Source organism: Cocleimonas flava (assembly GCF_004339015.1).
GTDB lineage: Bacteria > Pseudomonadota > Gammaproteobacteria > Thiotrichales > Thiotrichaceae > Cocleimonas > Cocleimonas flava.
On the sequence record NZ_SMFQ01000003.1, the window covers coordinates 1153429 to 1211099 of the forward strand.

General features: G+C 41.2%; 63 protein-coding genes (2 of these 63 only partly in view). 30 read left to right on the top strand and 33 right to left on the bottom strand.

Translation table 11 applies throughout. From position 1 onward, the window contains the following. Positions 1-138, bottom strand: the beginning of a protein-coding gene (locus tag EV695_RS11200; RefSeq protein WP_131906002.1) for a septation protein A. The gene continues 501 nt to the left of window position 1, outside the view; only the first 138 of its 639 coding nucleotides appear in the window; it begins with the start codon at positions 136-138; the stop codon falls past the left edge of the window. A 77-nt stretch (positions 139-215) separates the two neighbouring features. On the opposite strand from EV695_RS11200, the gene EV695_RS11205 reads away from it, so the two are divergent. From EV695_RS11205 to EV695_RS11250, 10 genes are all read left to right on the top strand, one after another. Further along, positions 216-842, top strand: coding sequence for an L-threonylcarbamoyladenylate synthase (locus tag EV695_RS11205; protein WP_131906003.1), 627 nt, complete (start codon positions 216-218; stop codon positions 840-842). Between the two features lie 59 nt (positions 843-901). After that, positions 902-1552, top strand: coding sequence for a site-2 protease family protein (locus EV695_RS11210; RefSeq protein ID WP_207907051.1), 651 nt, complete (start codon positions 902-904; stop codon positions 1550-1552). Positions 1553-1626: 74 nt separating this feature from the next. Then, on the top strand, positions 1627-2844 hold the full coding sequence (locus EV695_RS11215; protein ID WP_131906004.1) for a tryptophan--tRNA ligase: 1218 nt from the start codon (positions 1627-1629) through the stop codon (positions 2842-2844). A gap of 24 nt (positions 2845-2868) precedes the next feature. Further along, positions 2869-3699, top strand: a complete 831-nt coding sequence (locus tag EV695_RS11220; RefSeq protein WP_131906005.1) for a segregation and condensation protein A — start codon at positions 2869-2871, stop codon at positions 3697-3699. A gap of 88 nt (positions 3700-3787) precedes the next feature. After that, positions 3788-4525: an SMC-Scp complex subunit ScpB gene (gene scpB, locus EV695_RS11225; protein WP_131906006.1), complete on the top strand. Its 738-nt coding sequence runs from the start codon at positions 3788-3790 to the stop codon at positions 4523-4525. Positions 4526-4700: 175 nt separating this feature from the next. Beyond that, entirely contained in the window at positions 4701-6602 is a 1902-nt protein-coding gene (locus EV695_RS11230; RefSeq protein ID WP_131906007.1) for a peptide-binding protein, read from the top strand. 36 nt (positions 6603-6638) lie between these two features. Next, on the top strand, positions 6639-8018 hold the full coding sequence (locus EV695_RS11235; protein ID WP_131906008.1) for an ABC transporter permease: 1380 nt from the start codon (positions 6639-6641) through the stop codon (positions 8016-8018). Positions 8019-8038: 20 nt separating this feature from the next. Next, complete coding sequence (locus tag EV695_RS11240) at positions 8039-9253, top strand: ABC transporter permease (protein ID WP_243651557.1); 1215 nt, start codon at positions 8039-8041, stop codon at positions 9251-9253. Beyond that, on the top strand, positions 9250-10950 hold the full coding sequence (locus EV695_RS11245; protein ID WP_131906009.1) for an ABC transporter ATP-binding protein: 1701 nt from the start codon (positions 9250-9252) through the stop codon (positions 10948-10950). Before EV695_RS11240 ends, EV695_RS11245 begins: the two co-directional genes overlap by 4 nt. A 30-nt stretch (positions 10951-10980) precedes the next feature. Further along, positions 10981-11469 (top strand): asparaginase domain-containing protein, encoded by a 489-nt coding sequence (locus tag EV695_RS11250; protein ID WP_131906010.1) that lies wholly within the window; start codon positions 10981-10983, stop codon positions 11467-11469. A 59-nt stretch (positions 11470-11528) separates the two neighbouring features. Here EV695_RS11250 and EV695_RS11255 read toward each other — a convergent pair whose 3' ends face one another. Then, positions 11529-12338, bottom strand: a complete 810-nt coding sequence (locus EV695_RS11255; protein ID WP_131906011.1) for a DUF3050 domain-containing protein — start codon at positions 12336-12338, stop codon at positions 11529-11531. A gap of 187 nt (positions 12339-12525) precedes the next feature. On the opposite strand from EV695_RS11255, the gene EV695_RS11260 reads away from it, so the two are divergent. Continuing rightward, on the top strand, positions 12526-13248 hold the full coding sequence (locus tag EV695_RS11260; protein ID WP_131906012.1) for an endonuclease/exonuclease/phosphatase family protein: 723 nt from the start codon (positions 12526-12528) through the stop codon (positions 13246-13248). 275 nt (positions 13249-13523) lie between these two features. Here the strand turns inward: EV695_RS11260 and EV695_RS11265 are convergent, their stop codons facing one another. Then, the gene (locus EV695_RS11265; RefSeq protein WP_131906013.1) at positions 13524-14060 is read right to left on the bottom strand and encodes a hypothetical protein; all 537 of its coding nucleotides are present in this window, start codon (positions 14058-14060) and stop codon (positions 13524-13526) included. Between the two features lie 22 nt (positions 14061-14082). Continuing rightward, positions 14083-15741, bottom strand: coding sequence for an AMP-binding protein (locus EV695_RS11270; RefSeq protein WP_131906014.1), 1659 nt, complete (start codon positions 15739-15741; stop codon positions 14083-14085). 199 nt (positions 15742-15940) lie between these two features. Between EV695_RS11270 and EV695_RS11275 the strand changes: the two genes are divergently transcribed. Beyond that, positions 15941-16417: a TlpA family protein disulfide reductase gene (locus EV695_RS11275; RefSeq protein WP_165874691.1), complete on the top strand. Its 477-nt coding sequence runs from the start codon at positions 15941-15943 to the stop codon at positions 16415-16417. 94 nt (positions 16418-16511) lie between these two features. On the opposite strand, the gene EV695_RS11280 is transcribed toward EV695_RS11275, so the two are convergent. The 4 genes from EV695_RS11280 to EV695_RS11295 all read right to left on the bottom strand — a co-directional run bounded on the left by EV695_RS11280 (position 16512) and on the right by EV695_RS11295 (position 19714). Further along, on the bottom strand, positions 16512-17315 hold the full coding sequence (locus EV695_RS11280) for an SDR family NAD(P)-dependent oxidoreductase (protein ID WP_131906016.1): 804 nt from the start codon (positions 17313-17315) through the stop codon (positions 16512-16514). 11 nt (positions 17316-17326) lie between these two features. Further along, complete coding sequence (locus EV695_RS11285; RefSeq protein WP_131906017.1) at positions 17327-18307, bottom strand: LLM class oxidoreductase; 981 nt, start codon at positions 18305-18307, stop codon at positions 17327-17329. A gap of 47 nt (positions 18308-18354) precedes the next feature. Further along, a complete protein-coding gene (locus EV695_RS11290; RefSeq protein WP_131906018.1) occupies positions 18355-18651 on the bottom strand; it encodes a DUF1330 domain-containing protein in 297 nt (98 codons plus the stop codon). Positions 18652-18724: 73 nt separating this feature from the next. Beyond that, positions 18725-19714 carry a zinc-dependent alcohol dehydrogenase family protein gene (locus EV695_RS11295; protein WP_131906019.1) on the bottom strand — a complete coding sequence of 330 codons (990 nt, stop codon included), beginning with the start codon at positions 19712-19714 and terminating at the stop codon, positions 18725-18727. A gap of 156 nt (positions 19715-19870) precedes the next feature. Here EV695_RS11295 and EV695_RS11300 point away from each other — a divergent pair, with 156 nt between their 5' ends. From EV695_RS11300 to EV695_RS11310, 3 genes are all read left to right on the top strand, one after another. Then, positions 19871-20767: a LysR family transcriptional regulator gene (locus tag EV695_RS11300; protein WP_131906020.1), complete on the top strand. Its 897-nt coding sequence runs from the start codon at positions 19871-19873 to the stop codon at positions 20765-20767. Between the two features lie 195 nt (positions 20768-20962). Further along, entirely contained in the window at positions 20963-22063 is a 1101-nt protein-coding gene (locus EV695_RS11305) for a YHYH protein (RefSeq protein WP_131906021.1), read from the top strand. Between the two features lie 14 nt (positions 22064-22077). Beyond that, a complete protein-coding gene (locus EV695_RS11310) occupies positions 22078-22383 on the top strand; it encodes a hypothetical protein (protein WP_131906022.1) in 306 nt (101 codons plus the stop codon). Positions 22384-22481: 98 nt separating this feature from the next. Here the strand turns inward: EV695_RS11310 and EV695_RS11315 are convergent, their stop codons facing one another. From EV695_RS11315 to EV695_RS11350, 8 genes are all read right to left on the bottom strand, one after another. Then, positions 22482-22697: a DUF6434 domain-containing protein gene (locus EV695_RS11315; RefSeq protein WP_131906023.1), complete on the bottom strand. Its 216-nt coding sequence runs from the start codon at positions 22695-22697 to the stop codon at positions 22482-22484. Between the two features lie 70 nt (positions 22698-22767). Then, complete coding sequence (trpS, locus tag EV695_RS11320; RefSeq protein WP_131906024.1) at positions 22768-23790, bottom strand: tryptophan--tRNA ligase; 1023 nt, start codon at positions 23788-23790, stop codon at positions 22768-22770. 244 nt (positions 23791-24034) lie between these two features. Beyond that, positions 24035-25075 (bottom strand): PLP-dependent cysteine synthase family protein, encoded by a 1041-nt coding sequence (locus EV695_RS11325; RefSeq protein WP_131906025.1) that lies wholly within the window; start codon positions 25073-25075, stop codon positions 24035-24037. 89 nt (positions 25076-25164) lie between these two features. Beyond that, complete coding sequence (locus EV695_RS11330) at positions 25165-25392, bottom strand: DUF2798 domain-containing protein (RefSeq protein ID WP_131906026.1); 228 nt, start codon at positions 25390-25392, stop codon at positions 25165-25167. Positions 25393-25574: 182 nt separating this feature from the next. Beyond that, the gene (locus tag EV695_RS11335; protein WP_131906027.1) at positions 25575-27323 is read right to left on the bottom strand and encodes a cobaltochelatase CobT-related protein; all 1749 of its coding nucleotides are present in this window, start codon (positions 27321-27323) and stop codon (positions 25575-25577) included. A gap of 50 nt (positions 27324-27373) precedes the next feature. Next, positions 27374-28348, bottom strand: a complete 975-nt coding sequence (locus tag EV695_RS11340) for an AAA family ATPase (RefSeq protein WP_131906028.1) — start codon at positions 28346-28348, stop codon at positions 27374-27376. 293 nt (positions 28349-28641) lie between these two features. Next, complete coding sequence (locus EV695_RS11345; RefSeq protein WP_131906029.1) at positions 28642-30003, bottom strand: YHYH protein; 1362 nt, start codon at positions 30001-30003, stop codon at positions 28642-28644. 10 nt (positions 30004-30013) lie between these two features. Next, entirely contained in the window at positions 30014-30751 is a 738-nt protein-coding gene (locus tag EV695_RS11350; RefSeq protein ID WP_207907052.1) for a YHYH protein, read from the bottom strand. Between the two features lie 160 nt (positions 30752-30911). Here EV695_RS11350 and EV695_RS11355 point away from each other — a divergent pair, with 160 nt between their 5' ends. Continuing rightward, entirely contained in the window at positions 30912-31106 is a 195-nt protein-coding gene (locus EV695_RS11355) for a hypothetical protein (RefSeq protein WP_131906031.1), read from the top strand. Positions 31107-31525: 419 nt separating this feature from the next. Here the strand turns inward: EV695_RS11355 and EV695_RS11360 are convergent, their stop codons facing one another. Beyond that, entirely contained in the window at positions 31526-32182 is a 657-nt protein-coding gene (locus EV695_RS11360; protein WP_165874692.1) for a TIGR04219 family outer membrane beta-barrel protein, read from the bottom strand. A gap of 276 nt (positions 32183-32458) precedes the next feature. Here EV695_RS11360 and EV695_RS11365 point away from each other — a divergent pair, with 276 nt between their 5' ends. The 3 genes from EV695_RS11365 (at position 32459) to EV695_RS11375 (ending at position 34884) form a co-directional block, all read left to right on the top strand. Beyond that, positions 32459-33145, top strand: a complete 687-nt coding sequence (locus EV695_RS11365) for a YceH family protein (protein WP_131906033.1) — start codon at positions 32459-32461, stop codon at positions 33143-33145. Between the two features lie 418 nt (positions 33146-33563). Further along, positions 33564-34151 carry a CBS domain-containing protein gene (locus tag EV695_RS11370; protein ID WP_131906034.1) on the top strand — a complete coding sequence of 196 codons (588 nt, stop codon included), beginning with the start codon at positions 33564-33566 and terminating at the stop codon, positions 34149-34151. A 217-nt stretch (positions 34152-34368) separates the two neighbouring features. After that, positions 34369-34884: a YHS domain-containing (seleno)protein gene (locus EV695_RS11375; protein ID WP_131906035.1), complete on the top strand. Its 516-nt coding sequence runs from the start codon at positions 34369-34371 to the stop codon at positions 34882-34884. Between the two features lie 81 nt (positions 34885-34965). Here the strand turns inward: EV695_RS11375 and EV695_RS11380 are convergent, their stop codons facing one another. Next, positions 34966-35505, bottom strand: coding sequence for a Spy/CpxP family protein refolding chaperone (locus EV695_RS11380; protein ID WP_131906036.1), 540 nt, complete (start codon positions 35503-35505; stop codon positions 34966-34968). 367 nt (positions 35506-35872) lie between these two features. Here EV695_RS11380 and EV695_RS11385 point away from each other — a divergent pair, with 367 nt between their 5' ends. Then, positions 35873-36472, top strand: a complete 600-nt coding sequence (locus EV695_RS11385) for a hypothetical protein (RefSeq protein WP_131906037.1) — start codon at positions 35873-35875, stop codon at positions 36470-36472. A gap of 83 nt (positions 36473-36555) precedes the next feature. Here EV695_RS11385 and EV695_RS11390 read toward each other — a convergent pair whose 3' ends face one another. Together EV695_RS11390 and EV695_RS11395 are read right to left on the bottom strand one after the other, a co-directional pair. After that, positions 36556-37296, bottom strand: a complete 741-nt coding sequence (locus EV695_RS11390; RefSeq protein ID WP_131906038.1) for a DUF4124 domain-containing protein — start codon at positions 37294-37296, stop codon at positions 36556-36558. Positions 37297-37417: 121 nt separating this feature from the next. Continuing rightward, positions 37418-37861, bottom strand: a complete 444-nt coding sequence (locus EV695_RS11395) for a hypothetical protein (RefSeq protein WP_131906039.1) — start codon at positions 37859-37861, stop codon at positions 37418-37420. A gap of 325 nt (positions 37862-38186) precedes the next feature. On the opposite strand from EV695_RS11395, the gene EV695_RS11400 reads away from it, so the two are divergent. After that, the gene (locus tag EV695_RS11400) at positions 38187-38582 is read left to right on the top strand and encodes a hypothetical protein (RefSeq protein WP_131906040.1); all 396 of its coding nucleotides are present in this window, start codon (positions 38187-38189) and stop codon (positions 38580-38582) included. Between the two features lie 78 nt (positions 38583-38660). Here the strand turns inward: EV695_RS11400 and EV695_RS11405 are convergent, their stop codons facing one another. After that, positions 38661-39386: a hypothetical protein gene (locus EV695_RS11405; protein WP_131906041.1), complete on the bottom strand. Its 726-nt coding sequence runs from the start codon at positions 39384-39386 to the stop codon at positions 38661-38663. A 174-nt stretch (positions 39387-39560) separates the two neighbouring features. After that, entirely contained in the window at positions 39561-40157 is a 597-nt protein-coding gene (locus EV695_RS11410) for a DJ-1/PfpI family protein (protein ID WP_131906042.1), read from the bottom strand. A gap of 413 nt (positions 40158-40570) precedes the next feature. On the opposite strand from EV695_RS11410, the gene EV695_RS11415 reads away from it, so the two are divergent. After that, positions 40571-41281: a cyclic nucleotide-binding domain-containing protein gene (locus EV695_RS11415; protein WP_131906043.1), complete on the top strand. Its 711-nt coding sequence runs from the start codon at positions 40571-40573 to the stop codon at positions 41279-41281. A 1058-nt stretch (positions 41282-42339) separates the two neighbouring features. Here EV695_RS11415 and EV695_RS11420 read toward each other — a convergent pair. Next, positions 42340-43335 (bottom strand): GlxA family transcriptional regulator, encoded by a 996-nt coding sequence (locus EV695_RS11420; RefSeq protein WP_131906044.1) that lies wholly within the window; start codon positions 43333-43335, stop codon positions 42340-42342. Between the two features lie 342 nt (positions 43336-43677). On the opposite strand from EV695_RS11420, the gene EV695_RS11425 reads away from it, so the two are divergent. Continuing rightward, positions 43678-45021, top strand: coding sequence for an NAD(P)/FAD-dependent oxidoreductase (locus tag EV695_RS11425; RefSeq protein ID WP_131906045.1), 1344 nt, complete (start codon positions 43678-43680; stop codon positions 45019-45021). A gap of 61 nt (positions 45022-45082) precedes the next feature. After that, on the top strand, positions 45083-45661 hold the full coding sequence (locus tag EV695_RS11430) for a histidine phosphatase family protein (protein ID WP_131906046.1): 579 nt from the start codon (positions 45083-45085) through the stop codon (positions 45659-45661). A 118-nt stretch (positions 45662-45779) separates the two neighbouring features. Here the strand turns inward: EV695_RS11430 and EV695_RS11435 are convergent, their stop codons facing one another. After that, positions 45780-46469 carry a hypothetical protein gene (locus EV695_RS11435; protein WP_131906047.1) on the bottom strand — a complete coding sequence of 230 codons (690 nt, stop codon included), beginning with the start codon at positions 46467-46469 and terminating at the stop codon, positions 45780-45782. Positions 46470-46888: 419 nt separating this feature from the next. Here EV695_RS11435 and EV695_RS11440 point away from each other — a divergent pair, with 419 nt between their 5' ends. After that, positions 46889-47107, top strand: coding sequence for a hypothetical protein (locus EV695_RS11440; RefSeq protein ID WP_131906048.1), 219 nt, complete (start codon positions 46889-46891; stop codon positions 47105-47107). An 88-nt stretch (positions 47108-47195) separates the two neighbouring features. Here the strand turns inward: EV695_RS11440 and EV695_RS11445 are convergent, their stop codons facing one another. Further along, positions 47196-47576 (bottom strand): TusE/DsrC/DsvC family sulfur relay protein, encoded by a 381-nt coding sequence (locus EV695_RS11445; protein ID WP_243651559.1) that lies wholly within the window; start codon positions 47574-47576, stop codon positions 47196-47198. Between the two features lie 146 nt (positions 47577-47722). On the opposite strand from EV695_RS11445, the gene EV695_RS11450 reads away from it, so the two are divergent. The 3 genes from EV695_RS11450 to EV695_RS11460 all read left to right on the top strand — a co-directional run bounded on the left by EV695_RS11450 (position 47723) and on the right by EV695_RS11460 (position 49664). Then, a complete protein-coding gene (locus EV695_RS11450; protein ID WP_131906049.1) occupies positions 47723-48013 on the top strand; it encodes a hypothetical protein in 291 nt (96 codons plus the stop codon). Positions 48014-48044: 31 nt separating this feature from the next. Next, entirely contained in the window at positions 48045-48956 is a 912-nt protein-coding gene (locus EV695_RS11455) for a LysR family transcriptional regulator (protein ID WP_131906050.1), read from the top strand. A gap of 120 nt (positions 48957-49076) precedes the next feature. Further along, on the top strand, positions 49077-49664 hold the full coding sequence (locus EV695_RS11460) for a cytochrome P460 family protein (protein WP_131906051.1): 588 nt from the start codon (positions 49077-49079) through the stop codon (positions 49662-49664). A 154-nt stretch (positions 49665-49818) separates the two neighbouring features. On the opposite strand, the gene EV695_RS11465 is transcribed toward EV695_RS11460, so the two are convergent. The 6 genes from EV695_RS11465 to EV695_RS11490 form a co-directional block, all read right to left on the bottom strand. After that, complete coding sequence (locus EV695_RS11465) at positions 49819-50262, bottom strand: MgtC/SapB family protein (protein ID WP_131906052.1); 444 nt, start codon at positions 50260-50262, stop codon at positions 49819-49821. A 69-nt stretch (positions 50263-50331) separates the two neighbouring features. Then, positions 50332-51141, bottom strand: coding sequence for an alpha/beta hydrolase (locus EV695_RS11470; RefSeq protein ID WP_243651560.1), 810 nt, complete (start codon positions 51139-51141; stop codon positions 50332-50334). A gap of 302 nt (positions 51142-51443) precedes the next feature. Beyond that, the gene (ygiD, locus tag EV695_RS11475; RefSeq protein ID WP_131906054.1) at positions 51444-52382 is read right to left on the bottom strand and encodes a 4,5-DOPA-extradiol-dioxygenase; all 939 of its coding nucleotides are present in this window, start codon (positions 52380-52382) and stop codon (positions 51444-51446) included. A gap of 41 nt (positions 52383-52423) precedes the next feature. After that, positions 52424-52921, bottom strand: coding sequence for a DoxX family protein (locus EV695_RS11480; protein WP_243651564.1), 498 nt, complete (start codon positions 52919-52921; stop codon positions 52424-52426). A gap of 84 nt (positions 52922-53005) precedes the next feature. Next, on the bottom strand, positions 53006-53647 hold the full coding sequence (locus tag EV695_RS11485; protein ID WP_131906055.1) for a DsbA family protein: 642 nt from the start codon (positions 53645-53647) through the stop codon (positions 53006-53008). A 42-nt stretch (positions 53648-53689) separates the two neighbouring features. After that, positions 53690-54583, bottom strand: a complete 894-nt coding sequence (locus tag EV695_RS11490; protein ID WP_207907053.1) for an MBL fold metallo-hydrolase — start codon at positions 54581-54583, stop codon at positions 53690-53692. Between the two features lie 137 nt (positions 54584-54720). Here EV695_RS11490 and EV695_RS11495 point away from each other — a divergent pair, with 137 nt between their 5' ends. Next, the gene (locus EV695_RS11495; protein ID WP_207907054.1) at positions 54721-55653 is read left to right on the top strand and encodes a LysR family transcriptional regulator; all 933 of its coding nucleotides are present in this window, start codon (positions 54721-54723) and stop codon (positions 55651-55653) included. 198 nt (positions 55654-55851) lie between these two features. On the opposite strand, the gene EV695_RS11500 is transcribed toward EV695_RS11495, so the two are convergent. Next, positions 55852-56058 (bottom strand): cold-shock protein, encoded by a 207-nt coding sequence (locus EV695_RS11500; protein ID WP_131906057.1) that lies wholly within the window; start codon positions 56056-56058, stop codon positions 55852-55854. Positions 56059-56414: 356 nt separating this feature from the next. On the opposite strand from EV695_RS11500, the gene EV695_RS20500 reads away from it, so the two are divergent. Then, positions 56415-56540 (top strand): hypothetical protein, encoded by a 126-nt coding sequence (locus EV695_RS20500; protein ID WP_279388040.1) that lies wholly within the window; start codon positions 56415-56417, stop codon positions 56538-56540. Positions 56541-56735: 195 nt separating this feature from the next. On the opposite strand, the gene EV695_RS11505 is transcribed toward EV695_RS20500, so the two are convergent. Then, positions 56736-57671: the 3' portion of an alpha/beta hydrolase family protein gene (locus tag EV695_RS11505; protein ID WP_131906058.1), read on the bottom strand. The gene runs 222 nt beyond the window's last position; the window shows 936 of its 1158 coding nt (coding positions 223-1158); the start codon falls outside the window, past its right edge; the stop codon is at positions 56736-56738.

Below are 57671 nucleotides of genomic sequence, written 5' to 3' on the forward strand. Positions count from 1 at the left end.
ATCTTTGGGTTCATCAGGACTAATTGATACGAAGGGAAGCTGGTTTGCCATTTCTATCCATTGCGGAGGCATATCACCAAAGAATTTATATCCAATAAAAAACAAAACTACTGGAAAAAAATCAATCAAAAACTTCATTGTTATTATATATCCCTGAGCAACTACTGATGTAGAATAGCGTATTTTAACCTGTTACTGGTTTGCTTAGAAGTTATATGAGTCAATATTTCGAAATACACCCAGATAATCCACAAAGTCGTTTAATTAAACAATCTGTAGAGATTATCAATAAGGGCGGTGTAATCATTTACCCAACCGATTCAAGCTACGCAATCGGTTGTCATTTGGGCGACAAAAAAGCGATGGATCGAATCCGTATGATTCGACAGCTCGATAAAGACCATGACTTTACACTGGTCTGTAGAGATCTATCAGAAATATCACACTATGCAGTGGTCGATAATCTGAATTATCGTCTGATGAAATCACTCACGCCGGGGCCCTATACGTTTATTTTGCCGGCCACTCGTGAAGTGCCGAAGCGGTTACTCAATCCTAAACGTAAAACAATCGGAATTCGTGTACCAGACAACGCCGTATGCTCTGCTTTGCTTGAAGAGTTAGACCAGCCAATTATGTCGAGCACACTGAGTTTACCCAATGACGAATACCCATTAAACGACCCTTATCAGATCAGATTAAAACTGGAAAACATGGTTGATCTGATCATAGATGGGGGTTACAGCGGGCACGAAGAAACTACGGTGGTTAGCCTCACCGAAGATAAACCTGTCATTATACGTCAAGGCTTAGGTAGTGCAGACTGGCTTCAACAGCACTAATTTTATAGCTATCAACACCTTACAACACAAACAATAAAACACAGTAGAACTTAAAATACATGAATATAGATAGCATTATCTACAATATTGCCGTTTGGTCTTTACCGGTATTATTTGCCATTACCTTACATGAAGTTGCTCACGGTTGGATGGCAAGCAAACTAGGCGATAACACGGCAAAAATGTTGGGGCGTTTAACCGTAAACCCATTCAAACATATAGATCCAATCGGAACCGTTGTGGTTCCATTAGCCATGGTTTTGTTACAAACCGGTTTTGTATTCGGCTGGGCAAAGCCTGTACCGGTAAACATGAGAAACCTGAATTCACCCAGAAAAGATATGGCGATCGTTGCTGCTGCCGGCCCAATATCTAATTTAATCATGGCTGTTTTCTGGGTGTTTATTTTCAAGCTAGGTGCATCCGTTATTACTGACCCTAATATTTCCGAAGGGGTAAAGGCAATGGGTCAGGCCGGCATCATTATAAACCTGATTTTATTCATTTTTAATTTACTCCCTATTCCACCATTAGATGGAAGTAAAGTGCTTTCAGGCATCGTCCCTCCTTCGGTTTCTGATATGATGGACAAAATTGAACCATACGGTTTATTTATCGTTATCGGGCTGCTTTATTTTGGCGTACTAAATGCCATTATTTCACCTGTATTAGCGTTCTTTTTACAAACAATAGGTTCGCTTTTCTTTTAACGACTTAATCATTATTTACTTTTTGACATACATATAACTCTTTGAAATACATATAAGTAAAACGCTTCTAATTTATGAATACACAAATTCCACAAAATCAACGTGTCGTATCTGGCATGCGTCCCACAGGCAAACTTCACCTAGGCCATTATCATGGCGTATTGAAAAACTGGGTTGAAATGCAATTAAACTACGAGTGCTTTTTCTTCGTAGCGGATTGGCACGCACTTACCACACACTACGATGACCCAAGTGGCACACCACAACATGTTGAAGATATGGTGATTGATTGGTTGGCAGCAGGCATTAGCCCGAGCTCTGCGACTATTTTCTTGCAGTCAGAAGTGCCTGAACATGCAGAATTACATCTATTGCTTTCAATGATTACACCATTGAGCTGGTTAGAGCGTGTTCCGACGTATAAAGATCAACAAGAGAAGTTACGCGAGAAAGATTTAGCAACCTACGGATTCCTTGGTTATCCCCTGCTTCAATCTGCAGATATATTGCTCTATAAAGCAGACATGGTTCCAGTAGGCGAAGATCAGGTTGCACATATAGAATTGACGCGCGAAGTAGCAAGACGCTTCAATCACATTTATGGTCGTGAGCCAGATTTTGAAGAAAAAGCAGAAGCTGCCATTCACAAAATTGGTAAAAAGAATTCAAAGCTATACCGTGATTTGCGCAAACGCTATCAGGAACAAGGCGACCTCGAAGCTTTGGACATTGGTCAGGCATTACTAGAAGCACAGCAGAATATATCTGTGGGCGATAAAGAACGCCTGTTTGGTTATCTGGAAGGCATGGGAAAAATCATCCTGCCAGAACCAGAAGCGAAACTCACTAAAGCATCCCGCATGCCGGGCTTAGACGGTCAGAAAATGTCTAAATCTTACGGCAATACAATCGGCTTACGCGAAGACCCTGATGTGCTGGATGAGAAAATCCGTAAGATGCCAACAGACCCTGCTCGTGCTCGTTTAACTGATCCGGGTAACCCTGAAAAGTGCCCAGTATTTGACCTACACAAAGTATACTCCGATGATTCACGACTACAGTGGGTTAACGAAGGGTGCCGAAACGCATCATTCGGTTGTTTGGATTGCAAAAAACCCTTAATCGAAGCGGTACAGGCAGAAATGCAACCCATTCGCGAAAGAGCACAAATTTTTGAGAATGACCGCACCGCAGTAAGAGCAATCATTCGCGAAGGTAGCGAAGCAGCGCGTGATGTGGCGCGTGAAACTTTGACTGATGTGGTTGAGGCAATGCGCTTTTCGCAACAGTAGTTTTCACCTTTTCAACGAGAATCAATGACCAACGAGACAGACACTAAGCACCACATACCGATACAAGGCGAACTACCGTTCGCCATTGTTCATGGTGAAGCTGTTTCTGCTCCACCTGAAGACCTCTATATTCCACCCGATGCCCTTGAGGTATTTCTGGAAACGTTCGAAGGACCACTGGATTTATTGCTGTATTTAATCCGTCGCCAAAATCTGGATATTCTGGATATCCCGATTGCTGAAATCACCTCCCAATACATGGATTATGTCGAGATGATGCGCAATATCAATCTCGATTTAGCGGCGGAATATCTGGTGATGGCAGCGATGCTGGCAGAAATTAAATCGCGCATGCTCTTGCCACGCCATGAAGAAGTCGAAGATGAAGAAGACCCGCGTGCCGAACTGGTTAAACGCCTTCAAGAATACGAACGCTTCAAACAGGCTGCTTCAGACATAGATGAATTACCACGCACGGGGCGTGAAAACTTCCCAACTTCTGTAGAAGTCATTCTTGATAATCAGGAAAAACCAGAACCCGAAGTAGACTTGCGTGAGATCCTGCTAGCCTTTCAAAACATACTTAAGCACGTCGATATGCAAAAGCACCATGAAATCGAACGCGAAGAAATATCAATACGTGAACGCATGACACACGTCCTGTCTAGGCTGGATGCTGATAATTTTATCGAATTCCAAAGCTTATTCACATTTAAAGAAGGACGCCTGGGGGTTGTAGTCACCTTGATGGCGGTACTGGAATTGCTAAAACTCAAAGTCATCGACATGGTGCAAGCCGAGGCATTTGCCCCCATCTATTTAAAACCTGTTTCCAGCACAGAAGAAATTATATAGATGATAAATAGCATTCAGAAAAAACTGCGTATAAGTGGGGGGGTGGCTTTTAACTCTTCTATTAAACGAGAAACATAACGAATTAGACATGCAAATAGAAAAACTACAAAACATTCTGGAAGCACTACTCATTAGTGCTGAAAAACCACTAAGCATCGATAAACTTTTAGGTTTTTTCCAAACAGAAGACCTGGTGAATCGAAATGATGTGAAACAAGCTTTAGCGTTAATTCAGGAAACCTTTGAAGCACGCGGGTTCGAATTAATAGAAACAGCGAGCGGCTTTCGCTTTCAAACAAAGTCAGAATATAAACAATGGGTTACGCAACATTGGGATGAAAAACCAGCACGGTATTCCAGAGCATTATTAGAAACGCTGGCATTGATCGTTTATCGCCAACCGATAACTCGTGCAGAAATTGAGGACATTCGCGGCGTTGCTGTTAGTTCGAATATTATCAAAACACTTCAGGAAAGAGACTGGATCAGAGTCGTTGGGCACAAAGAAGTACCTGGTCGACCTGCCCTGCTCGGTACAACTCGTCAATTCCTTGATTACTTTAATCTTAAGTCTCTGGATGAAATGCCGAGCTTGAGCGAAATTCAGGATATCGATAAACTTTACCCTGAGCTTGATCTGGGGCCTTTGCAAGATCTCACAGAAGGCGCTGCTGAACAGGAAAGGGAAGAAGAGGAAGACGAACATATTGAAGATAAGCCAATGGATATCTTTGATATTGACGAAATCGAGATTAACGAAAGCAGTATAGACAGCTTAAATGCAAAAATTAAAAGCGAAGCAGATCAAGAGCCAAATGATAATTAGCCGATAAAAAATACTCATTGGTTACGCAAGACTATTAAAGATTACGAAAAATTAATAAATATTTAAAGATTTAGAACGAGTAAATGATGAATACTTACACCATTGATTTTGCTCTAATAAACATGGCCATTTTGATGCCTACTTAAGACATCCACTTTAGACAGTTATAAAAAATATGAAAAAAACATCAAAAACTAAAGACATTGTATTATTCAGCTTTCTCACGTTAATCATCATTCTTATCATACTGGCCATGTACCAACGCGATCGCGAATGGACAAAGCTAACTGCGATGGAACGTTCACTCTCTGAACAATCTCGCGATGTCAGTAATCTACGTGGCTCGCTCAATGCTATGGAGAAAAAGTTAGAATCATTAAAAGTGCAATCACTCAGCACATCAGTCGCAAACTCAAACGAATCTTCAGAAAAAACGCCTGTAAGTGGGGGGGTGTCTTTAGCTTTTAAACGCGCCAAAGCAGCGACACAACAAGCTGATTATGCCCAAGGTGACTGGAGCGTTAACGCACTAGGCAGCAATATAAAAACCATTACTCCATTGGTTTCATCCGATGCCACCGCCAGTGATATTCAGGGATACGTACTGGAAGGATTAATTACACGAGATCCCGATACTTTAGAGTGGACAGGTCTTATCGCTAAAGACTGGAACATTAGTGACGATGGCCTAGTCATCACCTTCAATCTTAGAAATGATGTTTACTTTTCTGATGGTGAGCCATTAGATAGCTCTGATGTTGTGTTTAGTTTCAATTTCATAATGAATGAAAAAATTCAGGCACCACGTCACCGCGCCTATCTAGAAAAGATTAAAACAGTCACCACAGATGGACCATACAAAGTAACGTTCACATTTAAAGAGCCCTACTTCGAAGCGTTTAGTCTTGCGGGTAGCTTAGAGGTGATGCCAGAGCACTTCTACAAAGAATACTTAGAAAAACCAGAAGTATTTAATGAATCAAAAGGATTCTTGATCGGGTCTGGTCCGTATCAGTTAGCTGATCCAAAATCGTGGACACCAGAAAACGGCAATGTCGAATTAGTTCGAAACACCCGTTACTGGGGTGACGTTCAGCCTTCTTACGATAGAATTTTATGGCGCGTTATACAGAACGCTAGCGCACGATTAACCACCTACCGTAATGGCGACGTTGATACTTACAGTGCCAGACCGATCGAATACGAAAAGCTCAAAGAAGACAAACAAATAATGTCGAAGAGCCAGCAATTTGAATATATGCCGCCTGTTGTTGGTTATTCCTATATTGGCTGGAATCAGGAAAGAAAAGGAGAAGCGACCCTGTTTGCGGATAAGCGCGTTCGTCAGGCAATGACCTATTTAATCGATCGTGATCGTGTTAACAAAGACATCTTTTTAGGTTATGCAGAAACGGCAATTAGCCCTTTTAGCCCTCGCTCTAAACAGCACGACCCAAGTCTTAAACCACGCGAATACAATATCGAAAAAGGCAAAGCACTGCTTAAGGAAGCCGGCTTCGAAGACCGAGATAATAATGGCGTCTTAGAGAATGAAGAAGGAAAACCGTTTGAGTTTGAGCTTACCTACTTTCAAGGCAATGAAGATACTCAACGCATGATATTGCTACTTAAAGATATGTATGCAAAAGCTGGCGTTAAGCTCATCCCAACACCTCAAGAGTGGCCGGTAATGATTGAATTACTGGATAAGAAAGACTTTGAAGCCATCACTCTGGGTTGGACTAGCGGTTTAGAAACAGACATCTTCCAGATGTTTCATGGCTCACAGGCAAAAACTAACGGCGATAACTTTATTAATTACAAAAATCCTGAATTGGATAAGTTAATCGATGAAGCACGTAAAACCGTAGATTCTGATAAGCGCATGCCAATCTGGCAAAAAGCCGAAGCGGTGATGTATGAAGACCAGCCCTACTCGTTTTTATTCCGCAGGAAGACACTGGCGTTTGTTGATAAACGCATCAGTAATTTAAAGCTAACCAAGCTAGGCCTGAACAAAAGTCGATTACCTCTGGAAGTATATGTGCCTAAAAACATGCAAAAGTACACACAGTAAGCTCACTCATAATCGAATAAAACTGAATATAAATACATGTTAGCTTATATCATACGTCGCCTGCTTTTGATGATTCCTACCTTATTAGGGATTACCATCGTGGTGTTTTCCATTATGGCATCTTCACCAGGCGGCATTAGCGCACAGTCTTTGACTGGCGGGCTCGATATGAAACCCGCAGAACGCAAAGCCCTGGAAGATTACTACAACAAACGCTATGGCCTGGACGACCCTGCCCCGATTCAATACTTGCGCTGGTTGAATAATATCTCGCCGATTGGATTTACGCTGGATGACGATAATAACTTTGATAAGTTTTCATTTACCAAGGGATCAGACCTTGGCCAAAGCTTCAACTATGGGCGTGATGTATCAGAGTTAATTAAAGAACGACTGCCGATAACCTTATTACTGAACCTGATCACGATCCCGCTCATTTATATCATAGCCATAGTGATAGGGGTGAAAGCAGCCACCGATCGCGGTGGGCGGTTTGATGTCGCTTCCAGTGTATCGCTATTGGCATTGTGGTCGATTCCGTCAATGCTTACTGGTGTTTTGTTAATCGGCTTCTTCGCTAATGTGCAGCACTGGCAGTGGTTCCCCACCGCAGGCTTAAGTGAACGAGAAGCCTTGGACATGACGTTTTTACCCACGGGTTTATCACTGATATCGGTGTTTAAACTATTTCTCGGGATGACAATAGGTGCTGCTGCAATGGTCAGTTTAGCCCTATGGCATCACAAACAAACACGTATAGTTATTGGTGCAATCTTAGGGGTTGCTGTTGGCTGGTGGATGTCAGCTTCACACCCTGAAGATTTACTCTTGCACCAAATCTCGCTACCAATACTCGGGGCCATCACCATTGCTTTGCTGGGCTGGATTGAGTCACCTGCGTTTAGAGTCGGCATACTAGGAATTCTGGGTGCGGGTTTTGGCCTTACCATTGGTTTCAATTTCATTAGTGAAGATATCATAAGAGGCTTCCTGTTTGATAGAATCTGGCATCTTATTTTACCTATTATTACGCTTTCCTACGGTAGCTTTGCATTCCTAACCAAGCTAACCCGAACCTCTATTCTAGAAAACCTGCAGGCAGATTACGCACGCACCGCTCGCGCCAAGGGTGTGAGTGAAAACGATGTACTGTGGAAACATGTATTTCGTAATAGCTTGATGCCTTTAATTACTGCCACAGCAGGTATTTTGCCAGGCTTGATAGCAGGATCAATCATCGTAGAGACTATTTTCAGTATCGAGGGTATGGGTAAGCTAGCACTTGAAGCGGTTAAAGGCAGAGACAGAGAATTGATTCTCTCGATTACTTTGATCAGTGGTCTCTTAACGTTGATTGGTAATCTATTGGCAGACTTCCTCTATACCATTGTTGATCCGAGGGTTTCTTATGATTAGACACATATTTGGTGATTTTCATGGATAACACAATGAATAAACCGACTGAGAAAGTAAAACATAGATCATCAGGTTTTCTGCGCCGTGTGCTTAAGCATACCTTCTCGGGCTGGGGAGCTAAAATAGGTTTAATGTGGGTTGGCATATTGGTTATTGCTGCCGTGTTCGCCCCTTTTCTTGCTAACAGTATGCCGTTACTGGTTAGCTTAAACGGTGAGATTTCAGCACCTGTATTTCGCTATCTTAGCGTTGAAGACATCGTTGTTTTAATTGCATTCTTTGTGCTTATTCTGCTATTTCTAAGCCCGCTTAGACATTCGATTAAAAGCCTACTGTTATTTTTCCTGATCATTATCGTGGGTTCTACGATAGTCAGTAAACAGTTTGTCACCGTACAACAAAATGTCGTTTATTCTGATTTTCGTGAAGACCTTAAAACCACTAACTACGACTGGGTGGTAATGCCCCCTATTCCGTATGCGCCAGAAGATTATTTGCGTGATTCACAGGCAACGCCATTAGAAGCACCTCTGGAAAATAGTGAATACACACACTGGATGGGCACAGAGGAAAACGGCGGAGATGTGCTTAGCCGCATGATTCACGCTTCAAGGATTGCTTTGGGCATTGGCTTTATTGCAACGGGTATTGCAATGGTCATTGGCGTAATTCTTGGCGGATTGATGGGATACTTCTCAGGTATTGTGGATATGCTGGGAATGCGTTTGGTAGAGATTTTCGAATCGATACCGACACTCTTTTTACTCCTTACGTTTGTGGCATTTTTTGGACGAAGTATTTACATCATGATGGTAATAATCGGCCTCACCAGCTGGTCTGGTTACGCCCGTTATATTCGTGCTGAATTCCTGCGTTTACGCAAAATGGATTTTGTTCAAGCCACCATCGCCAGCGGTTTACCTCTCAGATCAATTCTGTTTCGACACATGTTACCGAATGGGATAGCGCCATTACTGGTGGGTCTCAGCTTTGGTGTTGCCTCAGCCATTCTTGCCGAAGCAATGTTAAGCTTTCTTGGACTTGGCCTTGTTGGTGCACCATCCTGGGGACAAATGCTAAATCAGGCAGTGCAATCATCTACCTTTAACTGGTGGATGGCGGTTTATCCGGGTGGCGCTATTTTCCTTACCGTATTTGCATATAACCTGATGGGTGAAGCGTTACGTGATGCTATCGATCCTCAATTAGCGAAGAAAGCTGGAGTGGTTGGATGACAGAGAAAAATGCATCGAGTCGCCACTTAGTCGAGATCAAACAATTAAAAACGTATTTACAAAGCGCCAATGAAACCGTTAAAGCGGTCGATGATGTCACTTTCAATATCGAAAAAGGCGAAACCTTCTGTTTAGTTGGCGAATCAGGCAGTGGCAAGTCAATACTGGCACTTTCTATCATCCAGCTATTACCCGCGAAAATCAGTCATCACCCCAGTGGCAGTATTCTTTTTGATTGGCGCAAACAAAGTGGTCTAGGTTTAGGAATAAACTCCCAACAAAAAACCACGTATGAAAAAGTAAACATGCTGGACCTTAAAGAAAACCAGCTGTGCGATATTCGTGGTTCACGCATCGCAATGATTTTTCAAGAGCCGATGACATCGCTAAACCCTGTCGATAGCGTGGGTGAGCAAATCATGGAAGCGCTATTATTGCATCATCCTGAAATGTCTGACGAATCAGCCAGAGATCGCGCCTTAACTGCGATGCAGGAAGTACAAATCAAAGATGCAGAATCACGCTTTGATAATTACCCGCATGAGCTTTCTGGTGGTCAACGTCAGCGTATCATGATTGCGATGGCTTTGGCTTGTGAGCCTGATCTATTAATTGCAGATGAGCCAACTACAGCGCTCGACGTTACCGTACAAGCCGAAGTTCTAAAACTCATGAGAGAGTTACAGGAACGCAAAGGCATGAGCATCTTATTTATCACCCACGACTTTGGTGTGGTGTCACAGATTGCGCATCGCGTCGGTGTAATGAAACAGGGTAAGTTGATTGAATTTGGCAAAACCAAAGAAGTACTCAAAAATCCGCAGCATCCTTACAGTAAAAAATTACTCGCCGCTGTTCCAGAGAATTTACCAAAACGCGAAAAAATCAAAGATCCTAATTCTGAAAAACCGTTAGTACGTGTCAAAGATCTCGATGTTTTCTTCCCTATTCGCAAAGGAATTTTTCAACGAGTGGTTGACCACGTACGTGCCGTCGATGGCGTAACTGTCGATATCAATAAAGGTAAAATTATCGCTTTGGTAGGCGAATCAGGTTCTGGTAAAACCACCTTGGGCAGAGCCATTTTACAACTGCAAAAACCAACCGCAGGTAGTGTCAAAATTGATGATCACGAATTAGTCGGTTTATCGTCAAAGGAATTAAAACCGTGGCGTAAGAAGATGCAAATTTCCTTTCAAGATCCACAATCTTCCCTCAATCCACGTTTACTAATCGCCAAAACCATTACCGAACCGATGAAGGTGCATAATATTGGCAATAGCGATGAAGAACGTCTCGAACTTGCTGCCGATGTGATGGAAGCCGTACAACTCAAACGCGATTTCTTATGGCGCTACCCCCACGAATTCTCTGGTGGTCAACGACAACGCATTGGCCTGGCTCGCGCCCTCGCCTTAAACCCTGAGTTTATTGTGTGTGACGAAATCACCAGTGCACTGGATGTATCCGTACAAGCCGAAGTCTTGCAGTTGTTGCAAGAAATCAAAGCACAACGAGATCTGACCTTATTATTCATCACCCACAATATAGCGGTGGTCGAATACCTTAGCGATGAAACCATCGTGATGAAAGCGGGCAAAGTTGTAGAACAAGGCTATACTGATGATGTATGTGGCAACTCGCAAAATTCCTACACCAAAGAATTAATCGAAGCGGTGCCACGCTTAAAACTTTAATCTACAAAACTAGAACGGAAAAAGAATAACATGAGCATCAAATTACTCCTCACCGGTGGAACAATTGATAAAACCTATAACGAATCAAATGGCGAATTACATTTTGTCGAGACTCATATTCCCGAAATACTTGAGCTAGGCCGTAATCGTTCTGATATTGATATTCAACAGTTGTTACTCAAAGATAGTCTTGATATGACAGCCTCTGATCGTCAATCGATTGCTGATGCCTGTACTAATGCTAAACAAGATCAAATACTTATTACTCATGGAACCGATACCATTGTTGATTCAGGAAAATCAATTGCTGCATTGGGTTTAGAAAATAAAACTATTGTACTGATTGGCGCAATGATTCCTTATGTATTCAAGCACTCAGATGCAGTTTTCAATTTGGGTTTTGCATTGGGTGCTTTGCAGGCTTTACAACCGGGCGTCTACATCACCATGAATGGCAAAATCTTCAATTGGGATAATGTAATTAAAAATAGAGAGATTGGTGAATTTCAAACACTATAATCGCTAACCAGCATTACATGTTGTCGTTAAATCCACACCCCCCTACTTATAGGCGTTTTTTAAGCGATCTTTAAGTGTAAATCCGAAAGTGCGGTTTTCTGCTGCTTTTGATGATTAATCACAAGCAGCAAGTCATCCCATAACTTTACTCGCGCTTCAACAGCTGTTTGAGCTGCGATTATGGCCTCGTCGATTTTAACTGAATTACCATTACACAATCCATTGAGTAAACGTAATGAAAGCGGTCCATGGACTTCTTCGTCCATATGTACATGACGGTTTAAATAGTAATGAAAAGTTGGCGCTTGTGATTCGCTAACGCCAGTGCGATTGAGAATCGCGCGGAACATAGTAGGGATAATATGCTCACGACCCAAAGCCAGTGATGCAGCAACTTCATGGGGTTTATCAGCAGCAATACAGCTAAACGTTACTTTAGTGAAATCTCTACATATCGTTGGAATATTCCCCTTATATAAAGCCTGGTTCACGCCTTGCATACGCACATCTTCAAGGAATGCATTGCTCTTTGAAATATCAGCGCCAATTTCCAGCATCGCCTGTTGATATAATTCGAAATGACTGGAGTAACCCTCGCCATTAATCCCCTCATCCGTTTCTTCTTCTAACACTAACTCATTGATAAAACGCTGCACATTAGAATCACCGCCTGGCAACCAGGGCGCTTTAGCAGGAGCTACCGTCGCTTGCACATATTTAACCAGAGACATGAAATCCCAAACAGAATAAACATGGTGCTCCATAAAACATTGCAAATCCTCAATAGATTCAACCGCTTCATAAATCGGATGATCTTCAAGCTTTTGTTTAATCGAAGAAATGATGTCACTGTTAATTGTTTTAGGCATAATATCTCTCTTCCTTGAGTAAATCTGATGCGGGTTGGTTTAGATTGTCTCAACCATTATATTAGCAATAAATTATATAGGAAATATCTCTATAGAGTTTAAGGTTACTGCAAATAGTAGGTAGTGAAAAAGTCACCCCCCACCTTTAGAGCCCTTTTTCCATAAACATGAAATAACAGGAACGCCATTGAAATTAGTTAGCTGGAATCTTAACGGTCTCGAAGACGAACACATTGACATGCGAACCGAAGCTGCGATGTTTCAAATTCTACTCGGCGCACCGATCGAAGCGGCAATCGCTCCTGACTTTACACCCAATACACCAGATATTGTGCTGTTGCAGGAAGTCGTTGAGCGAACCTATTTCGCGCACCTCAAACCACATTTTCAAGCAGCTGGGTTTACACTATTTCCAAACGAACCCGGCATACGCTCTTATTTTGAAGTTGTTGCAGTTAGACAGAAAGTACTGGATTTTAATCAAGGACCCTTTACTTATAGCCAGCAAGGTAGAGAACTGAGCAGCATTAAACTCGATGGTGTAACGGTGATGACCTCTCATTTAGAAAGCATGAAACCGGGTAAGCATGAACGCATCGATCAGGCACAATATGTGATTGACCAGATGTCTGCACTAGGACCTTGTGTTTTCGCAGGTGATACCAATCTGCGCAATGAAGAATGGCAAGCCTTGAATCATCGCGATATCGTTGATGCATGGAGTGATGTTGGCGAACCAAAATCTGAAAAAGTTACTTGGCGGGAAGAGCAACGCAGCAGTCGATTTGATCGCGTCTGGGCACATCAAATCCGAGTAAAAAGCTTTGAAACATTTGGAAAAGAAAAAGTACCAACATTAGACGTGAGACCGTCCGATCATTATGGCTTACGTGTAGAATTAGATTTATAAAAATTCAACAACAACACTTAAACCCTTTTATTTGTCGCTAAAATCTTCAAAAAACAACTAAATTCAGCTTAGCTACTTCCAACGACGAGAACGACGTTTCTTCCTAAACTTATGGCCCAGCATAGCCAGGCCAATCAGTAAGATAAATATTACGGTGAAAAAAACCATCATCAGGGTATTTTGACTCCAACCAGTGAGGGCCATTAAATACTCAAACTCCTCAACACACTTTGTTCCGCAGCCTTTGAGAACACCCTGAATCACTATAAATACATTTAAACCAGGGTCAGTCTAGAAGATGTACCTAGCGCCTTCGCAATTTCGGCAAACGCCTCCACTTCACCTTCACTTACACGCGTTCCGCCAATCCCTAGAAAACCACCTTCTTTAGCGGCATTCGCGACATTTTCTGCGATGTGCATTGCCCACTCTTTGTATTCTCTCGCTTCTTCAACCGAGGCTTTTTCTTCCAATAGTTTCGACACTGCACGACTGTCTTCAATCAACTGCGCACGTAACTGCTCACCGGACTGAATCCCCTTTTCTTTGAGTCGTGCCATGGCTTTTTGACGCATTTCTTTAGCCTGACTCATCGACTCTTTAAACTCATGTACATTCGGCAATACGCCAATGATGATCTCATTATCAGGATAGTCTTTAAGACCATTCACAAAGCTTTTAGAGCTGGCGTACATTTCTTTAATCGTTCCTAAACCACTGCCTTCAGCAAAAGCCATAACCGTACCAATTTGAGTAGGCGTGGTCGAAAGCAGGAAAATCTCATCTTCGGTAAAACGGTTTTCTAGTGACATAAAAGCTCCTAATATTTTTTGTTTAATTATTTTCTGAAGTCGCCATTTTCCGCAAATCACCACGAATAATTTTACCCGTCGTGGTCATTGGCATTGCGTCTATAAAGCGTACTTCCCTTGGATACTCATGCGCGGCTAAACGCGATTTAACGTATTGGGCAATCTCATCTGCAAGTTCCGGAGATTCATTATACCCGTCTGTAAGTGTCACATAAGCGGTAACAAGTTCCCCTCTTATTTCATCTGGCTTACCCACTGCCCCAGCTAACTGCACAGCAGGGTGTGAAATCAGGCAATATTCAATTTCTGCAGGTCCAATTCGATACCCCCCCGAACAAATAACATCGTCATCACGACCCACGAAGCGCAAGCGACCATCTTCTTCGCGGACGCCACGATCTCCTAAAAATAGCCACTCAATATCACCAAATTTCTTGGTTTTCTCTGCTGTCGCCTCGGGCTTATTCCAGTATTCGATAAACATAACCGGGTTAGGCACTTGGACTGCAATGGCACCTTCTTCGCCTGCTTTTTTAATCTCTCCGGTTTCGGCATCAATCACATCAACCACAAACCCGGGAGCCGCACGCCCCATCACACCTGGCGCAGGATATTCCTGAGCAGAACAGGCGGCAACAATCATATTGCATTCGGTTTGTCCGTAAAATTCATTAATCGTTGTGCCTAGTGCTTTTTCACCCCACTCGATAAGTTCAGTGCCCAGAGTTTCGCCACCACTGGCGACTGAGCGCATTTTTATTCCAAACTTCTCAGCATCAGGAACTAATCTCATCATTTTTAAAGCGGTTGGCGGCAAGAATGCATTGCGGATATTGTGTTTTTTAATCAACTCTAAAGCAGCAACGTTATTAAATTTAGAGAAACGATATGCCACCGTAGGAATTCCGTGATGTAAGGCTGGCATTAATACATCTAGCAAACCTCCAATCCACGCCCAATCGGCTGGCGTCCAGAATTTATCACCCTCGTGAGGCAGGAAATTATGACTCATTTCAACACCAGGAAGATGTCCCAATAACGTACGATGCGCTTGCAATGCCCCTTTCGGGTTCCCTGTCGTGCCTGATGTATAAATCAGTAAGGCGGCATCCTCAGAATGCGTTTTTACCGGAGTAAACTCTGTACTTTCTCCTTGATAAAAATCGTGAAAGTTTTCAGCGTTTGCGCCTGCACCATCAACAGAAAAAACATGTTTAAGCTCTGGTAGCTCATCCCTGATACTGGCTATTTTTGCCGCGCCTTCTGTATTGGTTATCACCACCTTGGCACTGGAATCTCGTAATCGGTGCAATAAGGCTTCCTGACCAAAAAGGGTGAATAATGGAATCGACACACAAGCCATTTTTGTCACGGCAATATGCGCAATTGCAGTCTCAACACATTGCGGTAATAACACCCCAACACGATCACCTATTTCATTGTCTTTTCGCTCAACACCTAATTTAGCCAAGGCATTTGCCAATTGGTTCGACATCGCTTTTAAATCAGCGTAACTATATTCTTCGAAGTCACCATTTTCTTCAACATCAATCAATGCAATACGATCTGGATCAGCCTCCGCCCAACGATCGCAGATATCCACACCTATATTGAAATACTCTGGAATATCCCAGGTTAATGCAGCACAGGTCTCCTCATACGTTTTTTTTTCTTCTAACACCGAATGTTCTCCCACTTCTTTATACAATTATTAATAATTATGCGAACTACCTTGAGTTTAGAACAAAAAACAACGGATATTTAAAGAAGCGGAAATGAAGCATAAATACAGCTTGTCAGTAACTCTTAGTCAGCATTCGACAATAAGATATACTATCGATAACAAATTCAACAACTGTAAAAAACACAAGGTCAAAAAAATGAATAAGCTGTACCTATTGGGAATTATTGGCCTTGTAGTCTTTTTGTTTTTCGGTCAGTCCAGCGATATGCCAACCGCAAATCTGCAGGTACATAATGAAGACCCTTATAACGAGATGGATGGCTCAGTCGGTGGTCGTTGTCTGGGTGGAAAATGCCTGACGGTATACGTCGCGCCATGGTGTCCCGCTTGTAAAAGCTTACGACCCACGATTATTGATATGGTGGAAACACTCGAAAAAGAAGGCATCGAAGTGAAAGTAATTATCGGCAAAGATTCGCAACAAGCGACAGAACAATATGCCAAAAGCTACCCGTTCCCTGTTTTGCTCGACCCTCAGGGAAATTTCTTTCAAAAGGCCAATCAACGCGGCGTCCCCTTCTTTATGGTTAGCGATAGCAAAGGAAAGGTTGTCAGCCAAATGGCTGGAGGCACCACACATATTCCTACCATGCGTGAACAACTAAAGATTTAATTTATCTTAGCTGTTTAGTTAAAACTAGAACTAAAGATAAAGAAGGCTTTCTATTTTAGAAAGCCACCCCCCACCTTTGAGGCACTTTTTTTAATCAGGAAACGCCTTCTAAAATACTCTCAATAGCAGCTACAACTGCTTCTGATTTTTGTTGATTCAATGCATCTTGATGCGGTGATGCAAATTGCTTCGAATCATTATCGAAGTATTTACCCGAAGCATTTGCAAACTCATCCGATAATGCTGCACGTGTCAGAATATCTGCACCGATATTTAAATCACTACCTTCAACACCAAAACCTTCTTTGACCATTTTACTGGCAAGTAATGATCCCGGGTTTACAGCAACGATCATGGGTCCATCTTTCAGTTTTTCTGCGAGAACACTCGACCACATAGTGATAGCCAACTTACTCTGTGCGTAGGCCCCCATATCATCGAGTCTGGCTTTACCATAGAGCGCATCGATACTGACAGGCGCTTGTGCGGCAGACGATAAATTAACGACTCGTCCATTGTTACCTAGTAGTGGTAGCAATTGTTGCGTTAACAAATAAGGTGCCAATGTATTCACCACAAAACGTACATCAAGACCATCTGGCGTCATAGGATCATTGATTTTAAAAACACCGGCATTATTGATAAGCACATCAAGACTGTCGTGTTTCTCAGCCACTGCATCTGCAAATTTCTTTACCTCAGACAAATTCGATAAATCCGCCACATAGCTTTCGATGTTCGCTCCCTCTACCTGAGACGACAAGGTGTTAACCACGTCTTCCAGTTTTTGAGAATTGCGTCCGTGCAGCAATAAATGGTTACCTTGTTCTAACAACATTTTTGCTGTTGCTAAGCCAATGCCGTCTGTGGCACCTGTAAGTAGAATTGTCTTTTTCATTGTCTAATCTCTTATGATTGAAAGCCTGAACTCGGAAAGTCAGGTAAAATTTTGTCAGATAAACGTTTTAGCGTCGTCTCAATATCCGCCTGATTAAAGCGCAGATTAATCGCCACATGGTTTACACCAATCTCTTCAAGTGACGATAAATAATCTCGAAGGTAATTAACCCCCGAACGGAATCCCAGATGTATCGGTTGCGGAGTTGCATCATCATCTTCAACCAAGTCGATGTAGAGCGATTGGGATACCGGCTTGAATGGCGCATCTAACTCTTTGGCACGCGAACGCCAACTTGAGATTAAACGCTGTTGAGCTTGCACATTACGCGGATAAGTTACCCAGCCATCACCATTACTCGCGAGCCAATCCGGTGATTGCTGACTGCCACCCGTTATCATCAACGGTAATCTACCCGAGGATGGTTTTGGCAACATGTCCATTCCACCGTAAGGCGTGCCATAGTCATTTTCGAACGCAGGAGCGGTTTCCCACATGCGTTTGATGTATTCAAAACTGTCTCGGAAACGTTTCCCCCGATCATCAAATGACATATTCAGCGCAGGGTATTCTTCGGGTCTATCGCCTGAAGCTATTCCCAAAATTAAACGCCCACCTGATAGCACATCCGCAGTCGCCGCTGCTTTGGCAACATGTGCAGGATGACGCAAAGGTAGGACGATACTGCCCGTTGCGAGTGAGATTCTTTTAGTGTGCGCCGCCAAAAAACCCAGATAAACAAAAGGATCATAAGTTTGTCCTGCATCACCAAACGATGGCACATTGAACGGCACATCTCTCAACCAGATAGAAGCAAACCCGAGCGCTTCAGCCAGTTGAACACGTTCGATATGGTGTTCCATACTAGGCACGGGACTATTATTATAGTTCTCTATCGCTACAACCAGGCCTACACTCAATTTATTAGGACGGAATACGTTATTGTAACCACGGTTTATTTCTGGAAAGGCTGTTTGGTCAGTACTTTTCATAATGATTCTTCTATCTGGGTTCTGGATTTAAATTAAATGGTTTAAGTTTAATCTTCCTTACCTTCAATAAGAACATGATTACTAATAGAACCTTCAGTGCGTCCTTTTAGAAGAGGTGCATATTCCGGATCATTCATAAATGTGATTGCCGCTTCTTTTGAAGGCCACTGAATTATAACGCGTATAGCAACATCATCACCCTTACCTTCTAAACGTTCGTGCACTGGGGTATTCGCTAAATATTTACCACCATGTGTTGTCACTAAACGATTCGCAGACGCAACATAATTCGCGATCCAATCTTCATTGGTTGGCGTTACTTCTAATACTGAATAATAAGACATATAGTTTTCCTTAAATATTGATGACTTAACCTGGTATTACTTAATTAATACCAGGTTAGTTCTAAACAAATACTTAGTTGATATTGACAACAACTTTACCCGTTGCTTCACCACTAGCTAATCGAGCATGAGCTGCACCCACCTCAGCTAAAGAAAATGCATTATCATCTAAAATCGGCTTTAAATTCCCTGCTTCTACAATGTTAGTGATCTCACTAAGGATTTGACCATGCACTTCACGTTTATGGTTGTATAGCATTGGAATCAGCATGAATACTACGTGCAAAGACAAGCCTTTGAAATGTGCAGGAGATAAATCTATTTCCAGTAATGAAACGGTTGATGCGATTTGACCATTCAGAGCAGCCGCTTCAAATGAGTTCGTCATATTCTCACCGCCTACCGTATCAAAGATAACATCAAAACCCGCACCATCAGTATGCTTTGCGACATAATCAGCTACGCTATCTGTTTGATAATTAATCGCTTTAGCGCCTAGTTTTTCGATGATACCCAATTGCTTATCAGTACCACCGGTTGCATAAACATCTGCGCCAAAATGACGCGCTAACTGTAAAGCCAAATGCCCCACACCACCTGCACCACCATGAACGAGTACTTGCTGTCCTGCAGAAATACCTGCACGTTTCAAACCTTCATAAGCAGTGATTCCCACTAACGGAATTGCAGCCGCTTCACGCATTGAGATATTTTTAGCTTTACGAGCAATTAACTTAGCATCAGCAACAATGTATTCTGCCAATGTACCCGGAAGATCGGCTAAACCGCCAGCACAACCATAAACTTCATCACCCACTGCAAAATCAGTCACACCTTCACCGACTTCTTCAATCGTACCTGCAAAGTCCATACCTAAAATAGCAGGCGCATCTGGTGATAAAGGTAGTTCTTTACCCATTTGACGAATCATTGTATCGACGGTGTTAACGCTAGTCGCCGCAATGTTTACCAATACGTGACCTGCTTTAATTTCTGGTTTTGCTACTTCGGCAGACTCAAATACTTCTGGTCCACCAAAATCATTAATAATCATTGCTTTCATTTTTACTATCTCTATTTGATTGATTGTGAGACTAGTATAATTATCTAATATAAAATGATAATAGACTAATATATAAAATCAGTTTTCTGATTTTATTGATAATAGAAAACCTGATATTGATGAAACAATAAAATTGAGCAGGGTAATAGCCAAAACATGAACATAGAACATCTCAAACTATTCGTGCGACTTGCCGCAACCAATAACATCAGCTCCGCTGGTCAAGAGCTAGGCTTATCCCCTGCGGTTTCCAGTTCGCACATCAACAAGCTGGAAGAAAGATTAGGCGTTCGATTACTGCATCGCACCACCCGAAAAGTATCGCTCACAGAAGAAGGCGAAGCGTTTCTGCCTCATGCGGTAGAAGTATTATCCAGTGTCGAAGCAGCCAGAGCATCGGTCGGTGCAGGCGAAGTATTCCCCAGAGGAGTCTTAAGAGTGACCGCACCCGCTTCATTTGGCGGCATGCACATGATGCCCGCAGTAAAAGACTTCTTAACACGCTATCCTGATCTGACTATCGACTTTCGCTTTTCAGATGCCATTGTCGATCTGGTAGAAGGTGGATTTGATATTGCCATTCGTAATTCAGACCTCAAAGACTCCACATTAATCGCACGCAAATTAGCACCTGATAATCGAATCATCTGCGCCTCTCCTGAATATCTGGAAAAATTTGGCGAACCAAAGACACCACAAGAATTAGAAAACCACAACTGCATAAACCTAATGGGGCTTGAGAACTGGGTATTTGAAACACCCAAAGGGCAAGTCACCATAAAAACCAAAGGTCGTTTCCGATCGGATAATGGAGAAGCCGTTAGAGATGCCTGCGTCGATGGTTTAGGCATTACAATAAACTCTCAGTGGATTGCTTATAAACATCTCGAAAGCGGCGAACTGGTAGAAATTTTAAAAGACTTTCCATTGGTCTCGGATACCGCAATCTGGGCGGTATACCCAAGCTCTCAATTACTCGCACCCAAGGTCCGAGTATTTATTGATTACTTTTCAGAGCTTTATTCGAGCCCGGTTTATTGGGATAAAACATAATCTAAAAAGGGCAAAGGCTTATTTATAAACAAAAAGTCACCCCCCTACTTTGGGGCACTTTTTTATTTTTCTAAGATACAACTTCTATTTTACTAGATTAAAAATTTTCATATTTCTTACACTTTTGTTGCGTAAAGTACCCCGATTAACTGTGCTACAGTTATCTCATTCTATTAAGGAAACAGGATAAATATCATGGGCTTAACAAGCTATCGTCTATTCATTAGCAGTATTGCTTTTAGTGCACTCGTGTTAGCGGGGTGTAACAGTTCTTCTGTTGATACGAGTAAACAGGCAGCTACCACTAACAATGATACCAAGCAAAAAGTGATGATTAATCCTGCAAAGGGAATAGATATTTCTATGTTCGCAAAGAGGTCTTTTACTGAAGCGCCTAAAATCGTTGATTGTGAAACCGCAGAAGGCACGAAAACCACGTGTTATCAAATGGTAACAGCTGGTGCACCTGCAGGACGTGAGCCAGGTCCTTTCTGCCCAAGAACAACCTCCGACGGAGCTGATACTGGAGGCGCATGGTTTAGCAGAGATGGCGCAGGAGACTTAGTCGATATCACCGGAAATTTCATAGTAAATCTAGCCAGTTATTACGATGATACAAACTGGAAGCTATACGACCCAGCAAGCAACAAAGTCCGTTACACAGCGACTAAAGAAGCTTGCCTAGGTGCGGCAAAACCTGATGTTGAGGAACAGTACAAGCAAAACTGTATAGAATGTGAGTTGTCGTATTTAGACGCGGATTTCTCACGAACATTCTTGATACCTACGACTCCTATCCCAGCGGCAAAAACTAGCCGAGCTAGAACAACAGGTATTGCCCTAGATGGATCAGAGCTCTCTGGACCAGCACCTGTTGATGCAATTTTAGGTGCGTATACCATTGCTGCTTTTGATGATTGTGGTGGACACATTAATGTTCATCAGGGATATCACTATCATTCTTCAACCGGATGTACAGACGCCCCAGTAAAAACTGATGATGGCTATGCACCACTGATTGGTTATGCCGCAGATGGCTATGGCATTTATGCGATGAAAGATGCACAAGGCAAGGAAGCAGAGTCACTTGATGAATGTCGTGGCACAAGCGATGACATTCGAGGCTATCACTACCGTGCAGCAAGCCCGAGTGAGAATATGTTTATTGGCTGCCTTCACGGAGAAACCGTTCGTGCAACAGGCGGACATGATGGACCTCCTCCTGGCGGTCGACCTGGTGGTGCTGGCAGACCTGACGGACCTCCTCCTGGTAATAACCCACCAACAAAATCGTGATCGGGGTTCAATTAATGATTCACACAATAGTATCAAGAACATCCATCAAGAGAGTAGTACTTGGTTCATTAGCGGTATCTGCATTATTACTCACAAACAGCATGGCTTATGCGCATTCAGGTTCACTCAACAAGGTTGCGGTGGAAGTATGCAAGCAGAAACAAAAGTCACAAGCCTGTCAGTACCAAGGCGGTCATAGCGACTTGTACATTGGCACCTGTCAGCTGATGTCAGAAACAGATTTGATATGCGTTAGAAACAAGCCGATCCAGAAAATCGAGTCTGCAAACACAGATTCCAACAATGAGCATAAGCATTAGCGCAGATAAATAGTCTCTGTAATCTTTTAGCTCCGATCGTGTAAACGTGGCGTATTTGTTAAAATTGCGCCACTGTTTATCCAGCGATTCACCTATTCTTATTTATCCTGTTCACGCCTTAACCATTCTGCGGCAACATCACCCATTGTTTTAGCTTCTCCATTTTTAATCCAGCCCATAAACGGTCGGTTAAATTTAAAGTCGGGGCCACAAACATCGGTTAAAAAACGCCTGACGTTCTGGGTGTTACGGTAGCTATCAGTAACCGGAGTGTCCGTTGTTATTTGATCACAGTGCCAATCAAAATTATCCATACAGTATTTCTCCTTTTAGTTGGTTAGTTATTTAGTCACCCCCCTACTTTGAGGCAATTTTTTGAGTCGACTAAAACAAATCCAGACCAAACGCTCGCTTCACATCGTTCAAAACCTGATTCGATTCTTCTTTGGACTTTTCACTGCCCGCTTTTAGGATCTCGATGAGTTGTGCTTTGTCTGAAGTAAAACCTTCTCTAGCCTCTCTAATAGGTTTTAAAGTTTCCTGCAGGCATTCTTCCAGAATCTTTTTGGTAGTTCCATCACCAAGACCACCTGCCTGATATTGCGCCTTTAAGTCTGCAACATAGGCGACATCTGGGTGGAAAGCATCTAAATAGGTAAACACGACATTGCCTTCGATTTGGCCGGGATCTTCTATTTTTAGGTGATTCGGATCGGTATACATCGACTTTACGGCTTTGGAAATTTCTTTTTCGCTCGAACCCAGATAAATACAGTTACCCATCGATTTAGACATCTTGGCTTTACCATCCATACTTGGCAAACGTGTCACTTTACTTAACAAAGGTCGGCACTCAACCAGAATCTCTTCCCCAGCCACATTGTTAAGTTTTCTGACGATTTCATTGGTCTGTTCGATCATCGGTAGTTGATCGTCGCCCACAGGAACTAAGGTCGCTTTGAATGCGGTAATGTCTGCTGCCTGACTAATCGGATAGGTTAAGAAACCTGTGGGAATAGAGGCCCCAAAAGACTTGCCCGCTATCTCGTTTTTAACCGTTGGATTTCGCTGCAATCTCGCCACGGATACCAGATTAGAATAATACATGGTGAGTTCAGATAACGCTGGAATCGCCGACTGCAAACAAATTGTTGTTTTATTTGGGTCAATCCCGACAGCTAAATAATCCGCCACCACATTTAAGATATTAGAAGATACTTTTTTGGGATTATGACCGTTGTCGGTCAAACCTTGTAAGTCAGCAACCAGGATGGTTTGTTCGTATTGATCTTGCAACGAGATTCTTTGCTGAAGTGAACCAACGTAATGCCCAAGATGCAACTGTCCCGTTGCTCTATCGCCGGTTAATACTTTTTCTTTTTTGTTTGGATCTAATTGATTATTCATAATTTAAAACTCCTGCTAAATTCTACTGACGGAGACAAAAATTACGAAATTCATAAGCTGTCATCCGACGGCTTTGAACACATGTGATTCAGCACCGCTCTACGAAAAAGAACGCCACCAGAAAATTGGAATGAGATGAAAAGTGAGATTAACTTGCATGGAGCGCAAGTTACCACTTCACTCAAAGTGGTTCAATAGTACGAGGAATATTTATAAACCCACCCCCCTACTTTGGGGCGTTTTTTTAAATCAGTGTTTCCAGCTGTTTCTGATACGGCGATAAATCTTCAAGATGCTCACTCACCCAATCGTCGTTGTAATACGTATCCATATAACGATGACCACTGTCGCACATTAGCGTCACAATAGAACCTGTTTGCTGATTTGCCATCATTCGCTTGGCCACTTCCAAGACACCCCAGAGGTTTGTACCCGTTGATGCGCCGGCTTTTCGACCAATTATTTTCTCCAGCCAATAGATTGTCGCGATACTCGCGGCATCTGGGACTTGTAACATTTCATCGATGATATCGGGTTGAAAAGAAGCTTCTACCTGAGGACGACCGATGCCTTCAATTCGACTTCCAATCTTTGAAGTAAGCGTAGAATCTTTTTGCATATAGCTGTCGTAGAACACGGAGTTCTCAGGATCCACCACCAGCAATTGAGTATCGTAACCTTTGAAGCGAATGTAACGACCTAGCGTTGCGGAAGTACCGCCAGTGCCGGCACTCATCACAATAGTATGTGGCACAGGATGTGGCTCGTACTGCATCTGTTCGAAGATACTTTCAGCAATATTATTACTGCCACGCCAGTCTGTCGCACGCTCGGCGTAGGTGAACTGATCCATAAAATGACCATTCAACGACTCGGCAAGATGCTTAGCCTCGCTGGTAATTTTGGTCGGACAATCAACAAAGTGACAACGTCCACCATAACGTTCTATTTGACTGATTTTGCTTTGCGCTGTGCTATCCGGCATCACCGCTATAAAAGGTACGCCAATCATTCGTGCAAAGTAAGCTTCTGAAACTGCAGTACTGCCAGAAGATGCTTCAATCACCGAAGTGTCTTGATTGATCTTGCCATTACATAAGGCATATAAAAACAGAGAACGTGCCAATCGATGCTTTAAACTTCCGGTCGGGTGAGTGCTTTCATCTTTAAGATAGATATTAATACCCTGTAACTTAGGCAGCTCCAGCTTAATCAGGTGCGTATCGGCGGAACGATTATAGTCAGCCGTAATTTTATTGATTGCTTCAGTGGTCCAGATACTCATAAGGTCACCCCCCTACTTTGAGGCCGTTTTTTTATCGAAAACAATATATAGAAAAATAGATATTAACCGATTTAAGAAACAGTCTGCTTCTAACTATCATCAATTAGCAACGCCACCAACCGTCTAACGATTGGCCCAACGATGAGCACAGTAGGAAAGGCAACTAGAAAAGCGAAGCTCCAGGCCTTCAACCATTTGATTAATATGCCATCAATAAGTCCGACATTGAAAAGGGTAATGACGAATGACATAAAGCATGACATTAAAAGTGCCATGAAAAATGAAAATACCACGGCTGTATATTTTTTATGTATCAAAACTGAAATCCTGTTTATTCAGATGTACTTGATCTGAGAACATGAAAAGAATGATCAAGGATTACATCTGAAGTGTATAACAAAGGCATATAAACATTTCACTGAGATGTTTAGGATGCAATGTTAATAAAATATTTTTTAGTAGGTCACCCCCCTACTTAGGGGCACTTTTTTGGAGACTATCACTTCATTCGTGATTGCCACATTTTCAAAATATCATTGAAGGTGGCGTTATTCAGATTATCGTCCAAGTGTAAAATGGTGTAGTTACGATAGTAAACACTCAGGTCTAATTCAACACCTAATCCAAAAATTTCCAGATCAGGCTGTTGTTCATAATTACTGATAACATCTTTTAAATGATTATCCAGATAGTAAGGATCATTGGCGATATTGGTGGCAGAATCCATCGGGCTGCCATCTGAAATCACGGTTAGAATTTTCTTTTGTTCGGGACGTTTCAATAGTCTTTGTGCCGCCCATGTGATCGCTTCGCCATCCACACCTTCGCGGAATAAGTCCACTTTCATCAGTCCTGATATAGAATTACGCGCCTGTTTCCAGGTTTGTTCTGCGTCTTTGTAGATGATGTGATTGGTTTCATTGAGGCGACCAGGATTTTTCGGCCTGCCTTGTTTGATCCATTCTTTCATCGGTTTGCCACCACTCCAGTTGCCCGTGGTGAAGCCAAGGATTTCGGTTTTAATACCAGAGAGATCAGCCGCACGTGCAAACACGTCGAGCATAATCGCAACATTTGCCGCGTGCTGTTTCATCGAACCTGAACAATCAACCAGAAAACTCAACACACAATCGGATTGTGGACGCTCGCGTCGATCTTTGAAGATGCGTTTTTCCGTGGGTGACGCGATTAACTGCGACAAGCGTCGACCATCGATATAGCCTTGTTCTTGCGCATAATTCCAGTCATCGTATTCAGGCGTAGCAAACAGAAATTTAAGCTGACGCGCCAGCCGTGGCATATTGATGCCTTGTTTGCTAATGCTGTCATCCAGATGACTGCGCAAGGCTTTTAACTGCATTGGCCTAACCAGTTTATCTGCCTGTGAAATCTTGTCGTATTCGGTGGTGAATATTGAATAAACCGCATCATTTTCCAACCACGATTTACTCTCGCCACTGCTGATCATGAATACATGTTCATCGTTTTCGTCAAAGTTAATCAGTAGCTTGAATTCTGGCGCTTCGATTTCTTCCAGAATCGTATCGACGTCTTTTTCTTCTTCGTCCTCGTCCTGATTCTCATCACGCACCATGCTGTTAAATTGCTTCGCTAGTTGCAAAGCGTATTCGGCGAATTTCTCCTGATCGGTGAGGTTTTGCTTCATGCCGTAGAGCTGCTTACCAATCATGGGCGAGATGCCTGCGCGCGTCGCTTCCAATAGATCTTCGGTTTCTTCGGTGACCGACACATTATTAAAGCGCGACCAGCATACCTGGGCCAGTACGTAGATAAGCAAACCGATACTGCTCTCGGTTAAACCAGAATGATGATAACGCAGTGACCATTCTTCGAAACGATGCAGCATATTGCTGCGCATGCCTTTGTAGGTTTCTGGCACTAAGGATTCGACGCGTAGCTGTTCGAGTAATTCGAACATAAAACGCTCGAGTCTTTCATCCGGTAACAGCGAATGATGCAGTGCTTCGTCAGTGAATTGATAGCGTAAATTAATACTATCGGCTACACCTCGCAAAGCGACAAAACTGTCTTGCACAAGATCAGACTGAATATGACATGCATACAAAGGCACACGCTGTTGATTGTGGTAGAGAAATGGGCCACGGAAATACAAGCTTGCATCTTTGGTATAACCACGCACCACACCACCGCACAGTTCTATGGCTTTTTGCTGTTGCTGGCTCTTGGTTTGAGCAGTTGTTTCATCATGATCTGAAAGGTATTTCATCTGGTTCTTTTCTGATTGTTTTCTTACTTTTGTCAGATTTAATCTACTTGTTATTTACTTGTAGGCGAAAGATGCATATACGATTCTTCCAGCTCTTCATCGAAACAACGTTGGAAATATTCAGCCACTAATGGCTTTTCATCGTCACTGCATTTATTCAAGAATGCGAAACGGAAAGCCGTTTGAATGTCTTTGAATATCTGGAAGTTTTCAGCCCAGGAGATTACCGTTCTTGGTGACATCAATGTTGATAGGTCACCCACAGCAAAACCATTACGCGTGAGCTGCGCCATGCTAACCATCGCATTCAAAAGCTTTTCATCAGTAAATTCAGGCACACGCGCTTTGATGATATTCACTTCATCATCATGCGGTAAATAGTTTAACGAGGTAACAATATCCCAACGGTCAAGCTGTGCGTGATTGAGCATTTGCGCACCGTGATAAAGACCGTTTAAGTTGCCTTGGCCAATGGTGTTGGATGTCGCAAACATACGGAAATTTGGATTTGGACTAATCACCTGATTTTGATCTAGCAATGTAAATTTACCATCACGCTCAAGAATGCGTTGGATAACGAACATAATGTCTGGGCGACCCGCATCGTATTCATCAAAAATTAATGCAACCGGACGACGTAATGACCAGGGAATAATTCCTTCCTGAAATTCGGTAACCTGCTGGTTATCGCGAATCACGATGGCGTCTTTACCTACTAAATCCAGACGACTAATTTGTCCATCCAGATTTAAGCGCACGCAAGGCCAGTTTAGGCGTGCTGCGACTTGTTCGATATGCGTCGATTTACCCGTGCCGTGCAAACCCTGAATCATCACGCGACGATTAAAAGCAAAACCCGCGATAATTGCCAAAGTTACATCAGCATTAAACTGATAAGCTTCGTCAACAGCAGGAACGAACTCACAAGGTTCGCTAAACGCAGGGACTTTCAAATGGCTATCGATATTGAAAGTGTCACGAACCGATACAGAAAGACTCGGTTCTAAATCTAGAATATCACTCATAAAACTAACTCAAAAAAATAAATTGAAGCACTACTATAGCTCATTTTTGCGTATTGTCAGTTTAAAAAACAGAGTTAAAGTCACCCCCCCACTTTAGGACTATTTTTCCTATCTTTTTCTCTTTACTCCGATAACTTTGTATCGTCAGGCATTCTGATTGTCTTTTCTCAAGCACATGATTTATTTTGATATTTTGAAAAAATAACTCTCTAGAGTATTAGGCATTATCTAGAGAGTCATCGTTTGATGATATGTTTTAAGAGAAGATTGGGAAATTATTGAAGCTTATATACTCAATCATTTTCAGGTGCTTTGTCTGGTGTATTGCCTGGCCCATGTTCAGGTCTTGGACCTCCTGGTCTCCCATGGTTTAGCCCTCCTTGATCTGATCCTCCTTCAAAAGAACCTTTTTCACCCATAAAACAGCCAAAGATTTCGTTCTTACCAGGAGCAGATGCATGATAATGATAGCCACGGGTGTCATCGGTTTCTCCACCACACTCATCAAGCCCTTTTGCTTCTAAGGTACTTTTATCTGTCTTTGCAAAAATGGGATAACCATCTAAGGCATAGCCAATCATTGGTGAATGCCCATCTTTTTGGATACCAATCTCAGAGCAACCATTAGCTGCGTGGTAATGATAACCTTCATGTGGATTAGCATGCGCACCACAATCATCAAGAACACCAAGAGAATAACTACTGAGGATCATTGCTAACGGAGCAGGAGGACCGAGTAGAACGCCATTTAATGCAACCCCGGTATTGTCACGCCCTCGAACGTCAGTGGGGTTTTCAACAGGTACAGGTGTTGTTGGAATCAAGACGGTTTTCTTGATGCCACCATCAAGTTCTTTAAGTCGGCACTCTAGGCAAAAATTGTTAAATCCTGGAATTGGACGGGGATCGCCTGCAACTTCACAGCCTCTTTCTCCAGTAATAACGGTGACTTTACCTGTCTTTATATCGTACATCTGCCACTTTTTATCTTTGTAGAGAGTCGATAGGTTTTCAATAAACTTACCATCCACATCGTAGACTGTACCTTCCCCATCAATCCATGTTCCACCCTCATCTGCGCTCGATGCAATCGATTGCGGACAGTAAGGTCCTTCTGGCGAGGTATCGGGATCAGCAGGTGCTCCGGCAATTGTTAGCTTATAGCAAGTAGTCTTGGTGCCACCGCTCAATGTGCAATCGACAGTTTCCACATCTCCTACAATTGCGCCTTCAGCGAATAAAGATGTATCGACTGCATGACTGTTTACTACAACCTTATTTTTTTCCAAGTTATTCTTTATTAAGTTATCTTTCGCAACTGTACCATCTAACTTTGTAGCTGCTGTCACTGTAGATGAAGATTTATTTGTAGTTGCCTCCGTTGAATGTGATTCGTTGCCATCAACTGTCTTCGGAATGACTGGCTTATTTCTTACGCACATCATACTTGATGAAATTGATTGGCAAGTACCTCTATAAAGCCCCTCATGAACGCCTTTAAACTCACAAGATTGTGACTTCGATTTGTTATCACAAGCATCCCATGCGGCTTTGGTTGTAGAACCAGAATGCGCATAGGAGTAACTTGTGGATAGCAATAATACGAGGGACAAAAGCCCCCGGGCTTTTATCCCTAATACGTTTTTAGTTGTCATTGTTTAAACCCTATTCAGGAGCTGTTCCAGTGGGTGGTCCACCTGCTGGTGGCTCTCCATCTGCAGGACCACCCGCATCTGTAGATGCAACAGTCTTACCGTGAAAACAACCAACGAACATATTTTCACCCGGACTTGCTGCGTGATAGTGATAACCGCGAACATCGTCCGTAATGCCACGACATTCATCAAGTCCTTCAGCTTCATTTCCATCTGAATCTTTCATTGCATAGATACCATAACCATCTAGTGCGTAACCTAGTAATGCAGAGTGCCCATCATCTTGAGTACCCACTGCAGCACAGTCGGTCGCAGCATGGTAATGATATCCTTGGTGTGTATTAATGTGTCCGCCACAGTCATCAAATGCGGCAATCGTGTAGTTTGATAGAATGTCATCAACAGGGGCTGGTGCAGATAATTCAGTACCATTAAGTGCGATACCCACTTGCGAGACCGAACCTGTTACATCTGCAGGAATTGGAGTTACAGGTATGAGGTAGGTTGCAGATAAAACACCATCTTCAAGGTACTCCATTTCGCACTGAACACAGTAATTATTATATTCATCGGCAACATTCGGTTGCGCCGCAGCTTCGCAGGCTATTTGAGTATCTGTGATCCTTACATTTCCTGTTGTTGGATCGTAAACCTGCCAATTAGTATCATTGTAAGTAACAGCTAAATCCTGAATAAAATTTCCCGTTAGCTCTACTATGCCATCTACGCCATTTTCATAAAACCACATTCCGCTACTATCAGCACCATTGTCATAAATGGTTTCCGGGCAAAACGGACCAGGCGTTTGTCCTGCTGGTGCGCCAGTCGTGGTAATTTGGTAACAACTGGTTTCTGTGCCATCGCTTAAAGTACAGTCAACAATTACAGGATCTGACTTAAGCGCGCCTGTGACAAAATTATTCAGATCTATCGCTTCTGTGGCACTAGCCGTTTCTGTTGAATCTGTTGATGAATCCGATGTTTCTGTGGAAGTATCAGCTGTTGTATCTAATGCGTCTTCTGAACTAGCGCTAGACTCAGATGATGAAGAAGAAGAAGAAGTAGATGAGGAGGATGAAGAATTACACCCCCCCCAGTACTAATAAACTAATGGCTATAGCACCGACTAAAGGCCGATAGTATTGAGTTTGCATAAAAATTCCCTTACTGCTTTATTATAATGATTCTAAGTTCGAATTTTATAATGTATTGGAAATGTGCAAAAAATATGAAAGCTAAACGTTAGGATTAATTTAATGTGATTAATCAGAGCGTGATAGGTACTTGATTAGCTAAGAAGTTGATTGGTTAGCGGTAAAAATTGAGTATTTTGTTTTGATTTTGTCACCTCCCTACTTACCAAGAGATTGCCATTTCGTTTTGTGAAATTGGCAATTCATGTATACCAAAAGCTTAATACTAGCTCGCCTGCAAAGCGACAACTAGCATGTAGCGTCATTGAGAGGGGGTTCTGCTTCTATTGACCAAAAAGCTAATGTCTCTAATCAATTGATATCGTAAATTAGAAGTCTGCGTGCAAACCGACAAAGTAACCATCTGTTTTTAAATCAAAAGACAGATCATCGAAATCTTTCGCATCAAAGCTTTGCACTCGATAACCCGCTTTCAAGCCAAGATCTACCGCGACTAAATTGAAGTCATAGCGTAAACCTGCAATCGCGTCAGTGATCTGGTTTCCATCATAATTCAAGTAATGAATATCGGTATAAAGCGTGGTATTCAAAAACGGCAAAGCCACTTCTGCATCGAAATAAGCATGCGGTGTTGCGCCAGAAAAAGATTGTGACAGGTATTTTCCGCCTTCAAATTGTGAGATACCCAAACCGACGTCAATTGAAATCGCGTCATTGTCTAAAATTTCGTAGTAAGCGGTGTAATCAATTTTAGTGTACTCATAAGCATCACTATTCACTTCAGACAGTGATAATTTGAAATTTGGAATCAATGGCACCGGATGTTCAATGGTTGCGCTGGCAAACACCGATTGATCGTCACCAGACACACTGCCGACGAAGCTACCAGCATCATAACTGGGTGACCAGACTCCTACTTCTAAATCTGCCCCCAATAAGGTATCGGCATTTAACCCACCGTTGATTAAAAATGCACTGATCACAGTGCCTGAGAGTAATACCTTATTAATGTGTGTTGACTTCATGTTGCCCTTGCCCAAAATTATTATAATATTCATTCGTTTTCATGCAGTTATCGGCTATTTATTTATTGCAGATAAGCGCTAAACTTTCGCGGCATAGAATATCAGCTTTGCTCAATAAATAGCACCTCTAAAACCAAACTCACATTCAGTGTGGATAAAGGCGTTTCATACTAGAATTGCTATAACGTGCTTAGAAATAATTACTAATAACAATACAGAACGATACATAACAATACATAACAATACATAACAACAGATCAAAAAGGAGATATTTTCATGGATGAGACTCTCGAAAACACGGATAGCAATAGCGACGACCTTCTAGACGAAACACAGGATGAGGTTTCACAAGAACCAGCTTATTTCACGGCTTTAGAAGCCCGCGTAATTGGCTCGTTGATGGAAAAACATCTAACCACGCCAAATAACTATCCGCTCACAATTAACTCACTGAGCAACGCCTGCAACCAGAAAAGCAATCGCGAACCTGTAATGAATTTGACCGAGGGTCAGGTAGGTCACACAGTAAATGCACTAGTGGAACGCAAACTGGCTGGTATTGATTACGGTGAACGTTCGAATAAAATCTCGCATCGTGTTTGCACAGAGTTGGATATTGATCGCAAACAACAGGCGATTCTCACAGTATTACTGTTACGCAAACCGCAAACACTGAATGACCTAAAAACTCGCACTGCGCGTATGGTTGATTTCGAATCTAACGATGAAATCCACGATAATCTTATCGCGATGATCGAACGTGAGATGCCATTGGTAACCTTGATTCCCAAAGGTGCTGGACGTCGTGAAGATCGTTTTGCACATACACTCTGCGGGGAAGTATCAGTAGAAGACATCGAGAAAGACGCTGTATCAATCAGCAGCATTCCTCTCGACAATGACCGCCTTGATGCGATTGAAGCCCGATTGGCTGCGATAGAAGCTAAACTCGGCATTAACTAAAAGAACAATTATCCAATTATGTTTTTCTGGTTCTTATGTTCTGGAAAAGCCACCTCCCCACTTTGAGGCGTTTTTTCCGTTAACGACATACTTACTGCTGTATAGCCAGCTAATACGCTTAGCTGGCTTGACAACACATTTCTAATCGATTGATTTACTTCACTTTATTTTTGTAAATATTAAAAAAGCGGCAGACTATTTGATTTAAACATTTAAAAAAAACTAATAGCCTCATAAATACAACTTTATACTTAAATTTCAATAACTTAAATAGTATATATTAATTTACCTTCTATCCTCATAAATTAAATTTCGGTACAGGATAAAAAAAGAGGAGTACATTAAAGGAATATATACTGATTATTAACATTCAATTTTACACACATTATTAAGTACCACTCAAAGAGAGGAAGCAATAATGACACAAGCAGAAAAAGGGATTCACCCGAAGCAGCTACCCAATGTAGTGAGCTTAACCACGCCAGATTCTGATGGCAAAAAATTAGTATCTGAGGATGATCCTGCGATTAAAGTGATGACCGATTTAAAAGTCGTCAAACCTTATTCCATAAGATCCAATGCCTGCATTGAGTCGATCAATAACAAGATGATTGCCTGTGGCGTTCGCATGCTATTTGTTAATGATCCCATGGGAGACCTAGCGGGCCTAGTAACCACTTCCGATATAAACGGTAAAAAGCCGTTACAGTTCGCTAATCAAAATGGTTGCAGCAGGGATGACATTAAAGCGTCTGATCTGATGACTCCTATTAGTCGCCTTGAAGCCATTCCAATTAAAGAAGTGTTGAGTTCACATGTGTCAGATATTGTGAGTGCATTTGAACAATGCCGAAGAAATCACATGCTGGTTATGGAAAGTAATAAAGAAGGTAAAGTTATTCGGGGGATTTTCTCAATTACGCAAGTGAGTAAACAACTCGATACCTATATCCCTTCAAGTATTGAAGACACTAACTTCGAAGAGTTAAACGAAGCTTTAGCCTGATTACTTTGCATCCATAGCCTATTATTCATCCATGCTTAATTGGGTGGATAATTGGAAAGTCTGAAATGATCATTTGCCAATCAACGTAGAATTATTTTTATGTTGTCTAACGGCTTTTTTCTACGACTAATCCAGACAAAATTAACAATTCACAAGCTCTCTATAATTTTACCAACATACAATCAGAGCTTTTATAACTCGTTATAGGAGTATCTATATGGCCAAACCGCTAGCCGTATCAAATATCTTATCTCAGCCTGGCTTTACTCTAAGCCTTACCTCGTTGCGAAACAGCCTTATCTTTTTAATAATTATGTGGATCGGGAGTTCTGTTGCATACGCCGCCAATGGAATAAATATCGATTCGAGCAACGGACTTGCAATTCATGGATATGATCCTGTCGCCTACTTTAGTGACAGCAAACCTGTAGAGGGTAAACAGGAATATACGCTCGATTACAAAGGTAATAAATGGGCATTCGCCAGTGAAAAAAACAAACAGGCTTTTGTTGAAAACCCTGAGGCCTTTATCCCTCAGTATGGAGGCCATTGTGCTTATGCCGCCGGGAAAAATGCAATTGCGAATACCGATCCGTTTGCATGGACCATTCACAATAAAAAACTGTTTTTAAATTACAGTATTGGTACACGGGAATTATGGTTGAAAGATAAAGAAGCCCATATTGCCTCAGCAGATGGTTATTGGCCTTCGTTGATGAAACAGGTTCCTTAAATACATATTTAGATGTAAAAAAACGCAAATAAAAAAAGGGCGATCTAAGTCGCCCTTTCTTTGTTTAGTGATCACCACTTATTACTTTTTAAATGTTTCAAACTTAGCGTATTGCTCAGCGGTAAGAATTGACTTCATTTTTGCAGTCATTGCTTCTTTACGCTGCGAACGCATCTCTTCTTTAAGTGCCTTACGTGCATCTCTCAATTGAGTCTTTTGCTCTGCAGTAAGATTCAAGCTCTTCATCTGCTCACGCTTCATTTTACGCCCTTGCTTATGCTCGCCACGTTGTGCTTTGATTTGCTCAAGTTTCGCATTTTGCTCAGCCGTTAAAATTCCTGCCATTTCGCTTTTAAAACTTTCACGAGTCAGACTTCCATCACGCTTTTGCTTACGTAAGTCTTTGAGCTGTGTTTTCTGAGCATCCGTTAAATCTAGCTGTGCAAACACTTTCTTAAAGCCTCTGTGATGTTTATGATGACCACCTTTTTTGTGAGACTCACTTTTATTGTCTCCATGATTAGTGTTAATTTCTTTGTCACCGTCTGCAAATGCAGATAGAGAAGCTAAACTTACCGCAGTAGCGATTGTTGAAGCGATGATTGCTGATTTGATTTTCATAATATTTTTCCTGTAATTTCAATTAAGTTTTTAAGTTCACAGCCGTTGTGTGACTGATGGTGAAATTGTGCAGGTATCTTGTGTAAATGTGGGTGTTAGGTGAGTAAGAAAGTGTAAAGAATCGTTATTATTTCTTTACAAAAAATGTGGGTAAACTTGGCACTTTTTCTTTTATTAGAGAAACAGACCATTAACAACCTGCTTACAAGCGAATAGTATTAAGCAATTGTTTTAAAAGAATATTTTTGCATAAAATACTGACACACAACGCTACTAACTGAGTTTATAAAGTGCATCGAATTTACTGTATTACATAACAATTAATAAGCGATAGACTAGGCGCACCTAAAAATAAGAGACAACTACATTGACGATTAGAGAATATAAACCTGGTGAACATAAAGCAGGTTTTAAAGGGCTTCGTGTCGTAGTGAAAGTAGGCGATGATTATCGCCAAAAATATTTTGCATTCCGCGGCATCACGAACAAAAAAGAATTAAACAAAATTAAAAAAGAAGCGGAAGCGCTTAATGCCGAATGGAATATGGAACGGCAACTTATCCAGTCAAAGAAAGACCTTGAGTGCAAAGAGCATCGACGGATCTCGTCTGCTTATACAACGGGAGTTTCTGGGATTAAAATGAAATTTGCTCGTGGCAAAAAAGTACGCGCAGGTGTCACTAAATATTACTATTCACCGTTATTTATTATTTCAGGCTCAACCGACGGTGTGCGTTTTGATAAGAATATTAATATCAGTAAACATGGTTTTGACATGGCGTGGCTAAAGTCAGTAATGTTCTATGCAGAGAAAAAAGGCATTGCCAATTACACTCACCTGCTTGAGCGTAAACCTCCTGTCGAGCAATTTATTGTTATTTATAAACATCAAAAATCACTGGGACATGACATTCCACCGCATCGTATCCCAAAAGAAATTGATGAAAAACTGTTAGAAAAAATATAAATCAATGATCAATACATCTATATCTGGTTACATTCTTTAGTAATAAATATGTAATCGTTTATGTATCGATTTATTTGTGGAGGTTATTCTTCTGAATAACCTCTCATTTTTTTGCTTCTCCTGTCCCATGCGTCATACGCATCCTGACATTCTGAAATATTGTGGAACATGCGCTGAATATAATAACCGCGCGAGTTCATTCCACCATCACCAAAATTCTCATTAATTTCTTCACAATAATCGCGAGTTTTCGAACTCATGCTGTGTTTCATTTTCATGCATGAAGCTACTGCCTCCTGTCTTAGAGGCGCAATTAGCTCTTCTCTTGCATCTTCACAGCGTTGATTATATTCCGCTATGGTGTATTCGGGTTTGGCTTTCGTATTGCGACGAGTGTTTCTGGATTTTCGTTGTATATAGGACTTAGATTTATTTATTTGGTCCAACATGATGCGATGCACATCTGAATCTTCATTGGATAAAGAATCAATCGACTCCCTATTCTTATAAGAAGCAACGTCGCTGGATAATTTACTATTTGAATGACTCGAGCCTGTAGCGTTTGATACTTCGTTAAACGAGTTATCGTCTAATCCTGATTCTGTTTTAGCGTTTATCTGGTCTGGTTCCACATCATCTGAGGACTCATATTCAACAAACTTGATAACTTTAGCTTTGTTTCTCGATGACTTTTTTTCTTTATTGGAATAGTGCGTCTTGCCGTTTTCATCTACCCACTTTAAAACATCTGCATGGGCATTGATGCTCAATACTGTGACACAGACACTAATAAATGCCGTAACTAAGCTCGTCGAAAAACGCATTGGGGACTCTTGTCTATAAAAAAATCTATTATGCTTATTATGTCATTAGAATAAACTATTCAAACTCAATATGAAACTAATGCGTAAATAGATTCAAAATCAGCTGTCCCCTAAGCAGATTTTATTCGAATCGATATTGCATAAGAACCAAAGCAAGAATAAATAACAGCATGGCAGGAAATGCCGCACTAATCCCTAGAGGTATCAATGCAATGAAGAACACTATGCCACCCGCTACTCCGAGATACACAAAGCGACCACCCGCACTGAGCAAGATAGCGACTATTATTTGGCCTAAGCTAATCAAGCCTACAACCAACTGAATATGATGACTAAAGTAGCCACTGATGAAGGTTCTATAAATATTCAAAAATGCCTTATCGGCATAATAATTAAAAAATTCAGGATTCACTAAAATGGTATAGAGGTTGAATAAGCCTGCTAATAAAAAAATAAGAATGAAAATTAATCGAGTCATTCGGTGTTTTTTAAACGCTAAAAAAACCAGAACTAATGCCAGAGCGTTAGTTAATAGATAAGGAATGTGTGAACCATATTCGATCATAAATAACTCGTACTTTTCTAAGGTCAGGATATTATTCTATGCTAATCCCTACCTATAATGCTTAACTATCGTTCTGATATCGTTGATATATGTCTCCTCTGGTTGAATAAATGACAAATAGATTTACTGTTTCGTCATTAAAGAAAGCTAAAGACATTCTTAACAATTATTTTTGATCAAGTTGATCATAAAATATCATTAACTTTTCTCATTTTTCATTCCTCGTACATTCTTTAACTTTATATACTTTACTGAGATGGGTTATCCAAAGTCTAGAGACAGTTAGTCTTTAATGAAGATTACCCAATTTTCTCAGGATTAAAAAATGATCAAAAAATCAGTTATCACACAATCGTTGGTATTTTTTCTTAGTGCATCATTATCGGTGGTCGCGTTGGCGCAAAATAATGAAGACACTGTTTCACTATCTGCTGCGACAGAGGCAGAAACACAGCCGATGAGTGATGAGGATTTGTCTGAGGCTGAATGTGTACCACAAGCTCAAATAGATGCTATGTCAGATGATAATGTAGAAAAACTGGAGTTACCGGTGTGCGATGAGGGTGAATCTGCGATTGAAAATGATGATTCAACACCTCAGACTGAAACTAATGAAAGCCAAACGATGACCGCTACAAATGAAGAATTAACAGCAGTCAATGACGTTGCCGTAGAAGAAACCACCTTCCCCAGTCCAGATGAAAAGCTTTATGGCGATTAATACGCCATAAAGCGAGATGTTCCCCATCAAATAAAGTCACCCCCCTACTTTAGAGGGGTTTTTGGATTTTTTTCTGTATTAGTTCCCTGTCAGGATTGTGTAGTTAGGTATATCAAACTCAGAATCATCGACGAATACATCAAAATGTACGCTGGTTGCTGTTTCTGTTGTAAAAGCTGTATCTGTGGAAAAAATTGATTCTAATTCTATGCCACTCCTATCAATAGCTCCTTCATTTATACATTGTGTGAAAAACTCATTAATCACATAATTGGTACAAGATGTTAATGCGATGATCTTTACGCCATCTGCAGTTAATGGTTCTACCTCATCAGGAGCAATAGCATCAACCAATGCGTCATTTGTTAATCCTGTTAAAACTGGACTAAAATCCAACATAGTAATGGTTTCATGGTCAAAATTTACATCATAACTTTTTGGTGTATCCCATTTTCTTAAATCGTGAATAGCTTCTACTTCGGTTGTTACCGCACCTGTCACCAAGTCAGTGATAACTGAAGTTCTTTCTCCCTCATACTCTTCAATTCTGAGATTTCCCCAATCCTTAAACACAAAGCGCTTAGTCCCTTCTTCGGTTACCGTGATAAAATCACCAAGCGTAGATTCTTTTTGTACATCATAAATAATTTTACCCGTCTCATACGTGTAAATCTTAGGCCTTAATTCACCTGTTTCAGGATCTGTAGGTATATCGATATTAATATCACCAACATCGACTGAATCACCTGAGCTACTTGAGCCTCCACCACATGCCGCTAAAAAGAATGTCGAGAATAAAATCAAAGAAAAATGCTTAATTTCAATCATAAGTTATATACCAAAGTGATGTTATTAATAAGATAAGGTGATAATAACATCAGACACTTACGTAAATATAGAATGATTTGCAAACAAATCTACTGAATACTTAAATACACCTAAACGTATGCTAATTTGATGTAAATATAGCTTTGTTTGTTACAAATAAGGTTGAATAACCGATAGACTCTTTTCGACAAACTGTTGTTGTTCACCAACGGGTGATACATAGGATAATGCGTTTTCTGCTGCATCTATCCCTGCAAGTTTTGCGATAACCCAGGTCGCTAAATATTGGGAAGACATACACCCACCTGCTGTAGCAATATTATTTTTAGCTACGAATGATTGGTTTAATACCTTAACGCCCGCTTCTATTACCCAGGGTTTTGTGGTTAGATCAGTACAGGCTGGCAAATTGTTCAGTAGTTTCAGTTTTGCCATAAGTAAGGCACCTGAACATTGAGATCCTACTAATTGTTTCTCGGTATTAAGATTGATGCGCTCTAAGATTGCCTTATCTTTCGCTACTTCGCGCGTATAGATACCGCTGCCAAAAAGTACCACATCAGAATCATCACAATATTCTAGCGGTTGTTGTGCCTGAATAGTCACACCATTCATTGAAGTAACAGAGTCTGTAGGGCTAGTAATTTGTACTTCCCAACCTTCTCCTTTTATACGATTTAAAATCCCCAAAGCAATAAATGAGTCAAGTTCATTAAACCCTTCGAAAGTGAGAATGGCTATTTTCATGGCTGCTATACCTGCTGTTTCATTGATGAGTGTGTTGACTAATTAATAGCATACAGTAAATACAACTAAGGCTTTAGAACCAGTCTCTGATTATTCATTGACCGAGTATTCTTTGACCTTATTTCTGATTGTCCGCCTGATTGTGTCTGGTTTGAGTCTGCAGGCTGGGTAATGATAATAGCTAAGAACCGATGACAACCGTCTGTAAACGATAAATACCCCCCCCTACTTTCAGCCTGTTTTTTGTGTAAATATTGATAGACGCATTCTAAGATAAAAAGACGTGCACAAAAAATATCAATATAGAATTTATAAAATCCACTACAATCTTCTAAACTGATGATTAATTTAGCTTTTATTGAATAAATCTCAGAGAACAAATAAAGACCTAATTAACGACAAATGGAGGCACAATGGAAGGTGCGATAGAAGCAATAAAGGCAAGTTTCTCGCTTGATGCCGGATTGCTGGTTCATATTGCAACCTTAGGTTATGTGCTAGGTTTTCTTCTAAAAAATCAACTGCTTTTGCGCTTTCTGGTTTTAGGATCGACGGTTCTGTATATCGTTTATTACTACATCTACCCTGCTCAACCCTTATGGGCAGCTATTATGGGGAGTGTGCTACTAATCATTGCCAATATCATCGGCACTCTTTCCATCATCTATGATCGGCTACCGATTAAAATTGATCCTAAGCATTTACCCATTTACCATAGTCTTCAAGGAATACGACCCGGTGAATTTAGACGATTAATCAAAGTAGCAGAGTATCAAACCACCGAAGGGAAGTTTACCTTAACCCATGAAAACGAAGCGCCAAGCCATTTGTATTATTTAGAAAAAGGCACGGGAGAAGCGAAAAAGAAAGGAAGCACCTTTACCATTCCAGAGGGACGTTTTGTCGGAGAAATTAGTTTTATTCTAGGAGGAAATGCGACAGCCACAGTGAACCTTGCAAAAGGCAGTACCTTTTTGTCGTGGGAGAAAACTGTACTCAATAAACTTCTGGAGAAACATCCCAACTTACAACGCGCGTTCGAAGCAAGAATCGCTCGTGATATGGCCAGCAAACTCGCCTCGGCAAATTCCATCAAAATTGATAATAGTGTAGGACTCAACTAGCTGAGGGTTATGATTATTTGGGTTAAAAGTTTTCAATTGAATCAGAAATTGAATTAAAAATTCGATGCTTATCTCTGCCAGCTAAAGGCTATCTGAAAAACACTTTTCCCAAAAATAATGTGCCCCTTCACCGGGGTAAGTGAAAGGGCACTTGGGAGACTGGTAGTTATTTTATTTTTATATTTACTAAACTACTCTTCGCCTCAGGGGCTTGCTAAAAATTCATTGTTTTTATACTTAACTATAATGCAATGACGATGCCAACTTTTCTTTAATAACGCTATCTTATTGTTTTAAATGTATTTATTTGTTTTGTTGGTTTTTTTACATCATTATCTTTATCGTCACTAGCTGACAATTTCTCTATGTTTGTGTCACACATCCACATTTTGTCAGTCCTGTGTCATTGATTTGGTCATTTATTCGATCATCATTGACTCATTAATAGTGGTAGAGAAAATTCAGCGTATTCAGAATGATCAGCTAGTGAGAAAAACTGAGTAACAATGATATGCAATATGAAGTATCAGAAGGTATTGCGAAAGATAAACGATAAGTCACCCCCCTACTTTGAGGCGTATTTTTTAAATATGCTGTTACTTAATCATTTATGCGTCATGTGGTTTACGAATTAACAATATATAGCGAAATATAGCTAGAGAAACGCATAAGGCAGAAATAAGTGTGCCCCGACGTTGGGCAACGACAGGGCACTGGTGAGACTAAGTTAATCTATCCTTGATGTATTAACTCGTTAACGTCTCTCGGTTTGGGTTTGTTTCAGAATTTTATAAATTCTTTGTTTTTATAGCCGTTGCTAATGCAATGACAATGCCACTTATCCCAAAAAAACGTTAACCATTTGATAAATATAAATAATAAAATAAAAAAGGCGATTATATTATGACTGTATTAGCAGTCACTTATTGACACTTTTGTAAGGTATGTGACACATACCCAGGAATTGTCAGTCGTTTGTTAATAACAAAACAGTTAAACGCATGGTAGTTATCGACATAATAGTTAACAGCATGGTAGCTGTAGAACTCGATTAAAAATCAAAGACTATTCTTAAGAATCATGCGGCGCTCATCTCGCGGAGACATATTAAACATATCCTTATAAGACTTACTAAAATGCGGTGAAGATTTAAACCCACAAGAAATGGCAATATCAGTCACTGGCTTATCTGTTTGCAGCAATAAGCGTCTCGCATTACGCAGACGTAATCGCAGGTAATACTGCATCGGTGTGCAATCTAAATAGACACGAAAAGAACGCTCTAATTGACGTCTAGACAGCTCAACATAGTCCGCTAACTCTTTTGACGACAAACACTCTTCTAGGTTCGATTCCATCAAACGCACGGCTTCTGTGAGTTTCGGCTGACCCGTTCCAATCTGTTGGCGCAATGGAATCCTCTGCGGATCGCCCATGCCTCGTACATGATCAACCAATAACTTTTCACTCACTGCAGATGCCAAACGACGCCCATGTTGTAAAGATACCAGATGATGCATCATATCAATCGAAGCGGTACCACCTGCACAGGTAAAACGGTTACGATCGATTTCGTATATATCATCGGTTAAATTCAGGTGCGGGTATTTTTCACGCATCGCGGCAATATGATCCCAATGCATGGTACAGCGATAATCATTCAGTAAACCAGCCCTGCCCAACACATAAGCACCAGTACACAAAGAACCGAGCATTACACCTTTCGCATCTTGCTGGCGTAACCACTTGCCGATAGAATCAGTCCAGTACAGTTGAATATTGTGCCCACCACAGACAAACAAGGTTTCGTAGGTATCGACATCTTGCAGGCTTTTATCCGGTTTAAATTCCAGACCATTACTCGCCTTCACAACATCATCATTTGGGGTGATTGTCTCCCAGCTGTAGATTTCACTTCCCTTGATATTGTTCGCCAAACGCAGCGTTTCTATCGCTGAGGCAAATGCAATCAACGAAAAATTAGGCATCATCAAGAAGCCAAAATGTCTGGGGCTGTTGCTTTCTTGAGCTTGATGTGTCGGTTGATTATTCAAGTGTTTCCCACGATAAAAACGAAAAAACAGTTAGCTTAGTGCAAGTTTATGATGAAGTAACTAATTATTGTATATTTTAATACATGACTCTGTATTATTATCTCTTTCTTAATATATTCTTTGACTGATTTTAATATGCGATTGAATTGAATAAGTGAAACAATTAAAAACCTTACGAGAAAAAGCGCTGTATAAATAGCTATAGTAATAAAAGACAAAGACCACAAAGATAATAGTCACCCCCCTACTTTAGGGCACTTTTTTACAGGTCAATTGTAAGATTAATTTTATAAACCAGAGAATAATAACGGCACAACTTATACCACCAAAAGCACTATAACTATGATTACTATCGATACCCCCATCACATTCAACGACACCCTTCCTGACGAAGTCGATGCCATTATTATAGGCGGCGGCATTATTGGTGTGTTCTCGGCACTCAATATGGCTCGTAAAGGTCTCAAGGTTATGATTCTGGAAAAAGGTCGTATCGCCGGAGAGCAATCTTCACGAAATTGGGGCTGGATTCGACAGCATGGCCGTGACCCCGCTGAATTGCCGATAATGATGGAAGCTCTGCGCTTGTGGAAAGATATCGATAAAGAAGTGAAAGGCCGAACAGGGTTTAAACAAAGTGGCGTGATGTATCTTTCGAAAACCGAAAAAGATCAAGCGAAACGCGAAAAATGGCTGAGTACCGCAAAAGAGCATGGTTTAGATACCGTGGCTTTATCAGCGTCACAATTAGAAAAGTACATCGATTTCAAAACTCCTTCGGATAACAAATGGATCGGAGGCACGTATACCGCCAGCGACGGACGTGCCGAACCATGGCAAGCCATTCCAGCTGTCGCAGAGTTGGCACATAGTGAAGGGGTTTTGATAAAAGAAAATTGTGCAGTTCGCGCTCTGGATATTCAAGCGGGTCAAATTACAGGTGTAGTGACTGAATCAGGTCACATAAAAGCATCTCAGGTAATCGTTGCTGGTGGCGCATGGTCGTCGTTGTTTTTACGTCGTCATGGTATCAATATTCCACAATTGTCTGTACGCGCATCGGTTGCAAGAACAGCTCCGGTACAAAGTGTGTCATCGACCAATTTTGCAGATCCAGAATTAGCGATTCGTCGACGTGATGACGGAGGTTATTCGATTGCACTCACTGATTCTCATGACCATTTTATTGGCCCGGACTCTTTTCGTCTAATGACCAAGTGGATAAAAACTGGCTTACAGAACATTCACGAAATCCGTCCCTGGATAAATGAAGTGAGTACCTCACCTGATGCCTGGAAAACACCGCGTCACTGGAAAGAAGACGAGATAAGCCCATTTGAAATAACACGTGTTTTAAATCCGAACCCTGCCAAGGGAAAAGTAAAAGTCATGCAACAGCGCTTTGCAGCTCGGTTCCCTCAAATCGGTGAGCCTAAAATTCTTGATGCATGGGGTGGTATGATTGACGCAATGCCAGACATTGTTCCGATTGTTGATAGAGTGCCAGATGTAGAAGGGTTGATCGTTGCAACGGGCATGAGTGGCCATGGTTTTGGTATCGGTCCCGCTTTTGGTAAAATAATCGCGCAAATAGCGAATAAAGAGAGTAGCGAGCACGATCTGAAACGTTTCCGGTTCTCACGTTTTTCTGATGGAAGCAAGTTAGATATCGGACCTAATATTTAAACGGCTAATTTAATCGAGCTACTCAAAACAATTAATCTGGTAGTCATAAAAAGAGGAAGAAATGAGTTATATAAAGTTCAGTCTTCTCAATCTGCTAATATTTTTTACGTTTAGTTTGAGTGTGCATGCAGAAAATAACGATGCTGCGCTGATAAAAACGATGCAAGATGGTGGTCATATCTTGATGATTCGTCATGCAAAAGCACCAGGGTTTGGCGATCCGGATACTATTAAAATTGAAGATTGCAGCACGCAACGCAACCTGGATGAAAATGGACGACAGCAATCTGTCAATATTGGAAACTGGTTACGAAATAATAAAATAGAAATTTCAGATATTTATTCATCCCAGTGGTGTCGATGTCTGGAGACTGCTCGTTTACTCAATCTGGGCTCAGTAAAAGAATTACCTGCTTTAAATTCTTTCTTTCAAATGCCCGAAAACCGCGAACCAAGCCTGAGTGCGCTAAAACAATTTATTGCCGCTCAGGCAACGAATAAAAAATTGATTATTATGGTTACCCATCACGTCACGATTGCAGCTATATCGGGTCAAAACGTTGCGTCTGGCGATGGTGTGTTACTGAAGCTGAATGCTTCAGAACCGTTTGAATTTGTGGGTATTTTTAATCCCGAATAAAAACATTAAACGAGTAAAGAAGTTACAAAAGCCACCCCCCTACTTATAACGGCTTTTTTAACAGAGGATTAGTATTCTGTATTCTTTAAGCCTCTGCCGTTTATCAGTGTTAGAAAAACTAAGCTGCAACCGCTTCCTGATTATCGATTAACAAGCACGCTAATGTAACGATTTGAGCGGGCTCTAAAGCGATGAACTCTTCTCTTAAAAACATTCCTTCAGGTATTCTGTTGTGATCTCTCATCAAAGCGATCACATCTTTATTAGACATGTCTGTGTTTTCACTGCTGACGAACACCGAATCAATAATGACATCATCATCAATACGCTGTTTTCTACAGTAAGTGTGTACAAAATCAGAGAGCATGAAAGTATTTGCCTGAACATCGTAATTGTTCTGATACCCAGAAATCATTTCAATCAAATGAGACAGTAAACCGCTGTCTTTAGTGCTAAGTATGTGATGCACTAAAAAGTTCTTAACGTTTGCGGTATTGATTTTATTGCCACCAAAAGAACTAACATAAACTTCATCTGATGATTTTTTGTAGTAGGAATAAACGAGATAAGACCTAACCACGAAGTTATATGACGGTGTTGCTCTCATCAATCCTCTTAGTTCATCAATGCTCCTGACATAAAAATCGTCTTTTATGGTCGACAGGTCAGCATCTTTGAATATTTTGGCTTGCTCAGCTATTTTGTCTTCGTAGTCTTTTCCAATAAATACTTTTAACTGGTACAAACTATCCAGGCTGTCTTTATAAGAAATATCTGCAATTGCATGTGAAATTCTAGGTGTTTTCATAGTGACTATCATCGCCATTTAATTTTTATTTCATTTGATTGTATGCAAACTGTTCTGCTTTTAAAAATAATTACGATATTCGGTATAGTCAAAAACAGACATATTTCTATTTTTACAGTAATAACCTAAGTTCATCCCTACTCTAATGACTATGAACCACTTATTTTTATTTATTCTAATAGTTTCTGTTTTTCAGACGCTGTTTTTATCTAAAAATAGTTTTTAAAGACTTAGCACACATTTTAATGATTCATTAACAAAATATTTTCATTGGTTTAACAATAATTTTTACTCCTTATTTCGTATATAAAATGTAACTTTTACAGAAAACGGCTGGTCTAAGTTGATAGTAAAAGAGTTGATTTACCTGACTCGCTTACTTCGTTTTAACAAACAATTAACTTTTTCAGGATATAAAAATGAACAAAACAACATTATTCGTAAGCGCTCTTGTATTAGCGATGAGCTCAGCTGTTACCACTATTAGCTATGCAGCATCTCATGAGAACAAAGCGGAAGATGCTGAAGAAATGGAATGCGTAACGGAAGAAGCTTTAGAGGCAATGTCAGAAGAAGCGAGAGAAGCGTTGGAAACACCAGTATGTGAAGATGAAGAAGAAAAAGCTCCAGCTGACTAATTTCACTGCGCTAATTCAATAAGATCAGTTTGACTGGTCAAAAAAATGCCTACGAAAGTAGGCATTTTTTATTTGAAATATAACGATACTAACCTGTGCTCCATGCACGTGGTCGTTGCATTCCTGCTATTTTACACGTCTGTTTTACATAGCCATAAGGGAATAAATCAAAAATACGTTTTTTTCCTGCCTTCTTATCTACCTTATATAACTCTGCAAGATAACTGGCTACATGACGAATATCGGGCGTGACTTTATTCTCCACCCAGAAATCTCTTACAAACGTTAAAATCGGCCAATAGTCATCGTTTAATTCAATATTTTCTTCAGCTGCTAGCTCAGCCGCTATTTCTAAGGTCCAATCTTCGGGATGTACTAAATAACCTTCTATATCGCGTTCAACACTCACTAATGCCAGGGATTGTTTCATAGACTGGCGCATTTCTTGAAGCATAGATAAGTTACTCATCATTTTCTCCTCTAATTTATTTTCAGTCTAACGGACGAGCATTACACCTGTATAACGAATTTTTTACCTAGTTAGTATCGGAAAAGTCGATATTAAAAATGGTATACTTGTTTAATCTACTCAATGAATCAGATGAAATCTGTGTTATGAATCAATGGTTTTACATCAATCTCGGTGATGCGATGCTGGCAACCGAAGAGCTGTATCAACTAAAAGATGATTTTGATGATTATCTGCAAAGAGTAGACAACCCAGAAGGAATGACTCTGTTTTATCGGCATGAGGCAGAAGCGCGATTACACTGCGAAGTGAAGGTGTATTTTTCACCGCAGTCCGCACCAATCGCAAAAAGACTAAATGCGATACCCTGTAAAACACCTCACTTAACTGGTTTGAGTTATTTAGCTGGTGATTATGCAACCCTCAAAAAAGTCTAAAAGACATTAATTAGTAATAAGGTCATCTAGTATGGATATTGAGCAAATACGCACCTTTCTTGCAGTAGCGTCCAATGGCAGTTTCATCGAAGCTGCTTCGCGCCTCTACATTACTCAATCAACTGTCAGTGCGCGTATCCAGAATCTGGAAAATAATCTACAAGCCAAATTATTTATACGTAATCGATCTGGTGCAACGCTAACATCTGCAGGCAAGCGTTTTTTACGACATGCTAAAACGCTGATGCTAACCATGGAACAGGCAAAACACGATGTCGGTCTACCCAATCGTTATCATTCCAGTTTGATAATTGGCGCACGTATAGCACTGTGGGATGGTGAATTACTCCCGCAATGGGTAGGAGAATTGCGTAATCACATGCCAGATGTATCCATCAACAGCATCATTGGGTTTGAGGAAGACTTGATGCGCAGAATGACAGAAGGAACTCTGGATATAGCACTCATGTACACGCCACAACACAACCCGGGCTTGCAGATTGAACATTTGTTTGACGAGACATTAGTATTAGTCGGCACAAAAGCTGACAAGCCTTGGCCTGATGAAAATTACGTTTATGTCGATTGGGGACCCGGCTTTTATGCGGAGCACAGCAATCATTTTCCACAATTAGAACGGCCCGCATTACTCGCCAATATCGGTTGGTTGGCAGTACAACTGGTTATTCAAAATGGTGGATCCTGTTTTTTACCGAAGAGAATGGCAGAACCATTAATCGCATCAGGAACGTTAGCATTAATACCCGACAGCCCAGAATTTAATCTTCCCGCTTATGTGGTCTATCCCGAAAACGTAACTGCTGTAGAAAAAAATGCAGAAAATAAAGGAGGAAATGTCGGAGAAAGTGAAGGAGAAAGTAAAGAGGATAAAAGTGTACATCAGCAGGCGATTCAAATCCTGCATCAGCTCATCAAACAGTAAGTGGTCAGTTTTTTAAGAATCATAGAAAAAACAAAAATAAATGAATCCGGTTTTAATCCAGCCTGCGTAAGCCCTCCCATATCCAGCCGGATATTCAAAGCTGACAAAAGGAGATGAGACATGAAACCAGGCAATATCAAAAAGACAACAATCACAAAAACTCTCGCCATAACCACCATTGCAGGGCTTAGCGCTATAACCATAGGTTGTAGTACTGGAATGCATAAAAGCAAAACAATGACCGCCAAAAATGATGGCGACATTATGGTACCTGCCAATTATCGTAGCTGGCCAAAGTTTGTCAGTACAGTGGATAAAATGAAAACGGGTCAGGTACGTGAGATTTATATTAATAAAACAGGTATGAAAACCCAAAAAGGAAACGCATTTCCTGATGGAACCGTTTCGATTATGGAAATCTACGGCGCACAAAAATCTCCTACAGGTGAATTACTGAAAGACTCAAAAGGCAAACTCATAAAAGGTAAATTATCTAAAGTGTTTGTGATGGAAAAAGGCGCCGGCTGGGGCAGTAAACAAGCTAAAGGAACCATTAATAATGGTGACTGGTTATATGGTGCTTATCTTGCTGACGCAAAAACACCTGCGACTAAAGATTTTACCTCATGTAGAAGTTGCCATGCTCCATTAGCCGATAAGGATTATATCTTTCGTTACGATGAGCATTTTGACACGGCGATGCATTGAGGAAACTTTTTGCTGTAAATGAATAATTAGAGGGACTATCTCCCTCTTACACTTTATGGGCTTGCCAAATAAATTCATGGGGTGGCAAGCTCACTTTTAAATTTGTTATTATGTTTTGATAGCTAATCAAATCTCACTTTTACAGATCGAGCAATTAATCCGAAAGTGTGTTTTTAATAGGTTTTGCCAAAGATAAAATCATAAAGCTAATCACCGCCAGTACAACCGCAATTTCATATCGATGAAATGCAACTGCCGCACCTACCGCACCCGTATTCCAGATACTCGCTGCTGTAGCCGTACCCTCAACGCTTGCACCATCTTTTAGAATTGCTCCACCACCGATAAAACCTATGCCTGTCATCAATCCATAGAGCAATTTTGACAAGGCATCAGGATCACCATCGACGACTGAACTACCAATTAGCATATAGCCACAAGATGCTACCGCAACTAGCGGAAAAGTACGTAAGCCCATGCTCCGACTTTCTTTTTCGCGATTCCAGCCGATAGGTAGCGCAATTACAAAAGCGAATAACAATTCTTTTATATTAGATATTTGAAAGAATTCCTGAAGCATCACTGGTAGATCAGACATATATTTCTCTTGTGGATTTGTTTAGGTTTAAGCTTTTATACACTTAATTTTAATCGTGAGGCGTGTTAATCAATCGATACGCGTTAAAAACGCATCTATATCGCTGTAACTATCATTCAGAAAACGCAATGGCGCTGCGAGGCTTCCTATAATTCTCGTATGGTTCACACTGGGGTATATCTTCAACGTTACAGATGCGCCCGATGTGGTTAACGCTTTTGCAAAGCGTTTGCTGTGAAATGGTAAAACGCGTTCATCCTTTTCACCATGTAGCAATAAAACAGGTGGCATATCAGGACGAATATTGAACACAGGATTAGCCTCTTTTTCACTGACGTTTTTGAAAACAGGTTTCACTTCCGGATCATCCAGCGGTAAATCGTAAGGACCAGAGATTGCGATTAAACCAGCTATCTCGGTTTTAACGTTGCGGCTGTTTAAATATTGTGGATCCGTTGCGAGTAATGCGGCAGTGTGAGCGCCCGACGAGTGCCCCATGAGAATCACCTGCTTTAGTGGTTTTCCGAGTAAAGAAGTTGCATTCTGCTCAACAAAACTCATCGCCTCAGCCACGTCGTTTACAAATTCAGGAAATTCCGCTTCCGGGTATAGCCGATAATCAGGAACGATCACCGTATGTCCAAGCCCGACCAGAGCGTGTGCGACAAACTCATAATCTTCCTTGCTACCTTTGCGCCATGCACCACCGTAAACAAAGACAATCGGGGTTTTATTGTTAGCTGCTTTAGTTTCTGTATTTTCTTCTATTTTAGGTTTATAAACATCCAGAGACTGCCGAGGATTACTTCCGTAATGCAATGTTGTTTTAACATAGCCGCTCGCAGGCAAAACGAAATTTAAAACGTCTGTTGATTTCATCGACGAGCACCCCGCAATAATTAAAAATATCAGAACCGTTGATAAAACTAAGAGCGCTTTAGCAATTTTCATAGAAAAGGGCTAAGCCACACAAATTAATCGTTTTAAAAAACATCCCGATATCCTTTCAATCATTCGTTAAAAATTGATTTTAACCAGCCAGATTTTCAATCACAAATAGCCTTGAATAAGGTCTAGGATTAATATTTGGGTTTTGCGAGAGTTTTGCTTTATTAAGACAATATATAATAGCCACCCCCCTACTTACAGGGGGTTTTTGTTGTTTAAATTTACCAGGAACACTACGCTTCAAATATTACGGAACGCATCGCTATCGCACTCGACCCATATCCTGTATTGAAAAAACTGATTTTGTCTTTCTCACTCTTTGCTCCTAATGTATAGATAAGCGGCAAGAAATGCTCATGTGTTGGGTGCGCTAAAGATGTGAGCTTGGGCATCGTTTGCGATATTTTGATGATGGATTGATCGTCACGATGTTCTATCCAATCCGTCATCTTTTGCTCAAATTCCAAAGTCCAATCATACGGTTTGCTATTCGGCATGCGCTCTGCATACAGGTTGTGAACCATATTTCCACTTCCAATGATAAGCACACCGCGCTCTCTTAGAGCAGAAAGCTGTTTTGCCAAATCATAGTGAATATTGTGTGGTAAATTCCGATCCAGACTTATTTGCAGTACAGGAATATCTGCCTTGGGAAACATCGGCAACAAAACCGACCAGACACCATGATCAAAACCGCGGTCTTCATCTAAGATAATGGGTGTATTGGGCGTATGTCGCTGTGTTTGCAATAGTTGCTTGGTTACTTCAGCCGTTGTTAAAGAACCTGGAGCAGGATAGGTCTGATCATAAAGTTTTTGCGGAAAACCACCAAAGTCATAAATAGTCTCAGGCTCTTCGCTGGCGAGAACACCAATTCCCCCAGTTGTTTGCCAGTGCGCCGAAATCACGAGGATAGCCGAAGGTTTAGTCCACTTAGCGTCAGAGCCTTCACCAAACTGCTTACCTATTTTTCGCCAGCTTTTGTTGAACGAGTTCTCATTGATCGCATTCATCGGGCTACCGTGACCAATAAACATCACAGGCATCGTGGGCGATTTAGGCAGAGCTTTGAGTGACTCTATGGTTGAGTTGCTAAAAGTATCAGCCCAGGTCCTGGTTACCAAACCAAGGCCTGCAAGTGTGCTAAATTTTAACCACTGTCTCCTATTCATCTAAACTTCTCCGCGTGTTTCATATATCAAATCGATTACGTTCACTTGCTTATTATTCCATCCAATGAAAAACGACCTGCTCCACTGAATACCAGAGCCGCCGATGCTGCAAACAGTGCCAAAGCAAACTCATAACCTTTATTGCTGATAAACAAACCATTCGAAAAATGAACACTAAAGATCGCTACTAGCATGGTAACCGCCAAAACCAAAGCTGCTGGTCGTACCAATAATCCAAGAATCAATGCTAAACCACCAAAAAGCTCAGCGCTACCAGCCATTAGCGCCATTAAATAGCCAGGCTCTAAACCGATAGAAGCCATCCATTTAGCCGTACCTTCAAGTCCATATCCACCGAATAGTCCAAATAACTTTTGCCCACCATGAGCGATAAAAATCACTCCTATTGGAATTCGTAAGATAAGTGATGAAAGACTCTCATCTGTAGCAAATATTCTATTAAGTAATGGTGTTTTCATTGTCGTGTTAAGTGTTGTGTTAAGTGTTGTGTTAAGTGTTGTGTTAAGTGCAGTATTCATTATTGTCTCCAAATTTTATTGTTAAGCTATCCAAGACATTTGCCTGTTATTTAGATTGCTTTAGTTGATTATGTAGTTGGTTGATTAGGTGAATAGTTGACTATCCAGATACGCCTGCCATGCCTCAGGCTTTCCATAATAGTTAGAAATAGGATGACTGATTATTTGCGACTCTCTGACTTCAAACAACGTTGGAAAACCATTACCTTCAACCTTACTCAGTAACTCCCTACTCTGTTGAATATGTGCATCGACCTGATTGTTTATAACGTCTTCGAACACGCGCTCAAATTCATCGACAGGGATTTCAATATCCCTAGCCAACGCTTTCAAGACTTCTACATCTGCCACTTTTAAACCTTTTACATAATGGGCTTGTTGAATGGCATGCAACATGGCTGGCGCTTTATCCCACTGTTCTGCTGCAATAATGGCTGCGATAGGTGGGGTTGAATCCAATATGGCTGTTTCATCTTTCAATAAACCATTGTTATATTCATCACTGAATAATTGCCCTGTTAATTCTGCAATTCGCGCATCATGTGGTTGCACAAAGTCACGTAGTTGAGAAGTAACCGCCTTAGTGTTCAAACCCGACATCATTCCTCCACCGTGCAATTTTAAAGATACATTGGGGTGTGCTTCTAGTATCGCAATTAACGGTGCAGCGCCATAACACCAGCCACAAAGCGGGTCGAATATATACTCTAGTGTTTTCATTTTCATATTATTTATTTCCGTATCCAAGCAAGACAAAATGAAGGGGATTTACCACTTCATCTCGCCTGTATTTACTTTCGCACCTATCTCCAAGGCAAGGCCTAACTTATTCTCAGGATATTTAGCCTGCATAGATTTAATCAAAGCCGCAGACGTTTTATGCGTTTCAAGGGCTTGTTCGAAATCGGCTAAATATTTAAGGTTGTATTTAACTAGAGAGCTATCCTGTACATCCTGATTCGCAGCATGTCCCGGAATGACCGTAGTCGGATTTAACGCCAGAATATTATCCAGCGTACTCGCCCACGCTTTGCGCGACGCTTTAGTTTGCGTATCTGCAGTCCACAAGTGCAAACCTGCAAACACATTAACGCCACCCATTACGGCTTTGAGGTCAGGTACCCAGAGAAATGTTCTGCCCGGTAAGTCACCATCTAAACCAACGATGTTAAAACTATGCCCTTCCAAGTCGAACGATGACCCTTTGATTACCTCGGGAATCACTGGCTTTGTCGGTGCATTAGCGCCCATTTTTGGTCCCCAGAATCCAACTTTCTTATCAACCGTTTTTTTAATCCAGTTTACTGTTGGTTCGGTGGCGAACACTTTAACGTCAGGAAATGCCTGTTTAATCACTTCCAGTCCAAAGTAGTAATCAGGATCGCCGTGGCTGATGTATACCATCTTCAACTGCTTGCCACTGTTCAAAATCTCTGCAACCAACTGATGTGCTTTGGCTTTGGTAAATTGTGCGTCGATCAATACCGCATCCTTTTTACCGGTTACCAATACTGAATTGACGAAAAAGCTATTTTCTCCGCCGTTATATACCTGAAATTCTAACTCAGATTCCGTTGCCGCCTGTACCGATGACATTGTCGTAAGTGTTAGTACAGCGGGTAATAAAAATTGGCTGATGCCTTTTAAAATAGTCGTTTTCACAGTGTTTATTCCTATATTCCTTTAATTGTTTTTCGAAGTAATGTTTCGATGTGAGAAAGTATATGTACTAAAAACGGGCAAATAAACGTGACATATCGCACTACATTGTTGCAATATACGCACTAATGGATAAATTAATGGCGATGAAAATCTTTACCGAAGTGGCTGATAGGGGCGGATTTACTGCTGCGGCAGAACATTTAGACTTATCACGTTCGATGGTTACGCGACATGTCACCGAACTTGAGCGCTGGTTAGGCAGCAGATTGCTGCAACGTTCCACGCGCAAAGTAAGCCTTACCGATGCGGGAGAAGCCTGCTTGAACAGCTGTCGGCAGATGCTCGCAATCAGTCAGGAATTACAGGACATCTCCGGTAAAAGAGATATTGAACCGCACGGCCAATTACGAATCACATCCAGCGTTTCATTTGGAGCCACCCATTTAACGCGGGCGATTACCGATTATTTAGAACATTACCCAAAGGTCACTATCGATTTATTGTTACTTGATCGCAGCGTAAACCTAATCGAAGAGCGGGTCGATTTAGCCATTAGAATAGCTGGCGAGCTCGACCCCAATATCGTCGCTCGGAAAATTGCACCGTGTAAATCTATTATTTGTGCAACGCCTAAATATCTGGAACGCCATGGCGCCCCCGAACATCCGGACGATTTACAACATCATAACTGTTTGACCTACACTAATTTTGGTAAAAGCGAATGGCGCTTGTCTCCTATAAATCCAAACAGCAATGGCGGTATTGTTGGTAGTGGTCAAGGAAACGATGAAGAAATAGTCGTCCCGGTGACAGGAAATTTAAGAGTGAATGAAGCAGCGGCTATCACACAAGCTATTCTTGATAACGCCGGTATCGCACTTCAACCGAGCTATATCGCCGGACCACTGATTCAACAGGGGAAACTGGTAAAGTTACTAAGCGATTGGGAGCCAGCGGAGCTTGGCATCTGGGGAGTTTATTTATCGCGACATCATGTATCCGCCGCACAAAGGACGTTTTTAGATTTTCTGGTAAAACGCTTCAAGGGTATTCCAGATTGGGAAATTTAAACGTGTTGGTGATTACAGTTCTTTGATTACAGCTATTTGATTAATCTGACTAGATGAATATTGAGATCAAAAAAGTAGATTTAAGTGAGTTAAAACCTAGATTTATTACTTGATACTTTTGGAGGCATCTTAAACACCTCCAAAAGATTTTTACTGTTTAAACTGTGCTGCTTAAACGATATTGCTTAACGGTGTTACTTAAACTGCAGTCACTTTATTTGCACAAGGACCTTTCTGGCCTTGGCCAAGTTCATATTCTACTGCTTGTCCATCAGCAAGTGTTGCGTATTCGCCGCCTGCCTGAATTTCTGAATGATGCACGAATAAATCCTTGCTACCGTCTTCAGGAGTAATAAAACCAAAACCTTTAGCCGCGTCGAACCACTTAACTGTACCTTTACTCATATTTTTCTCTTTTATAATAATTAATCGCAGAACTCTGCAGTACCAAGTATAACCGTTTATCGTCAATAACATCGATTTATAACAAAATGAATGAAACTGACTTTATTTCTGTTTAATCCGACAACGTATTTTTATATAGGGTATATTGGTTTTTCATCCCTCCTCCGCAACTTCTTGCCGAATGGCGCCCTTGCCACAACACACTGAAGCCGGACTACTTTTAATAATTCCTTTTGATTTCTGATCATTCCTTTTTATTTTCGTAGGTATCATTTTCATCTCAAACAGTACAGAGGCTGCCCCTATTGCCATCAGCAATAATGTAAATAACACACAATAAAAGCCAGGAGTACACTATGAGCAAAGGATTAAACAGTAAGAAAGCAACCAAGAAAGAGCCTTTAATGACAGCTAAAGAAAAGAAAGCTGCCAAGGCCGAGAAAAAAGCAGCAAAAGGACGTCGCCACAAAATTGGTGAATAATTGGTTTAGACAACCTAAAAGTCAGTGCTCTGGAAGCAAGCATTCTGGAAACAAGGATTTTTAAAGTCACCCCCCTACTTTGAGGCAGTTTTTTTACGTTTATAAAACGTGATAGGGGGATGACTATTATTGATTGATAATTCTATTCATTATGATCATCTGATCAGTGTCGATTAAGCTTAATCTGTCACCAGATTAATCATTACGTAATCCACCAAATATCTGTACCACTAACTCTACGTATTCTGGCACACAATCTTTGTGGCCCGACGGGACTGCAGTACATTTGATTAATTCGATATCAGCACCCAAAGCCAGCATCGTACTTAGCGTACTTTCTGAGCTAATGATGGGCACCGTCTCATCATCTTCGCCGTGGAACAATGTCACTGGCACATTCGGTTTCCAGTCATGCACGTTATCCTGACGATCATTCTCTAAAAAGCGATCAAGGAAGGTCGTTTCATATCCCACGTCGGCATCTTGAGGGATAAATGCCGACTCGATAATGCTGACAATACCATCGGCCAAATCACCCGGAAGGTTAATCGTAGGAATTGAAAAGCCCAGATTTTCCTCTACCAATTCATTCAGCGCCAAATTCAAATTGTATGGCCCTGCTCCCATCACTGCGGTAACCACATCCATCCCTTGTTGAGGGTTAGCCTGATAATCCTGCAATGCCGCCATGGTTACATAACCACCTTGCGAATAACCCGTCATAAACAATTGGCCATTACTTTGAATGGATGTTGTGTCTAACCACGTTTTAGATGCCTTCAGCATGTCAGTCACGGTGTAGGCAGATGTATCTTTTTGCAGATAAGGATGATCGACGCCTAGCGACGAACCAAAACCAATATAGTCCGCAGAGAAAACAATATATCCCAAAGAGGCGAGCGCAATTTCAATGCTCTTTTCACTGGGTGTTAACTGCTCACTAGGGGCTTCATCATTAGTGAAGGTGGTGGCATGCTGATAACTAATAATAGGACTAGGTGACGATTTGGCAGGAATGGCTATCATGCCAGATACTAAAATCAACTCACCCGATGAATCAACCGTCATATACTCTATTTTATAGGTATCAACTGCATATTGAACCGTAATATTCTGCCCACCCGCCACATT

Coding starts and splice junctions, on each gene's coding strand:
- EV695_RS11255 (WP_131906011.1), bottom strand. CDS start 12,338: ATGCCTAAAACAATTAACAGTGACATCATTTCTTCGATTAAACAAAAG.
- EV695_RS11345 (WP_131906029.1), bottom strand. CDS start 30,003: ATGACAACTAAAAACGTATTAGGGATAAAAGCCCGGGGGCTTTTGTCC.
- EV695_RS11240 (WP_243651557.1), top strand. CDS start 8,039: ATGGATAACACAATGAATAAACCGACTGAGAAAGTAAAACATAGATCA.
- EV695_RS11210 (WP_207907051.1), top strand. CDS start 902: ATGAATATAGATAGCATTATCTACAATATTGCCGTTTGGTCTTTACCG.
- EV695_RS11205 (WP_131906003.1), top strand. CDS start 216: ATGAGTCAATATTTCGAAATACACCCAGATAATCCACAAAGTCGTTTA.
- EV695_RS11235 (WP_131906008.1), top strand. CDS start 6,639: ATGTTAGCTTATATCATACGTCGCCTGCTTTTGATGATTCCTACCTTA.
- EV695_RS11295 (WP_131906019.1), bottom strand. CDS start 19,714: ATGAAAGCAATGATTATTAATGATTTTGGTGGACCAGAAGTATTTGAG.
- EV695_RS11485 (WP_131906055.1), bottom strand. CDS start 53,647: ATGAAAATGAAAACACTAGAGTATATATTCGACCCGCTTTGTGGCTGG.
- EV695_RS11250 (WP_131906010.1), top strand. CDS start 10,981: ATGAGCATCAAATTACTCCTCACCGGTGGAACAATTGATAAAACCTAT.
- EV695_RS11280 (WP_131906016.1), bottom strand. CDS start 17,315: ATGAAAAAGACAATTCTACTTACAGGTGCCACAGACGGCATTGGCTTA.
- scpB (WP_131906006.1), top strand. CDS start 3,788: ATGCAAATAGAAAAACTACAAAACATTCTGGAAGCACTACTCATTAGT.
- trpS (WP_131906024.1), bottom strand. CDS start 23,790: ATGAATAATCAATTAGATCCAAACAAAAAAGAAAAAGTATTAACCGGC.
- EV695_RS11335 (WP_131906027.1), bottom strand. CDS start 27,323: ATGAAATACCTTTCAGATCATGATGAAACAACTGCTCAAACCAAGAGC.
- EV695_RS11370 (WP_131906034.1), top strand. CDS start 33,564: ATGACACAAGCAGAAAAAGGGATTCACCCGAAGCAGCTACCCAATGTA.
- EV695_RS11425 (WP_131906045.1), top strand. CDS start 43,678: ATGATTACTATCGATACCCCCATCACATTCAACGACACCCTTCCTGAC.
- EV695_RS11440 (WP_131906048.1), top strand. CDS start 46,889: ATGAACAAAACAACATTATTCGTAAGCGCTCTTGTATTAGCGATGAGC.
- EV695_RS11300 (WP_131906020.1), top strand. CDS start 19,871: ATGAACATAGAACATCTCAAACTATTCGTGCGACTTGCCGCAACCAAT.
- EV695_RS11285 (WP_131906017.1), bottom strand. CDS start 18,307: ATGAAAAGTACTGACCAAACAGCCTTTCCAGAAATAAACCGTGGTTAC.
- EV695_RS11325 (WP_131906025.1), bottom strand. CDS start 25,075: ATGAGTATCTGGACCACTGAAGCAATCAATAAAATTACGGCTGACTAT.
- EV695_RS11495 (WP_207907054.1), top strand. CDS start 54,721: ATGGCGATGAAAATCTTTACCGAAGTGGCTGATAGGGGCGGATTTACT.
- EV695_RS11470 (WP_243651560.1), bottom strand. CDS start 51,141: ATGAAATCAACAGACGTTTTAAATTTCGTTTTGCCTGCGAGCGGCTAT.
- EV695_RS11445 (WP_243651559.1), bottom strand. CDS start 47,576: ATGAGTAACTTATCTATGCTTCAAGAAATGCGCCAGTCTATGAAACAA.
- EV695_RS11465 (WP_131906052.1), bottom strand. CDS start 50,262: ATGTCTGATCTACCAGTGATGCTTCAGGAATTCTTTCAAATATCTAAT.
- EV695_RS11350 (WP_207907052.1), bottom strand. CDS start 30,751: ATGTGGTTTTATGAAAATGGCGTAGATGGCATAGTAGAGCTAACGGGA.
- EV695_RS11500 (WP_131906057.1), bottom strand. CDS start 56,058: ATGAGTAAAGGTACAGTTAAGTGGTTCGACGCGGCTAAAGGTTTTGGT.
- EV695_RS11460 (WP_131906051.1), top strand. CDS start 49,077: ATGAAACCAGGCAATATCAAAAAGACAACAATCACAAAAACTCTCGCC.
- EV695_RS11435 (WP_131906047.1), bottom strand. CDS start 46,469: ATGAAAACACCTAGAATTTCACATGCAATTGCAGATATTTCTTATAAA.
- EV695_RS11480 (WP_243651564.1), bottom strand. CDS start 52,921: ATGAATACTGCACTTAACACAACACTTAACACAACACTTAACACAACA.
- EV695_RS11375 (WP_131906035.1), top strand. CDS start 34,369: ATGGCCAAACCGCTAGCCGTATCAAATATCTTATCTCAGCCTGGCTTT.
- EV695_RS11365 (WP_131906033.1), top strand. CDS start 32,459: ATGGATGAGACTCTCGAAAACACGGATAGCAATAGCGACGACCTTCTA.
- EV695_RS11415 (WP_131906043.1), top strand. CDS start 40,571: ATGGAAGGTGCGATAGAAGCAATAAAGGCAAGTTTCTCGCTTGATGCC.
- EV695_RS11305 (WP_131906021.1), top strand. CDS start 20,963: ATGGGCTTAACAAGCTATCGTCTATTCATTAGCAGTATTGCTTTTAGT.
- EV695_RS11400 (WP_131906040.1), top strand. CDS start 38,187: ATGATCAAAAAATCAGTTATCACACAATCGTTGGTATTTTTTCTTAGT.
- EV695_RS11265 (WP_131906013.1), bottom strand. CDS start 14,060: ATGTCACTAGAAAACCGTTTTACCGAAGATGAGATTTTCCTGCTTTCG.
- ygiD (WP_131906054.1), bottom strand. CDS start 52,382: ATGAATAGGAGACAGTGGTTAAAATTTAGCACACTTGCAGGCCTTGGT.
- EV695_RS11220 (WP_131906005.1), top strand. CDS start 2,869: ATGACCAACGAGACAGACACTAAGCACCACATACCGATACAAGGCGAA.
- EV695_RS11390 (WP_131906038.1), bottom strand. CDS start 37,296: ATGCGTTTTTCGACGAGCTTAGTTACGGCATTTATTAGTGTCTGTGTC.
- EV695_RS11315 (WP_131906023.1), bottom strand. CDS start 22,697: ATGGATAATTTTGATTGGCACTGTGATCAAATAACAACGGACACTCCG.
- EV695_RS11360 (WP_165874692.1), bottom strand. CDS start 32,182: ATGAAGTCAACACACATTAATAAGGTATTACTCTCAGGCACTGTGATC.
- EV695_RS11455 (WP_131906050.1), top strand. CDS start 48,045: ATGGATATTGAGCAAATACGCACCTTTCTTGCAGTAGCGTCCAATGGC.
- EV695_RS11450 (WP_131906049.1), top strand. CDS start 47,723: ATGAATCAATGGTTTTACATCAATCTCGGTGATGCGATGCTGGCAACC.
- EV695_RS11380 (WP_131906036.1), bottom strand. CDS start 35,505: ATGAAAATCAAATCAGCAATCATCGCTTCAACAATCGCTACTGCGGTA.
- EV695_RS11430 (WP_131906046.1), top strand. CDS start 45,083: ATGAGTTATATAAAGTTCAGTCTTCTCAATCTGCTAATATTTTTTACG.
- EV695_RS11290 (WP_131906018.1), bottom strand. CDS start 18,651: ATGTCTTATTATTCAGTATTAGAAGTAACGCCAACCAATGAAGATTGG.
- EV695_RS11245 (WP_131906009.1), top strand. CDS start 9,250: ATGACAGAGAAAAATGCATCGAGTCGCCACTTAGTCGAGATCAAACAA.
- EV695_RS11340 (WP_131906028.1), bottom strand. CDS start 28,348: ATGAGTGATATTCTAGATTTAGAACCGAGTCTTTCTGTATCGGTTCGT.
- EV695_RS11395 (WP_131906039.1), bottom strand. CDS start 37,861: ATGATCGAATATGGTTCACACATTCCTTATCTATTAACTAACGCTCTG.
- EV695_RS11215 (WP_131906004.1), top strand. CDS start 1,627: ATGAATACACAAATTCCACAAAATCAACGTGTCGTATCTGGCATGCGT.
- EV695_RS11275 (WP_165874691.1), top strand. CDS start 15,941: ATGAATAAGCTGTACCTATTGGGAATTATTGGCCTTGTAGTCTTTTTG.
- EV695_RS20500 (WP_279388040.1), top strand. CDS start 56,415: ATGAGCAAAGGATTAAACAGTAAGAAAGCAACCAAGAAAGAGCCTTTA.
- EV695_RS11410 (WP_131906042.1), bottom strand. CDS start 40,157: ATGAAAATAGCCATTCTCACTTTCGAAGGGTTTAATGAACTTGACTCA.
- EV695_RS11230 (WP_131906007.1), top strand. CDS start 4,701: ATGAAAAAAACATCAAAAACTAAAGACATTGTATTATTCAGCTTTCTC.
- EV695_RS11310 (WP_131906022.1), top strand. CDS start 22,078: ATGATTCACACAATAGTATCAAGAACATCCATCAAGAGAGTAGTACTT.